Genomic DNA, 57,671 nt, shown 5'->3' on the forward strand with positions numbered 1-57,671 from the left:
AGTCCCGAATCCCGTTCGACTTGCATGTATTAGGCCTGCCGCTAGCGTTCATCCTGAGCCAGGATCAAACTCTCCATTGTAAAGTTTCTATACGCTACTATTAGGTAGCTGTTTCCTATTGCTCTTGATGTTTAAAATTTATTGATCAACAAAATATATTCTTGCTAATCTATTCTAGTCTTACAATACTTCAATGAACTTATGGAATACTCAACGTATCCCCTTGATATCTACAGCTTTTCTGCGATCTTTAATACCCTACTCTCTCGTTGGGTTTGCAAAGGTAAGGAAGATTATTTATTTGACAAGGATTTTAAGAAAAAAAATATTTTTTTTTATTTCTAATCCCCCACTAAATCCCTCTCTATCCTTTTCTTTCAAGCTTTTTCCCCCGTTTGGGATTGCAAAGGTGCAACTTATTTTCTCCAATACAATGAATTGTTTCAAAAAAAATATAGAAAAATCGTAAGTGTACTGAAAGTCAGTAGGAAAATTTTATATGATTTTTTAAATCATTTTCTCTTATCAAGAAAACACATTTCTAAGCATCTAAAAAGGCTTACCTTTGTGTATTAACATTAAATGAAAAGTATGGATTTCTCTCAATTAGGACTCTCAAATGACATCCTTGTATCAATAAAAAATGCAAACTATGAAAAGCCCTACCCTATCCAAGTAAAGGCTATACCAATAATCCTAAAGAAACGGGATATTCTAGGTATAGCACAAACGGGATCTGGGAAAACTGCGACTTATGTATTACCCCTTCTTGACTTTATTTCAAAAACCCCAGTCAGTAAAAATAGAAATATTGCACACCTTATAATAGTTCCTACACGTGAATTAGCTATACAAGTAGAAGAGGTAATTAGATCTTTTGGCAATTTTCTACCCAGGAAGATCAAAAGTGCAGCAGTATTTGGTGGAGTTTCCATCAATCCCCAAATGATGAAACTGAACGGGACAGATATTTTGGTAGCTACGCCTGGTAGATTATTGGACCTACTTTCGAAAAATGCAATAAGCCTGCATGAACTTCAAACACTTGTGCTCGATGAGGCAGATAAAGTATTGAACCTAGGCTTCAAAGAAGAAGTCGATGAAATACTAACAAGACTACCTACCAAAAGGCTGAACATCCTATTTTCTGCCACAATGGAGCCAAGCGTGGAGGTTCTAATTCAAAAACTACTTAAAAACTATGAAAAAATTGAAATTGATAGGATTGAGCTCACACCAGAAATTATTCATCAAACAGCATATTTGGTAGACTCAGATAAAAAGGGTCCTCTTTTGAGACATTTGATTTTAGAAAATAACTGGGAGCAAGTGTTGGTATTTACTGCATCTAAACGTAGTGCTGATAATTTAGCCACAAAGCTTGTCAAACATGGCATCAAAGCGGCTGCTTTTCATGGAGATAAAAGCCAAGGAGGAAGAACAGAAGCACTCAAGCAGTTTAAAGGTGGCAAAATAAACGTATTGGTTGCGACAGATTTGGCCGGGAGAGGAATTGACATCAAGCTGCTACCCTATGTGGTCAACTTTGAACTACCTCGATCACCAAAAGACTACATACACAGAATAGGAAGAACCGGAAGAGCTGAGGCTGAAGGACATGCCATATCATTGATTACCGAGGATGACAAAGCACATTGGAAAGTTATTCAAAAGAAGATGAAAAGATGGGTTGAATTGATAGATGCTAAGAACTTAGGTTTTTAAAAACTAATTACACAGCAGGGGGACATATTTGATTCAAAAATTTTGCTAAAGAAAAAGCCCTCAAAGAGCGCAGTAAGCTTCAATGAGGGCATTTCTAAAGCATTGACTTTTTAAAGTTCGAGACTTATGGATTTAATTTTGCCAAAATTTCTTTGGCCTCATGCCACTTAAGCCTCGGTCCAAACTGACTAACAATTTTTGAACTAGCCATAGAAGCTAATTTTCCACTAGCTGCAAAACTTTGGCCATTGGTGATTCCATACATAAATGCTCCAGCAAACATATCCCCTGCCCCGTTACTATCTATAGCTGTGGTCTTGTATGGTTCTATGTCTATAAAAGTATCTCCATCAAATATAATTGCGCCGTTCTTTCCTTGTGTTATCACAAAATGCTTGGCAACTTTCTTCAGCTCCTCACGTGCTTCCTTTATGTTATCTTTTCCTGTGTAAAGCAAAGCTTCCTCTTCATTTGCAAACAACATATCTACACTGTGACCAATAACCTCATCAAAGGCAGGTTTGAAATACTTAACCATCGCAGGGTCTGAAAATGTCATCGCAACTTTGACACCATTATCTTCTGCAAGTTTCTTAGCATGCTTCATCGCTGCTTTCCCATTTTCAGATGTCACCAAATAACCTTCAATGTATAGGTATTTTGAGTCTTTGATGGCTGACTCATTGACATCGCTTACTGAATAAGATTGTGTGATACCTAAGAATGTGTTCATTGTCCTCTCTGCATCATCTGTCACCATCACCAGGCATTTTCCAGTAATCCCTTCTTCGAGCTTTTCTGGATTCAAGTTATGATCCACGCCTGATTCATTCATATCTTCGACAAAGAATTTTCCCAATTCATCATTGGCTACTTTACAAGAGTAGTAAGACTTTCCTCCAAACTGACTTACTGCAATTACTGTATTAGCAGCAGAACCACCACATTGCTTCTTCGCTTCATTGGTGTTGATCACATCCATAAGTACATTTTGACGTTCTTCATCTACTAAGGTCATCAGCCCTTTTTCAACGTCATGATCAATGAAAAACTGATCTTTCACTTTAAACTCAATATCGACTAAGGCATTTCCAATACCAGTTACATCATATTTCTTCATTTTACATTTTTTTTCTAATTACTAAACTATTCTACTAGCAGCACATTAAATATTTCAATTTTATTCAAAAATAGGATGTCGCTCAAATGGCTTATCCCTATCAAACAAATACCGATAAGTATGGTGGGTTTTATATACCTCTGCATTCAATTGCTCACAAACTCTCATCATTTTAGGATTGAAATCACCAATCCAATTCATCTCTATGGTTTTGTAAGGAAATGAGTCATGTCTAGCAAATTTCTCATTGTAGGCCATGATCATGGCACTCTCTACACCTTTACCCTGAAACTCTGGGATTACTCCAAACACTAATCCTAGCATTTTGTTCGGAGGGTTGAAAATTTTATGGTATAAGAACTTGATCTTGCCTATAAAATCTAGCCTTCCATTTACATATTTAAACAACTGATTGATTTCTGGAATATTAATAAAAAAGGAAATTGGCTCTCCTTTGTAAAACCCAAAGTAAATCAACCTTCCGTCCATTATAGGTTTCATTTTAGCAAACATCAGTTGCGTCTCTCTTATCGTTAGGCTCTTGCCCATATGTCTCGCCCAGGCTTTGTTGTAGACATTCATAAAATATTCAGGGGCTCTCTCTGAAAGCTCCTTGCCTTGCATGTGGCGGAAATCATAATCAGAGTCACCAATTACCTTATTAGCCCGTTCGATCATTTTTTTATCAAAACCTACTCCTTGTACGGGGCGCATGTAAGTGAATTGCTTAAAATATACTTGAAACCCATATGCTTCAAAGAATGCTTTATAATAATCAAAGTTCCATGGCATGTTGTAGTTTGGGGGAGAATAACCCTCTACTAAAAGCCCCCACCACTTGTCTCTCTCTCCAAAATTTACTGGCCCATCCATTGCTTCCATTCCTTCAGTCAAAAGCCAGTCTTTTGCCGTATCAAAAAGTGAAAAGGCTGCTTTTTGATCATAGACACATTCAAAAAATCCAAGACCACCTGTGGGTTGTTTTTCCTTCCACTTAGGATGGATAAATGCCGCTATTCTGCCAATAGTTTGATTATTTTCATCCAAAAGCAACCAGCGCTTGGCCTTTCCACCTTGCTTAAAAAGCTTGTTTGTAGCAGGATCAAAAATCCCTTCAATATCCTTATCGAGAGGTCTAATCCAATTAGTCTCATTGCGATACAGCCTCACAGCCATTTCTAAAAACTCTACTTTTTGACTTGAATTAATTACCTCAATTATTTTCATCCTCAAATTTAGATTAAGAGAGGTCAAAAATAAGCATATATTCGGAAACTACGAATTTTACTCAACGCTATCCAAATAAACATGTTTTTTAGAAAGCATAACTAGCTTAATCAAAGCTAGTTTGATTATTTCTCATAAAACCATAATAGATAGAACCACTACTATCGTATCCACATCATTACTTTGTCTTTATGGCTACTCTAATTAAAACAATGCTGTCAAAGTGATTAGGTAATAAAGAATGCGACCTCAATAAAATATTTTTAAGTAAAATTCTAATTCCTAGCTAAATATCATCTCTTCGGAGCCAAATTTGGAAAATCAGTAATGATACCATCAACACCCACATCAAGTAAAAATTGCATTTCTGATGTAGAATTGACAGTCCAGGGAATCACTTTCATGCCTTTGCTATGAAGTATGCTTACCATCTCTTTGGTCAGACCTTTGTAATGAGGTGAGTAGATTTGAGGCTGAAAGCCAAGTTCATCTAACTGTTCTTCAAACTTGAAAGGACCAGGTACAAGTACTGCCAAAACAACTTCTGGATAAGTTTCATGATAATATCTCAAAATTCTAAAATCAAAAGATTGGACATTGATTCTATCCCAAGAGATGTGTTTGTCAATGACCTCAAAAACCAAGTCCGAAAACTCTTTGACCCCTGGATGATAAATACCATCACCTTCAGATGAGCTTTTGATTTCAATGTTGTACTTTGGCTTGGTAAGACCATGATCATTGACATATTTTTCAACTACCTCAAAAAGATCAGACAGCTTAGGCTTTGTGGTATGAAATTTAACTTGGTTTGGGAAATCTTTGTGAAACTTCGAACCTACATCATACTTGCTTGCTTGATCGTAAGATAATTTGTAAATATTATGACTTTTGTCCCCTGATGGAATTTCCTCCCCACTGGGTGTTAAGCAAATCACAGGATTCATGTAAGGTTCATGGGAGACAATCACCTCACCGTCTTTGGTAATGGCCAAATCCAACTCTAGCGTATTTACACCTAAATCAAGAGCTTTGATCATCGCTGGAATTGTATTTTCTGGCATGATTCCTCTCGCTCCTCTGTGACCTTGTAGATCGTAGCTTGCTTGACCAAAAGTGATCAATGGACATATCATAAGAACAATGATTATATTTCTCTTCATTTCTCTTTTTTTCGCAATTTAAATATAAACCAAAACAAAAAATCCATCACAATATGACGCTATTGTAATGGATTTTTTGATATTTTAACAATTAGGTAATGATGAATCTCAGATCCTAAGGCGCAATCAAGAAATCACTTCACCGTACAAGTCGAACTCTGTAGCATCTGAAATATTGACATTTACAAAATCTCCGATTCTACAATAGTGCTTAGATGCATCGATCAAAACTTCATTATCTACTTCCACAGAATCATATTCAGTCCTTCCAACAAAATGTCCTCCTTCCTTTTTATCAATAAGTACTTTGAAAGTCTTTCCGATTTTTTCTTGATTAAGATCAAAAGAGATCTGCTCTTGAATTGACATTAAGTGATTTGCTCTTGCCTCTTTTTCTTCTTGAGGAATAATATCTTCCATAGAGCCTGCGTGGGTATTCTCTTCATGCGAATAAGTAAATACACCCAATCTTTCAAATTTCATCCTCTCGACGAAATCTACCATTTCTTGAAACTCTGTCTCTCCCTCACCAGGGTGACCGGCGATTAGGGTGGTTCTGATAGCTATATCAGGCATGATGTCCCGGATAGAATGTATCAGTTCTTCTTGTTTTTCTCTAGTGGTACCTCTTCTCATGGTCTTCAATACTGAAGTAGACCCATGTTGCAAAGGAATATCCAAATAATTACAAATATTTGGTCTTTCTTTCATCACCTCTATGACATCCATTGGAAAACCTGTAGGGTATGCATAATGAAGCCTTATCCAATCGATTCCTTGAACATCAGATAGAGCACTCATCAAATCAGCCAATCTCCTTTTCTTATAAAGATCCAATCCATAATATGTTGAATCTTGAGCGATTAGGAGCAGTTCTTTTGTACCATTTGCGGCTTTGTGCTCTGCTTCTTTGACAAGATCCTCTATAGATCGTGAAATATGCCCACCTCGCATCAATGGGATAGCACAAAAAGCGCATGGTCTATCGCAGCCTTCAGAAATTTTCATATATGCATAATGAGAAGCATGGGTAAGGAGACGCTCTCCTACAAGCTCATGCTTATAATCTGCTTTGAATTTCTTTAAGATAGCTGGTAGATCTCTTGTTCCAAAAAATGCATCTACTTGTGGAATTTCTTTTTCTAAATCATCTTTATATCTCTGAGACAGACACCCCGTCACATAAACCTTGTCTACAACGCCCTGTTCTTTTGCATCTACATATTGCAAAATGGTATCTATTGACTCTTGCTTTGCATTATCTATAAAACCACAGGTATTGATGATGATGATATTATTATCTTTACTATTGGACTCATGGGTAGCATCTATGCCATTGCCTTTGAGCTGGGTCAACAACACTTCTGAATCTACCAAGTTTTTGGAACAACCCATAGTAATGATATTGACTTTGTCCTTTTTTAGAGTTCTCGCTTTCACTTCTTACTTTCTTTGGGACAAAGGTAAGGAAAAACATCAAAACTAACTGAGAGACTTAATTTCACTTGTTTATAATTTACGGTAACATGAGCTTTCCACTAAACTATACTACTAGTATTGGATAACTTATTCTAAACCAGGAATAATGATAAAAAAATTAGTTAATGATCATTTTCGGTTTGATTTTAAGGTTATCAAAAGATTAATCAGTATGAAAATTCCGACATTTTATTTAAAACTTCCTTAATACCCTATTTTATATAGATAAATTAAAAGTACCTAATTTTGAATCCGTACAGCAAACGAACATTTTTTCAACTCCTTGCATTATTTTTGAGCGTCGATGTGAATCGACGCTTTTCTTTTTTTCAACAGCTCTCACAATTCTAATTGAGAAAATAATTTTACTCTTTATATAGTATTCAATTCTATGCGGCAGTATCTTCGAATACTAAAAAAATCATAAGAATGTTTGACGGTCCAGATTATCCTGCTTCATTACATGAAGACGTATTTGAAGAATGGCTAGAAAAAGGTAGGGAAAGTAAAATACCTTTTGCTTATTTATTGATCATTTGGGATGAAATTGAAAGTAAATATAGTCCATATTACTCAGAACTAAAAAGTGAGATTTATAAATATGCAAGGTATGGTCAAGCCCCTGATCATCAACTTTTGGTTGCCGCATATGACTTATACTCAGAAAGTAGAGTCTTATAATATCTATTCAAATTATTTCAAATGGTTGGGGATAGAAATTATCTCTGTTTTTCAATCCTTTATCATTTGCGTGTTATTTAAAAAAACAGAAAAATATTCAACAAGCATTTTTTTGATTTTACAGAATTTGCTATTTTCTTTGTGTCAATTCAGTTTACTGATTTATAAAGAAGAGGTGAGAGAACAGGCTCAATGACCCTCTGGCAACCATCATCCCCAAATGAAAGGTGCCAAACCCTGCCCATTAGGGAACTATAAATTAGAATTTATGTCAAAAAAACCACACCAATTTAGGATATCACCAAAAGCCCTGATGATTTATCAGAGGATATATGGCTCCAAGTATTGGGTCATGATTGATCCATTACTTATCTTTTTCCCAACTCAACAGAGTTATTGGAAAGAAAATTATGTCCTTTCAAAATTTTAAAATTTTAATCGTTGAATCCACATGTCGCATTTCGAAACAGAAGCAATACGAATAAACGCCTCAAAATCTAATCAAAGAGAGCATTCAGCACCTCTTTATCTAACCTCTAGCTTTACATTCGACTCAGCAGAAGAGGCACGGGCAATGTTTGCAGAAGAAATCCAAGGAAATATTTACTCGAGATATGCCAATCCAAACTCATCAGAATTGATAGAGAAAGTATGTGCAGCCGAGGGAACAGAGAGTGGAATAGCGACTGCCTCTGGAATGGCTGCGATGTTTGGAAGCATGGCTTCCTTGCTACAACAAGGAGATCATGTGCTTGCCTCTAGATCCCTTTTCGGCTCTACACACCAGTTGTTAACGAGAGTTTTTCCAAAATGGGGAATTTCATCCACCTATGGCGACATCTCGGATATCCATAATTGGGAAAAACTAGTACAGCCAAATACTAAAATGTTGTTTATTGAAACTCCATCTAACCCAGGTTTGGAAATAATCGACTTGGAATGGGTAGGAAAATTTGCAGTAGCACATAACTTGATACTGGTAGTAGACAATTGTTTTGCAACACCGTATTTGCAGCAACCAGCAAAATGGGGGGCTCATATTGTAACACATTCGGCCACAAAATACATTGATGGCCAAGGAAGAGTCCTAGGAGGTTTGATTTTGGGAAGAAAAGACTTGATAAATGAAGTTCAGTTTTTTACAAGACATACTGGCCCTTCTATATCACCATTCAATGCGTGGATTTTGGCAAAAAGTATGGAAACACTAGCAGTAAGAATGGATAGGCATTGTGAAAACGCACTACATGTAGCCGAATATTTTCAAGAAAGTAAAGATCTCGATTTTGTAAAATATCCATTCCTAGAAAGTCACCCCCAGTTCAGCTTAGCAAAAAAGCAGATGAAACATGGTGGCGGGATCATTACTTTGACTTTAAAAGGAGGACTTTCTAGAGCACAAAAATTCATTGACGAACTTCAAATGATCTCTGTCACTGCGAATCTGGGAGATAGCAGAAGTATAATAACTCATCCAGCTTCTACCACCCATAGCAAACTAAGTGAAGAAGAACGTGCAAAAGTTGGTATCTCAGATGGCTTGATTCGACTTTCGGTAGGACTTGAGCATCGAGAAGATATCATTAAAGATGTAGAAAGAGCACTTGAAAAATCTCGTTAACAACAACTGGCACCTGTATTTCTTTCAATAAATACACCACTTAGATGGGATGGAAATTTTGAGATTCCACATGATAAAAAAGAGGTTGTCCCAAATTATGAGACAACCTCTTTTTGCTTATTAAAACTATTTTTTTGAGACAGGTAAAAGCTACTATTCAATCACTATTGGAAGTACAAGTTTCTCCCATTTCACGACTAAACCAGGAGACTCAATAGCGATAGTAAGTTGCTCTTGGCTTTGATCTACAAAAGATGGGGTGGATGTAACTCTCAATACATCATTTTCCTCTTTATACTGAAAATGTCCATGTTCTAAATCCCACTCTGAATTGAAAATAACTGTCCACTTTCCAGAAGTTCTAGGAATAGTGAATAGCGAGTATTTACCTGCTGGAAGCGTCGAACCTTCTACTTTGATATCAGTATCGAACTCTACAAAAGTGGCCTCATTGGCACCTGTTCTCCATACTTCATTATAAGGCACTAAATCACCCCAGATCACCCTACCTTTGACAGAAGGAGCTCCATACTGTAATTTCAAAGTGACATTATCACCTACTTTACCCTCTACTTTTCTCAATGGACTAGCCCTTTCCTGTGCAGGGGCGGCCTCTTCCATTTCGGTGGCAGCATTTTCTTCAACCTCTCCTGTCTTAGTCTCTCCGCCACAACCATAAAAGGTCAATGATCCAGCCATTAAAATAGCCAACATCCAAGCGTTTGATTTTTTCATAGTGTTATATTGTTTAAGATACGAATTTAAATATTTTTTGTGTATATCCACACAGAAAATGGTTGTCAAACCATGTAATTGTTTTTAAGATAAAGAAATTAATCAATACTAGATTCTTATTCTAGGGCAGGTTACTATTGGTAATTGTTACAGTAACAATCTTTTGTTTTTTTTTAAAAGACTGCACCTAGTATGTTTAGGATGATGTTCAAATCTTTTCCTTTGCATACAAGAGTAGCTCATTTCTCCAAATCCTAGGAAGAATCAGATCATTCTATTTTAAAAAATATGGATATACGGAACTTTGCCAATGACATTACAAAATTCCGATTTATCTAACTTCAGATATAAATTGATATTGGATACTCATGGATATTGACCATTAGCAACCTGTTGAGCCAATGAATTTAAGTTACTGGCAAAAAAGCGTATAATCAGATAAAAAAATTCGCAAAACTTATATATAAATAACTCATGAATCAATTTCACTGAATCAATTTCACCAGAAATATCAAAATTTTTCCTCTATTCCCAGACCAAACAAGGCAAAATCATACTTAACAGGGTCAATTGGATCAAACTCCCGTAGCTTATCGGTTAGCTCTACTGCTGTAAGCCAATCAGTCTGCTTCCTAGAAATCAGCCCAAGTTTCCGTCCTACTCGATCTACATGAAGATCACATGGACAGATCAACTGGCTTGGCTTAATGGTATTCCAAATTCCAAAATCAACACCTCTTTTATCTTTTCTCACCATCCATCGCAAAAACATATTGATTCTTTTACATGCAGCTTTCCTTTTTGGGGTAGCTATATGCTTCCTAGTTCTGGTAGGTGCATCTGGTAGCTGAAAGAAAAAATCATGAAAATTAGTCAATAGTCTTTCCATGATGTCCACATCTTCATTGTAACCTAAAAGAAAAGCAGATTCTAAGCTTTCGTGATTTCTATAATACCAACTGAAGAATGCAATAAAATACAAAGTATCTAAATCATTAAAAGTCCTGTGCTTGAAATTCAAAAAAGGCTTTAGATCATCTTCCGAATGATTCAAAACAAAGTCATAAGGTGCATTGTCCATCATTGAAAATAATTCTAGGCACTTGTTGATGATTGTCTTTCGTTGCCCCCAAGCGAGTATGGATGCAATGAATCCTGAGATTTCGACATCCTGCTTTTTCGAAAACCTATGAGGTATCGAAATAGGATCCAAGGTAATGAAATCGGGCCGATTGTATACTTCCACTTTCGAATCCAAAAAATCTTTTAAATCCATCTTATCTAGCTATTGTAACTTCTCCTCCTTGGATTCCATCAAACCACTTGAACGACAAGGCCTTCCCCTCTACTCCAGACAAATGCCAATCAAAACACTTGATATTGGTCAATGAAATTAGCTTGTCTTCATCGGGAGAGTACAAACAAATATCAAAATCAGGCAACAGTTTGGAATCAGTGGCATTCCACTTTTCAAGAAGAATACCTTCATCTAAAAACCTGACCTTCCCCCCAAAGTAATGATCCTGCAATACAGATGGCACCCCATCCTTCCTTCTCAATTGATAACAAGAAGGTCCAAACATAATTTGCTTATACAGTTTGGCCTCTATTAATTGGTCAGTATTTGGTAAGTCTTCCCAATCAGATTGATGTATTACACTATTGGTTTCTTTGGAACCAAAGCTAGAGATGAGCCTTGATAAAGCTGAGAATGAATAAGTGATCCCGATAAAGAGCAAACCAAAAGTCGCTAAAATCGGGTAACTTATTATAAAAAGTGCATTCCATATATATCGAAATGAGTGATGAAGTATGAGTTGTAATTTGTTCATAGGAATGACTAATATCAATACAAAAGTACTTGCTTAAGATTAGAATACCAAAGTATACCAAAATGCAAAGGGGCAACGAACTAGTATTTCGTTGCCCCTTCTTAATGAAAACACATATTAATTAGTAAGATATTTCTACTGGAAATCTTGAGTTGACTGCTCTCAACTGATCAAATGCCGCCTTGGATACTTTCACCACCAATCTACTGTTATCACCAGTACTTGGAAGTTTACCGACCACTCTGGCAAAAATCGTAATATCATTTTCTTCATTTCTTACCCTCATGATAGTGCCTACCGGAGCATCTCTATGAAGGACTAGATACTTCTTGTGATTACCTGTTCCATCAATTACCTCAGCCAAACCTGTCTCTTTGATGTTTTTATATGAAGTATCTTCAGGTTTTGAAGTCGTAAGTGTGGCCTCTGATTTCTCATTATTGACTATCACAGGTACTGTTGAACTTACCACTGGGACTTTGGAAGGCCCAGAAGCACCTCTACCGACCTTCAACTTTTGCCCTACTGAAAGATTATTTGAAGATAATCCGTTCCAATTTATAAGATCCTCTACCCTTGAGTCGTACATTTTTGCGACAGCAAAGAGGGTTTCTCCTTGAGTAACTGTATGGGTGATCCAATCTCCAGGGAAGTTTAATTCTCCATTTGGTGTTGTCGATGGCTCTCTTGTTGTACCATCTTTTTGTTTTACATCCTCCACTTTAGCTTTTGTATCAGCTTTCTTTTCTTCTACTTTTGATGTTGCGTCAGCTTTTCTTTCTTCCGTCTTAGATTTAGTAGATGCTGCTACTTCTGCTACCTGCTTTACTTCAGCTACTGGCCGTTCTACACCTTTTATAATCAGAGATTGACCAAGACTAAGGTCATTTCCTTTGAGATTATTCCACGACATGATGTCACCAACCGTCACGTTATATTTTTTAGAAATTGCAAAAAGCGTCTCTCCCTGCGCTACATTGTGAAGAATCGAACCCTGGGGAAGGGCTTCAGGCTCTACATATGGGATTCTAATCCTTTGCCCCATTTTCAATCCTGCTTTAAGCTCTTCATTGGCTTGTACAATGTCATTGACAGAAGCTGCATATCTTCTTGATATTCCAAACAAAGTCTCCTGCTGTTCGACTTGATGAATGATAAAAGTCTTTGCTCCTACTCTTTCGATCCCTATCGAATCTCGTAAAGCAACTTCCGTAGCATAAGTATTAATGCTATAAATGAACAATAAAGTAATAAATGTTATTCTTTTCATAATTAACTCGGACAGTTTCCAAAGCACAAATTTCTTATTAATTTTTTCAATTGCAAGTATTGATTCGCTGAGTCCCACAAATCATTCCAAACAATATAAAATGAGGAGATATTAGAATGATATTTTAGACAAATTAACAACCAAAAATCAGACATAATTAAATTATAGGTATATTCAAATTCCAATAATCAACGATCGCATGAGGACTTTCTTATTTATACTACTGAGTTTCATCACTGCAAGTGTATCAACTTATGGCTTGCAAGATGAGCATACACTTGAAAGGAAAAAAGTCTATACTTTCGAAATCAAAAATGATATAGATCCCCGAATGAATCGGAAAGTCAGACTTGCCTTGGAAGAGGCAAAAGCTAAAGACGTGGAAATGATCATCATAGAAATGGACACTTATGGAGGAGCTGTGAATGACGCAGATGATATCCGGACAATGATATTGGAAACAAAAACCCCGATTCATGTATGGATCAATAAGGACGCAGCGTCAGCTGGAGCATTGATTTCAATTGCTTGTGATAGCATATATATGGCTCCTGGAGCGAGTATTGGTGCGGCGACAGTAGTCATGGGAGGTGGTGGAGAGGCTGCACCGGACAAATACCAGTCCTATATGAGATCCATGATGAGAAGTACAGCTGAAGCGAAGGGGAGGAATCCGAAAATTGCCGAAGCAATGGTGGATCAAAATCTGGAAATAGAGGGAATCACAGAAAAAGGATCAGTAATCACCTTTTCTACCTCTGAGGCTCAAGCTAATGGATTTAGTGAAGGGCAGGCAAACTCTATCGATGAAGTGATTAAAAAACAAGGTTTGGATCAATATGAGTTAATTTCCTACAAAGAAAGTAATGTAGAACTAATCATTTCATTTTTCTTAAATCCCGCAGTAAGTGGGTTTCTGATCTTGATCATATTTGCTGGTATCTATTTTGAAATTCAAACTCCCGGAGTGGGTTTTCCACTGGCTGCATCTATTTTAGCTATTACATTGTATTTCATTCCTTATTACCTTACTGGATTAGCTTCAAATTTTGAATTAGCGATCTTTATTTTAGGAATAATTCTCTTGGCAGTAGAGCTCTTTGTAATCCCTGGTTTTGGAATATTTGGTGTTTTGGGAATAGTAGGTATTTTAGCAGGACTCACGCTGGGGATGTTACCTAATGATGCCTTTGATTTCACATTTGTTCCTTCGGATGATTTGTTTATAGCCCTGCTCACGGTCATTTTATCTTCAACAATCGCAATAGGCTTGATATTTTACTTTGCCCCAAAAGTAAATCAGTGGAAAGCTTTCAGTGCGGTCACTTTGGCAAACACTCAAAAAAGAACTGAAGGATACACATCTTCAAACTATAATGATGATCTACTTGGTAAAACCGGGATTACTCAAACTAGACTAATGCCAAGTGGGAAAATCATTATAGCTGATGAAGTGTATGACGCCTATTCGAGGGGTGAATTTATCGACAAAGGAGAACCCATCATCGTAATCAGTACAGAAGGCACTTCCTTGAAAGTAAAAAGGTATATACAAGCTTAAAACTATCAAGCAAAAACTGAATCTCAGGTATCACCAAGTGGTTGATTTCAGCTTAGGGAATGCTCTGATCACATCCGACAAGCTAATCTGCCCTACTAACTTACCCTCTTTCATAACAGGAAACCTCCTTATTCTGCGATCAAGAAATTCTTTAGCTGCATCAAAAAGAGACATGTCTGGTCTTAGAGTAATGACATCTTTGGACATGTGCTCCGCAACAGTTCCAGGAAATGAAGGTGTATTAGAATATTTGCCTTTGATTATTTCCTTTAGACAATCAACTTCGGATATAATCCCTACTAGATCCCCCTTTTCATTTACTACTGGGGCACCAGAAATTTTACGTTTTGTCAAGAGATCCAAAACTTGATCTATAGTATCCTCCGGACGGAAAGTCACCAAATTTGTTGACATGTGTTCAGATACGAGAATGGCTGCTGATTGCTTTTTAGGTTCAGCCAACCTTACTCCTTGAAAGCTTTTTACCATGGTTTTTTTTGGGTTGAAGTGTTTTTCAAATTAGACAAAAAAAATCATATATCAAAAGCCTAAATAGCGAAATTAAAAATCCCCAATCTTTTCAAAGCATTAACTTTATACCAAAACTTCAAATTAATAAATATAAATCCGTAAAGATACCAGCAACCAAGTCATATTTGGCATTTTCAAGATCTAGATATAAATTGATACCCATCTCAAAGCAATCTATTATTTGAATAAAATACTTCTTCTTTTATAAAAACCGATTCTGATTATACGCTTTTTTGCTAGCAACTTCAATTCATTGGCTCAACCGGTTGTTAATGGTCAATATCCATAAGTATCCAATGTCAATTTGGATCGGAAGTTAGATAAATCGGAATTTTGTAATGTTATTGGCATAGTTCCGTATATCCATAAAACCGATATACATAATGATAAAAACACAACAAATACTTGGACCCCTTATCTGTTTATTTTTCTTAGAAATGCAGCTACTAATTCTGGATCGACAGTAAGTCTTTGATAAAAATGATCAGGACTTATAGACATTTTGATCTCTTCCTGATTATGCTCGTATACTACCTCACTTGCGGTGTAAACCTTGCAACTTGCATGAACTTCTTTTAACTCGTCCAAAGCTAAAAGCTGATCCATATGATCTAAACTTAGACCACCTCCAGGCATAATGATGATTTGATCGCCAAATTCACCTATCCAATTTTCCAAATTACCCATTCCCTTACCTGGGTTAGCTTTACCACCTGAAGTAAGTAATCTATCAAAGCCTAATGCTACAATATCTTTCAAAGCTTCCTCATGATTTTGACAAACATCAAATGCACGATGAAAAGTACAAGGTTTGGATCCCGCTGCTTGTATTAATCTATGACACGCCTCCTTATCTATACGTCCATGAGCATCTAGCATCCCAAAAACGAACCCATCTGCCCCCAAGTCATCCAGTATTCTAATATCATGCTCCATGATATCCAACTCCGAAGTATCATAGAAAAAATCTCCTCCCCTAGGTCTTATCATGACAAAAATTGGTATATCAATAGTTGATTTCAGGAAACTCAACATACCTGCACTCGGTGTCACACCTCCTTCTCCAAAATCTGCACATAACTCAATTCTGTCGATCCCACATTTTGCTGCTTGAAGTGCCGCTTGGACAGTGAATACTGGTGCTTCAATCAAAATTCTTCTCATGTCAATTTATATTTTGAATCTATCAAGTTCTGCCCTTGATAATGATGGACTGCATAATTAAATCCCTGTCTCACAGCGTAAGCTCCAAACTCACCTTCTTTATTGAAAGCTATAAAGCCAGCTTGGATATCATCTATATTTTTATTTTTCGAAATCAGTCTTCTAACGGCCTCTTCACATGCCTCTTGAGGGCTCCTACCTTGTCTCATTAATTCTACAATGAGAAAACTCCCACATATACGAATGATAGACTCTCCCAAGCCAGTGGCTGTAGCAGCACCTACTTCTTCATCTACAAATAATCCTGCACCTATAATCGGACTATCCCCTAGCCTTCCATGCATTTTGTATGCTAATCCTGAGGTAGTACACGAACCTGCCATCTTACCATCTGGACCTAGAGCTATCATACCAATCGTGTCATGATTTTCAATATTGATGATAGGTTTATACTTTGAGGTCTTTTTCCAATCCTGAAACATCTCATTAGCTCTAGGACTTAATTTCTCTTCTTCCAATTCATATCCCTCTTCAATGGCAAATTGACGAGCTCCTTCCCCTACAAGCATTACATGAGGCGTATTCTCCATTACTTTTCTAGCTAAAGAAATAGGATGTTTTATCTGACGTACAAACCCTACCGATCCACAAGATCCATCTCCTAACATAATAGAAGCATCTAAGGTTGGGATCCCTTCCCTATCAGGTAAGCCTTGGAGACCCACAGACAAATTACTCTGATCAAGTTCTGTCACCATCACCCCCTGTTCTACCGCATTCAGCACATCGCCTGTAGACAACAATACTTCCCAAGCCCTATCATTGGCAGGCATTCCATGTGCCCAAGTAGAAAGGATAAGAGGCTTATGCTTTTCTTCTATCTTTGAGTCTCCTTTGGCATTACAAGCCATGTGACTTAATGTCGGCCCTATAATGGCCGTACCTAAAAGAGATTTTTTTATAAATGATCTTCTATTGGTCATATAGAATCACGTTAGAATTATTGAATTTTGCTCAAAGTAGAAAAAATTATGTAAGTCAAAAAAACCGTTTGTATAATGATTGAAAATAAAAAAGTCAGTCAATAATTTATGACTGACTTTTTTTATCACTTGAATACTTCAAGGAATTCTTGATCTTCCCTAAATCGCTTGAAGATCAAATCGTTTAAGGCACGTTCTCGTAGAAACTCACTTCTTTGCACGGCTTTTTTCAAATTCTCAAATAAACTTGATCTATCATCAGAGACTGAGGCCACCATAGCTAAACCATAAAATCCATAACCAAAATCCCTATCAACTTGAACTGACTCTTCAAAAGACTCTAATGCGTTCTTGTAATCTTCTGCCAAAAAGTAGGCCAAGCCCTTATTGAAAAGGTTGTGAGAATTCTCTGGTGCCCTATTTAAGCGAATTGTAGCTAACTTATAGTCACCATTGATAATGTCTATCGCACCTCTTAGTCCCTCATTGAATCTCAAAAACTCATTGGTCTCGTCTCTTTCTAGAGAAGATGCTTCAGAAATAGCTACATACGCTTCAAAATAATCTCCTCTAAGTAGGTAGGCTTGACCCAGATTATGAAAAGCGTATGAAGTAGCATTCATCCTATTAGCTTGCCTGAAATTTGTCATCGCACGCGTGATCAATTGATTCTTTTCCTTAAGATTCAGCTCCCTTTGAGCCATATTGAGGTATACTACTCCAAGGTTATTTTGGGCCAGCTCGGAGTTATACAGCTCCGCAAGTTTAGTGTAGATTCTTTCCTTCTCACTTAGTCTAGAAGCCAATTCCCCAGCGTAGATCAATTGTTCTTTTGTCATCGTATTGATAGACCTGCCATCTTGCAATAACCTGTGCACATTGGCTGCTACCTCAGGATCTGAAAAGCCTGTATTCTCATAGGTCAGCTCAATTTTTGCTAATCGAAGTTTTGGAAATAGATCTCTAGAAATTTTGGCATAACTAGACAACCTTTGCAAATCTCGTAATTGTGTGTCAAAAGATTTATTGCTAAGAATGACATTATAAATTTCTTCTTTTTGTGATGCGCTAATCCCATCATAGTCCCCCAAAAGAACTCTGAGATCAAACCAGTCCTGATATCTAAAGCTTGAGGTGACTTGAATATTGGGATTATTGATAACCGTCCTCACTCGCTGCCTCACAGCCTCTCCTCTTCTCTGTGCTAAATCTGGCTTGTTCAACTCCTGTCCTTCAAGTGAATGCAGTCCAACGACATTAACTTTTTTCAAGACTTTACCTGGTTCCACAAAACTTAAGATAGGTTTCCCATCCTCACCTACTAAGGTATTGCCATCAAGCATGCTACTTCCTAGCCCAAACTTCACAGAATGCACTTTGATCACCTCACGCTGTAATTCAGAAAAATCAGATTTCATGTATACTCCTATAGGTGGGATAGGTTCATCGGGAGTGACTTGCCCCACTCTTGCTAGCAGTGGTGTGGTATAAAGCCCATCAGCTACTTTTTTCGAAGTGACATTCCTAGCTTTGTTTTTTTGCATAATTAGTCCTCGGACGATCAACTCTCCAGACTCCATTCCAGGCAAATAAGGAAAAACAAAATCAGCTTCAACTTTTGCTTGATTGATGATTTTGGTATAGGTACCATCAAAAGCAACAATTTCTGCGAGACGCAAAGCACCTTCACCGTAGCTATACTCAGGATATAGCAAAATTCTCACATCACTCTTCAGGTATTGAAGTGGTATGGCTCCCTCAAGTTTGAATCTTACCGAATCCCTATGCATAGTCAATGCCTGAGGTTTTGCTACAATACCATCCAATAGATTGTCGTATTTTCTTAACTTGGGACTACAATTGCTCAGGAGAACAACAACAAGCAATGCTTGAGAAATATTTCTTATTAATTTAAACATATTGGCATTAAAATAGATTACTCCAATTATTGTTATAACTTTATTGTATTGTTTTCAAATCACTCAAATTCAAAAGCAAAATGAATAAGCTAAAGCTCTTTTTTGAGGATCGCGCCTTTGGTGTATGTTCAAGACTTGGAGAGAAGTTCAACTTCCCTATCGACAGTATCCGTCTATTTTTCATCTACAGCTCATTCATTACTTTGGGCTCTCCGGTGATTATGTACATTGTCATGGCTATGACCATGAAAATTCGCAAATATTTTAGAAAAATGAATAATCCTGTACTTTTTGACTAAAGTTGGGAGAATTTCTTTTTTCCTTTGATATAATAAAGCCATAGTATGGAGGCTACATTATTCGTCGATCTACTCGGCAACTTTAATGCCACATCTTTGTTTGAATTTTTATTTCTTAGCTTGAGAAATCCTATATGTGCTTTGAGCACAGAAATAGCATCATGAGGCTTACCTTGAAAGAGGAAAACTGCCGCAGCAATAATATCCAAAACCAATCTTATCAAGTACTTCCATAAGAGTTCAGATTGTCTAAGATTGTTATCCAACATCAAGAGGGAGTTCCTAAAATTCAGATAGGTTTTTTTCGGATTTGATCTTGATAAAGTTCCTCCTCCTAAATGCTTGACTTCCACTTTTCCACAATAATGAATCTCTTTCCCCATACTTCTCCATCTCCAACAAAGATCTATTTCTTCCATATGGGCGAAAAACCTATCATCAAAGCCATTTGCCCTATGATAATCACTTGAGCGAACTGCCATGCAAGCACCTGAAGACCAATCTACTCTGATTGAATCGTCATATTGACCATTGTCTCGCTCTATGGTATTGAATATTCTTCCCCTACAGTAAGGATACCCTAAGCTATCCAAAAACCCTCCCCCAGCTCCTGCATAATCAAAATAGCCTGGATGCAAAGCTGAAGTAATTTTGGGTTGAACAGCACATGTTTTGGTATTAAGCTTAAGGTACTCTATCAAATCTATGTCCCATTGCTTGGTAACTTCAACATCTGAGTTCAGCAGGATATAAAACTCATATTGGCCTTCCAAAAGTCTTAAAGCTTCGTTGTAACCTCCTGCAAAACCTGCATTAGAATTCATTCTCAGAATTTGAACACTTGGGAAATTTAGTTCCAAAACTTTCAGAGACCTATCCGTGCTGGCATTATCAGCTACAATTATGGGGTAAGTCGAGTGTAATAAAACAGAAGGAAGAAACCTTTGCAGCATTTCTTCCCCATTATAATTCAATATGACTATGGCAGCTTCACGCATCAAAACATGCTACCAAGATCCATTCCTGGTATATTAGGCAACATACCGTCTGTTGCTGCTTTCATTTCATCCTTGATCTTAAATTCAATAGCTTCCAAAGCTTTATTTGTAGCTGCTACTGTCAAATCTGCAAGCATTTCTTTATCATTTGGATTGATCAAAGATTCATCCATTTCAATACCAAGTACCTTTCTATGACCATTCACTGTCACTCGAACCATCCCAGCTCCAGCCTCACCTTCTGCTGTCAAATGTACTAGCCTGGCCTGAGTTTCTTTGATCTTGGCTTGAGCTTCCTTTACCTTATTCATGATATTCATGAAATCAAACATACCTTATCGATTTATATGAAATACTTATTCTTGACAAATATAAGATTTTTATAATTCTATCAACACAAATCACTAACCAAAGAAAATTCATTAAAAGTAAAATAATAAAAATATAATTTTTAGTTTGAAAATTATTCAATAATTTGATCCATAAAACAAAACATTTACAACATATTATCAGTATATTATCTGTATTGAAACATTTAACCCTTAGAAGTACCCATGAAAACCATTGAAAAAATCGAGAAAGAAGAAATTAAAAATCTATCCTTTAAAAAGGCTGAGGTTTTATCAAGCGCAGATGAAATAAAAAAAAGGTGGAGTGATCTATATAGAGCTCAGGCATTGGGTAACTTACTACAAAGTAAAGTTCAAATCATTTTCGAGACTACTGACGAAAAGACTTACAGAGTAGACACCACCATTTGGGCTGTTGGTCAGGATTTCGTTTCACTTAAAGGAGGGATTCATATTCCTGTTTCATCTATTCATGAAGTTAGCTGATTCTCCCACTCTTTTTATTTAATTCCTAACCCTGATCAAATACAATATAGAAGGTTGAATAAAATCATGATGAAATAGTCTAATCCCAAAAATCGGTCAACTGGAATGGGTTTAAAATTGAATGTTGATAGATAATAGATAGAGATTAATCTAAAAGAAAAATAAAAATTTAGCGAAATGCATATTCTGTCAAATATATAGCATTACTAAAAAATCCAGAAAGCCTGCTGAACATAAAGTTCGGCAGGCTTCTTTGCTTGAATTATAACTTGACAAGCTCTATTGCTTCCTTTACAGTTAAGGAAGATTGCTCACCCGTTTTAAGATTTTTCAAACTCACCAAATCATTTTTGATTTCTTCAGATCCTAACACTATCACGAAAGGAATCTGTTTCTTATCAGCATAAGTAAATTGCTTTTTGATCTTGGCTAGGTCTGGAAAAAGTTCAGATTCAACGCCAGCCTCCCTCAATGCTGCCAATGTTTTCAGCCCATAGCTCACACCCTCCTCATCAAAATAGGTAACCAAAACTTTTGTCCCTACCAGCTGATCTTTAGGAAAAAGGTCTAGTTCTTCGAGAACATCATATATCCTATCTACGCCAAAAGAAAATCCCACACCTGAAACTCCATCTAATCCGAAAACTCCTGTCAAGTTATCATACCTACCTCCACCACTTACAGATCCGATAGTTACATTGTTTACTTTGACTTCAAAAATAGCACCAGTATAATAAGATAACCCTCTAGCTAAAACCACATCAAAATCGACATAAGTTTCATCAGATCCATAGCTCGCCAACAAATCAAAGACACTTTGCAACTCTTCTATACCTTTGACTCCAATCTCAGAGGAACTCAAAAACACCTTAAGAAAATTTAATTTTTCTTTATTGTTTCCTTTTAAATCTATGATAGGCCCAAGTTTTTCAATAGCCTCATTTTCAAAACCCCTACCAAGCAATTCTTCTTGAACTTTTACCCAGCCGATTTTGTCCAACTTATCTATAGCAACACATAATTCTGACTCCTTTCCAGGCACTCCAATGACCTCCGCAAGGCCAGCTAGCACTTTTCTATTATTCAGCTTGATGCTATAATCTCTCAATCCTAATTTGGAAAAAACTCTTTTGATCATCAACAAAATTTCCAACTCACATATCAAGCTATCTGTCCCCACTACATCTGCATCACATTGATAAAACTCCCTATACCTTCCTCGCTGTGGTCGATCGGCTCTCCAAACAGGCTGAATCTGAAATCTTTTGAATGGATAAGTCACCTCATTCCTATTCATCACTACGTACCTTGCAAATGGTACTGTAAGATCATAGCGAAGACCTTTCTCTGAAACCTTAGACAGCGTGGCAACAGATCCCGCTTCTAAGTCTTTTGAAGTCACATCTTTTAGATAATCACCACTATTTAATATCTTAAAAAGCAATTGATCGCCTTCATCACCATATTTACCAGTAAGCGTACTGAGATTTTCCATCGCTGGTGTCTCCAGTTGCTGGAAGCCAAACAATTTGAAAGTATCTTTGATTATATCAAAGATGTAGTTTCTTCGAGCCATTTGTAATGGACCAAAATCACGAGTACCTTTTGGAAGACTTGGTTTTTGAATTGCCATGAATAGGATGTTTTTTTGACAAAGTTAACAGAAGCTTACAAACAATTAAAAAATTTACTACTTAAACACGGTCAATTCAGAATTTTATATTAATTTTGCGCTTCATTTGAGATCATATAAACAGATAATACGATGGCTGTTACTACATTAAAAAGAAAACTAAGAAGAAAAAGACAAGCTCAGAATACAAGAGTTATCAAAATCAAGCAATTGAGTGCCAAGCCGGTAATCAAAAATGTTGATGTAGAAGAATTGAAGAAAAACTTCTAAGGATGAGACTTGAAAATTTTCTAAAGAAATAAGAAAGGTAGCGATCAAATCGTTACCTTTTTTATTTTTCCACGAATTGGCATCCAATCAAATCCCGTAAAACTTGCCATTTTTTACTGATTGATCACTTGACTTCATACCAAAAGTACTAACTCAAAAAAATTATTGATTAATCCTCGATCAATATGCAATTATTTAAATATCCTAAGACGCCTCAATAATTTACTGATATCTAAATCTGGCTTCTCTTTCCAAGTTCAATGACATTGAGATTTTTTAATTGCCCAGTTTCTATCTCAAATATTAACATTGTCCTTATCATATGAAATCCGTGTCGACCAATGGCACCAGGATTCATGTAAAGACAACCTACACTTGGATCGAACTCCACTTTACATATGTGAGAGTGACCACAAACGAAAAGCTGACAGTGATGATCTCTAATCTTTTTCTTTATTCCATTAGCGTATCTTGGTGGCTTACCACCTATATGGAGCATACCTATCTTCAATCCCTCCACTTCAAACCAAAGTTCTTCTGGAAAGGCCGATCTCGCTACATGATCATCAATATTTCCAGTCACAACTCTGAGCACCTTGCCCTTTGGTAATGCATTCAATGTAGACAAATCTCCAATATCACCCGCATGCCATATTTCGTCCACATGACTCAGATGCTCGATGATTGCATCATCAATATAACCATGTGAATCCGATATCAATCCTATTCTTTTCAAATACGAAGTTTTTAGATTATCAAAAATACTAATTTCCATTAGTTGATCGAATGAAATCGAGAAGTAATCCTAAGACTTCATGTTAGAAATCCATCAATTCAGACAAAGCACGCAATAATCATCAAAATATAGGCTAAACATCCTGGTTCAGTTTTGGAATTGCCCGATTACTTTCTATTTTTACGCACGAAAATTTTGAACAAGAAATGAGAGTTATACAATTCAGAGAAGCATTGAGAGAAGCCATGTCCGAAGAAATGAGACGCGATAAAAACGTGTTCCTCATGGGCGAAGAAGTGGCAGAATACAACGGAGCTTACAAAGTTTCGCAAGGAATGTTAGATGAATTCGGTGCAGACCGAGTATATGATACCCCTATAGCTGAACTAGGTTTCGCGGGATTAGGTGTCGGAGCTGGAATGAATGGGCTTAGACCTATCATAGAATTTATGACATTCAACTTCTCACTTGTAGCGATTGATCAGATTATCAACTCTGCGGCAAAGATGTTGGCCATGTCAGGTGGAGCATATAATGTACCAATTGTATTTAGAGGTCCAACTGGTAATGCTGGTCAACTGGGTGCAACACACTCTTCAAATTTCGAAAATTGGTTTGCGAACACCCCTGGCTTGAAAGTGGTGGTCCCTTCGAATCCATATGACGCCAAAGGTTTGCTAAAAGCCTCCATCAGAGATAATGATCCAGTAATATTCATGGAATCAGAATTGATGTATTCTGATAAAGGTGAAGTACCTGAAGGAGAATATTTATTGCCAATCGGTGTAGCTGATATCAAGAGAAAAGGGAAAGATGTTACTATTGTTTCTTTTGGTAAAATGATGAAAGTAGCACTTGAGTCAGCAGAAGAACTTGCCAAGGATGGCATAGAAGCTGAGGTGATAGACTTAAGGACTGTACGACCAATAGATTATGCTACGGTAGTGGAGTCAGTAAAGAAAACCAATAGATGTGTCGTTATAGAAGAGGCAAATCCTATAGCGGCTATTTCATCTGAAATCGCTTACCATCTTCAGAGAAATGCTTTTGACTATCTTGATGCTCCAGTCATCAGAGTCAATTCTATGGATATCCCTTTGAGTTACGCGCCTACCTATATCGATGCTACTATTCCAAATGTGGCTAGAACTCTGGAAGCAGTGAAGCAAGTGATGTATAAGAAGTAATACAACAATTTACAAAACATAAAAAATGCCGATCCGATCATATTGATTGGGTCGGCATTTTTCATTCAAATATTAAAAACCACCTATTAGCAATCTCTACAAATACCTTTTGGATAGAGAAAAAGAAAAGTCTTAAATCAATTTTTAAAATAAACTACCCTATTCAAATTAAAAGTTACTCAAACCCCCTCAACAATTGACACCTCTGTGAGCTGATCTGGTAATTCATAAAAATGAAATATGGATATACGGAACTTTGCCAATGACATTACAAAATTCCGATTTATCTAACTTCCGATATAAATTGATATTGGATACTTATGGATATTGACCATTAACAACCTGTTGAGCCAATGAATTGAAGTTACTGGTAAAAAAACGTATAATCAGTAAATCAAAAAAGGCTATCAGAATTATCCTGACAGCCTCTTTTGAATCAAGCTTTTAAATCTTAATTATTATTCATCATCGCTCCAGCAGCACCTTCTCCACCTTCTTTCATATCATCATTGGTCACGCCTCTTTTTCTTCTTCTTCCTCCATCTACACTAAGCTTTCCTATTCTATAAGAGAAATTGACTTTAAAATTCATGTTTCTCATTCCCACTACACTTTGTTGTATGATCGTAGGTGTCACCAATTCATTATTGATTCTGAATTCTGGTGTAAAAAAGTTGTCTGCGCCAAATCCTATTGTACCTCTCTTTTCGTTGAATTGTTTATTGATACTCATTCCATACATTCCAAAACCTCCAGCAGACCCTTGAAGCTGAACTTGTCTACCTCTGACAAATGTAAAACCTTGGATTTGCCAATCTTTAGGCAATGTATAATTTCCGAACAACCTACCACTTACCACAAAACCTTCATTTGATGCTGCATTTCTAGGGTCATTGAGACCATTGGTAAGCATAGAGTAATAAGTATCTATACTTCCATTCAATGAAAACTTACCCGACACACTGATGTTGGTGAAAATGCTTAAGCCTACAGCCCTTTCTCTACCAATATTTTCGAAGGTGGTAAAAATCACGTCTTCCTCAATTACATTTCTTATAGGCTGAATAGATCCTGTGGTATTTCTAAAGTACGAAGAAAAATTCAATGAACTCCCTCCAATAAATGTACTATAACCTAACTCATAATTATCCGTCAATTCAGGATCTAACAAAGGATTACCTTGAGACTGTTGCCGAGGATTTGCTTGGTTTAAGTTTGGATTCAAGAATTGTAAAGATGGCCTCTGAATCCTTCTGTTGTAAGCTGCCTTGATCATATTGCCATTGGATAGTTTTTTACCGAAATTAAAACTTGGTACAAACACCCCATAGGAAGGAATCTCCGCAGGCAAATCGGAATCTCTAAAATCGGCTTCGATTACAGTATATTCATACCTTAGTCCCCCCTTCAATGTATAATCATTACCTAGACCCAAAGTATAAGAAGCATATGCGGCCGTCACATTTTGATCATATGTAAATTGATTGGAAAATGTTGCATCTTCAATTTTTTCAAATGGCCCATCAGTTCCAGTTGCTGTAAAATAAGCAAAATCTGAAGTCACCCTTCTCAATATATTTTTTGCTCCGTATTCTAGAATCTGATTTTTGCTATTCCCTACAGGAGTTACATAATCAAGCTGAATTGTGTATTCTTCGTTCACGCCCAAATTTTCATTTTTTACCCTACTGATGATATCAGTGAAAGTTCCATTGTAAAGGCTATTGATGAAATCGTTCGTATTGTTATTCCTACTATACAATCCAGAAATACTAAACTCCTTCTGAGGTATATCAAAAGTTCTGGTATAGTTGAAATTCACATCTACTGTATTAGAGAGATTATCTGTATTGACATCGCTCAATAATGCGGAGATTAATTGATCATCCTGAAAAGTCTCTGTGAATAAGCCATCTTGTCTATTACGCATATTTCTCAGTCCAATACTTGCAGATGCTGTCAAAAAGTCTTTTTTGGAAATCTCATAATCCCAGCCTAGGTTATATCTACCGAAGAGCATATTGTTTCTTGTGTCTGCTTGCTGCTGGACCAAAGAAGTTGTCCCGTCTGAAGCTATTAAAGTCTGTGTGTTTTCAAAAGAACCCAAAATATTGTATCCAGCTCTACCAAAACCCCCAAGCGTCCAACCCATTTTTCCTCTTTTGAGACTAGCATTAAGACCAAGATTTGAACCTCTGAGGCCAGCACTTGTGTTTACGTTCAAAGACGCTCCTTGTAGGTTGTTCTTTTTAGTAATGATGTTCAAAACCCCACCTGTACCTTCTGCGTCATATTTTGCTGAAGGAGAAGTAATCACTTCTACAGATTTGATTTCTTCTGCGGGGATCTGTTTCAATGCATCCGAAATATTACTTGCAACAATAGCAGACTGCTTGCCATCTATGAGTACTAAGATATTTGAACTTCCTCGCATGGAAACATTACCGTCAAGATCCACAGATAGCATAGGAACTCTCCTTAGGACGTCACTAGCATCTCCACCTGCTGTGGTACGATCATTTTCGGCATTATAAATGGTCCTATCAACTTTTTCTTCAATCAATTGGCGCTGACCTTGGACAGTTACCTCTTCTAGACCCATAGCTTCCTGCTCCAATTTGACCTCACCTAATTTTACGTTTGAATTGGACGCACTGATAGTGAAGACTGAAGATGTATATGCTTCAAACCCCATAAAGCTCACCTGAAGTACGTAAGAGCCATCTTTGAAGCCAGTGATTACAAATTCTCCATCCATGTCAGCTACAGCACCTGCCACATTTTGTTTCGTCTCCGCATTCATCAAAGCTGCGGCTGCATAAGGCACTGTTTCAGATGTAGAAGCATCCACTACTTTACCCGAAACTTTGTAAACAGGCTTATCTTGAGCGTCTACTTGATGAAAAATCATTATCCAAAGCACTAAGGCTAACAATAGTTGGTATTTTGTTTTCATTGTTATGATATATTTACTTACGTTGATTCTACTATTTTTTTTTTTAAAAATGTTTTCTCGCGAGCTCTCACTTTTTTTTGTGATTCAGAAAAGACACATTTCTACAACAAAGAAACTTCCTTCTGTATTCAAATAAAAATAGAATAGACTGAATGGAATTATTCATCGACAAAGTCCATGAATTTGAGGATAAAGGATCTAGAAAAAAATCAAAACACAATTAATCCACCAAAATCCCGTATTCATCGGTAAAATCTCCTATTTGGTAGATAATAATTGTTTAAATACAAAATTTTATTTTTGTTTACTACACCAAACCATCCTTTTATGAAAATACAATCAGATTACAAACAAAATCTTTCATTACTTACTCATGTATTGGGGTGGGCTTTATTTGGTCTAGTGATTTTCATTCTTTCCCCTCTATCAGCTGGTGTAGAAAGACCCATCGAGTTTTGGATCAAGCAAAGTTTGAATTTCTCACTTTTGATTTTTATGTTTTACATCAACTATTTTTACTTCATTCCGAAGATACTATTCAAAAACAAAATCCCTCTGTTTCTTTTTATCAATCTAATCGCAGGAATGGGCTGCATTCTTTTACTTATCGCATATGACGATTGGGTAAATATGCAAGAGTTGATGCATAAAGCTTACCGGCCTGACACACCATACCGCCCCAAGCCACGCAATTACTATTGGGACATTTCACAACTTTTGGTGTTCTTCATGGTGATAGGAATCAGCACCAGTGTAGCAGCTGTCCAAAAGTGGCAAGCTGATGAAGCTTTGAGATTAGAACAAAAGAGACAGCAAATTGACTCGGAATTGAACTACCTCAAAGCTCAGATTAACCCCCACTTTTTTTTCAACACACTCAACAACATCTATTCTCTCACCAATATAGACATCGAAAAATCTAAATCAGCTTTACTAAAGCTAAGTAGAATGATGAGATATGTACTTTATGAAACAGAAAAAAGCAATACGCTGCTATCAAAAGAAATTGACTTCGTACTAGATTTTGTAGAACTTATGAAAATAAGACTTTCATCAAAAGTCAAACTAAATATCTCAATACCGGAAAAATATCAAGATTCCCCGATAGCTCCTATGCTACTTTTACCTTTTATTGAAAACTGTTTTAAGCATGGGATAAGTTCTCAGCACGAAAGCCACATTTTCATAGGTATAGAAATAACAGATCAGACACTGATATTGACCACCAAAAACTCCATTTTCAACACCAATGAGAGAACTCCAGAGGGGAAAGATAGCGGTATTGGACTCCAAAACACCAAAAGAAGATTAGATTTGCTTTATGACAATAAGTATGAATTGAAAATCGACAGTCAAAATCAACATAGTACTTACAATGTCTTACTCAAAATAGATCTCCGATGAAATTAAAATGTGTTGCTGTAGATGATGAACCATTAGCTCTAGAGTTGGTAGCCAAATTCATAAAACAAACTGCTTTTCTAGAGTTATCGGCTTCCTTTGAAAATGCCATTGAAGCACTTAGTTATCTTAATCAAGAAGTCATTCATCTGGTATTTCTAGATATACAAATGCCAGATCTATCAGGAATGGAGTTGGCTAGAATCATTGATGGTAAGCCAGGCAAATCAAAACCTAGAATAATTTTCACTACAGCGTATAATCAGTTTGCAATTGAGGGGTACAAAGTAGAAGCGTTGGACTATTTGTTGAAACCATTCAGCTATGAGGATTTTTTCAAATCTGCCTCTAAGGCATACCAGTATTTTGAAGATAAAGAAAAATCACTTTTATCAAACTCCACTCAGAATGCAAGTGAATATATCTTCTTGAAAGTGGAATATCAACTTATCAAGATCCTATTGAAAGATATTCAAGTGGTCGAAGCTTATAAAGATTACGTAAAAGTGCATCTTCAAGGCAAAACAAACCCAATACTTTCATTGACAAGCCTAAAAAGCATGGAAGAGATGCTACCTAATGATAGGTTCATGCGGATACATAGGTCATTCATTATTGGACTTGACCATATCGATGCGGTGGTTCGCAATACAGTTCATATTGGAGATTCAGTAATCACAGTAAGTGAAAATTTCAAAGACAGCTTCATGGAGTTTTTGAATAAATGGATCGCATAAATTGTTGCTATTTTTAAGATTTTTTTAGAATTAGCTTATATTGCTTTTTGAAACATTTCTATAAATACTCAGTTTAAGTACTGTGGTTTGATTTTTGCACCAAATATCACACACCTTTTTAGAAAAAGTAAATTATGACTGAACAACAAAAATCTTTTATGAAGCAGGCGATTGAATTATCCCAAATGGGGATGGATTCAGGGGTAGGAGGTCCATTTGGGTGTGTTATTGTGAAAAATGGTCAAATAATAGGAAAAGGATCAAATGCAGTGTCCTCAACTAATGATCCCACAGCTCATGCAGAAGTAGTCGCCATCAGGGATGCTTGCAAAAATCTTAACAGCTTCCAGCTGGAAGGTTGTGAACTGTATACTTCATGCGAACCTTGCCCCATGTGCTTAGGCGCTATCTACTGGGCGAGACCTAGCAAGGTATATTATGCTAACACAAAAAAAGATGCAGCAGCAGCTGGGTTTGATGATCAGTTCATTTATGAAGAATTAGAATTACCTCTCGAAGAAAGAAGCATTCCTTTCCATCAATTCATGAGAGATGATGCAAAAGGTGTCTTTGAAAATTGGATAAAAAAAGAAAACAAAACTGTATATTAAATTAAACAACTCAAATTATGAAAAAGCTAATGATTGCACTATTCAGTGCAGGGGTTTTATTTGCCTGTAAGCAAGAGAAATCAATTGAGGAGAGATTTGTCTACGAAGATGACAAAATCACAGACCTAGAGACTGGCGATCAGTACCTTCTTGAAGAAAGTGATAGCGAGTTTGTCCTAGTACATGATGATGGAAGCAAAGAAAAAATAGCCATAGAGGAAGCACCATTCTTCGGTACAACACTATCTGACGAATATGTATCTGATTGGAAAAGAAGCATTGAAGAAAGAAAAGAGCTCCTGCTACAAGAAAAAAAGGAGCAACTCAAAAAAGCCAGAAAAGAAAGGTATGCAGATCTTTCAGATGATGAATTGATGAAGAAATTTCAAAAATCTCATAAAGATAACGTAGACATGGCCATTCAAATGGACATGGTGTCTGAACTGGTAGATAGAAATATCATCAGCGATGAAGATGCGAGTGAACTACTTGAAATAGAACCTGAATTGGTCAATTTGGATATCGAGTTAGAGTCTCCTGAAATCCAATAATCTATTAAAAAATCCTGAATACAAATAAATGTCTTGAAGCGTATGTTTGATCAATGATTTGATAAACAAAACGCCTCAAGGCATTTTTTTTTGAATGGCATCCAGTTTAAAATAATTTTCTCTTTAAGGACAAAAATTCAAACCAAACCATACATTTAGATGGAATAAAAGAAAAAAGGTAGGTAATTTTACTTTTCCACAAAACCAAACCTATGATAGAATCTTTAGAATCTTTTGCCAAAGAAATCGGGCCAGTATGGTCAGCGTTGATTGCAACTACTTTTACTTGGCTGGTTACCGCACTTGGAGCTTCATTGGTTTTCTTTTTTAAGGAAGTAAAAAGATCAGTATTTGACACATTACTGGGTTTTACAGGAGGTGTAATGATAGCAGCTAGCTTTTGGTCACTCTTGGCACCAAGTATCAAGCATGCCGAACAATTATTCCCTTACCCCTCTTGGGTTCCGGCAGCAGTTGGATTTTTGGCAGGTGGACTTTTTATTTTCGGGTTAGATAAGCTAATGCCTCATCTTCACATCAACTTTGACAACAGTGAATCTGAGGGGATGAAGACGAAATGGCACAAATCCACCTTATTACTTTTGGCGATTACTCTACATAATATTCCGGAAGGACTAGCAGTAGGTATCTTATTTGGAGCTGCATCGATGGGTTTCGAAGGAGCAAGCATAACTGCGGCTATAGCCTTAGCTATAGGAATTGCAATACAAAATTTCCCTGAAGGAATGGCCGTATCCATGCCCTTGAGAAGAAATGGTGTCAGTAGAAGGAGAAGCTTTTGGTTTGGTCAACTTTCAGCCATTGTAGAGCCCGTAGCAGGAGTAGTCGGCGCTATTGCTGTGATCTACATGCAAGATATTCTCCCGTATGCGCTATCGTTTGCTGCTGGTGCGATGATATTTGTAGTTGTCGAAGAAGTGATTCCCGAAACACAAAGAGATAAATATACCGATCTGGCCGTTTTAGGTTTTATGGCAGGTTTTACGATCATGATGATATTAGATGTTGCATTAGGATAATGAAGAAATCCCGTTCCCTTTCAATTCTTCTATACATTAAGCTGATGATTATCAAAAATTATAGCTTGAAATCACCCGAATGCGGATTTTTAAAAAATTAGATGTGTATTGATAAAAATTTTGAATAAAGATAAACCATTGATTTTTTTTTAGAATCATCGCCAAATATTTCAACTTATCTAAAGTCAGACTTTCAAACAAAAAACTTAAATCATACCTATTTACCATAGGTAAATTTCGATTGATTATTATTATATCTGATTATAGGCTTTTTTAGCAGTAACTTCAATTTATTGGCTCAACAGGTTGATAATGGTAAATATCCATAAGTATCCAGTATCAATTTGGATCGGAAGTTAGATAAATCGGAATTTTGTAATGTTATTGGCAAAGTTCCGTATATCCATATTATTATAATTCAACCTAAATTCCCCAATAGTCCTAGGTTCTATTTAAATAATCATCGTTAAAGATTATATAGCTATATTTACCCCCAAATCTCACCCTCAATAATCAATTTAATGGATGAACTGATCGTATTTGGCATTTTGGTTTTTGCCTTGGTATTTTTCATTTGGGACAGATTTCGTTACGACATTGTGGCCATTTCCTGCTTACTTGCCCTAGTGCTTTTTGGAATTACTCCAGCAGAGGACGCTTTTGTGGGCTTCGCACATCCAGCAGTGGTCACAGTAGCTGTGATCTTGGTAGTCAGCGCAGGGCTACAGAGTTCTGGACTAGTTGACATGATCGGAAACTGGGTAATGCGAATCGGAAAAAACACAACACTTCAGGTAGCAGCTTTGAGTACGATTGTAGCCTTTGCCTCTGCTTTCATGAACAATATCGGAGCACTTGCTGTAATGATGCCTGTAGCATTGCATTTGGCAAAGAAAAGCGGGAACTCACCCTCTTCCCTACTCATGCCTATAGCATTTGCTTCCTTACTTGGTGGAATGATCACCTTAATAGGCACCCCTCCGAACATCATTATATCTAGCTATAGAAGCAAGGAGCTTGGAGAAGCATTTCGCATGTTTGATTTTGCACCAGTTGGAATTGGAGTCACCTTGATTGGATTAATTTTCATTATCCTATTGGGCTGGAGGTGGATTCCAAAAAGAATCAGTGGGAGTACTAAAGGAGACAATTATTTTGATATTGATGAATATATCACCGAGGTTATCATTGAAGAAGATAGCAAACTCCAAGGTAATCCACTCATGCATATACATGAAATAAGCGATGCAGAGATCCAAGTGCTCAATGTGATCAGGAGCAGTTACCTCATTCATGCTCCAGACATGAATATGGTACTTCGAGAAGGGGATATTATTACCATCTCAAGTGATGGTGAGGATCTGAAGGAATTTCTTGAAAAAAGTAACTGTAAGCTAGTCCCAAACAAAGAAGCTGAGGAAAAAGCCATAGGAAGTAGTGAAATATCTATCGTAGAAGCGGTCATAATGGCCGAAGCTCCCATCACTAATCAAACAGCTAGCAGTCTAAGCATGAGAAACAGATTCGGAGTAAACCTACTGGCCATTTCTAGACAAGATAAAAAGATCAAAAAGCGACTAGATAAAATTAAATTCAAAGTTGGCGATGTACTCTTAATTCAGGGAAATACAGAGAAAATTAATGATAGTCTTCAAGCAATGGGCTGTCTTCCATTAGCTGATAGGGGATTTGATTTGGGCAAACCCAAGAAAGTTATCATTGCACTTGCCATATTCATTATTTCCATTGGACTAGTCATCACAGATTTTGTCCCAGTTCAGATCAGTTTTACTTTAGCAGCCTTGGCAATGATCTTGTCAAAAACACTAAGCGTAAAGGACATCTATCAAAAAATTGACTGGCCTGTCATCGTACTACTTGGCGCGATGCTACCATTGGGTACTGCTCTTGAAGAAACTGGCGGAGCCAATACCATTGCAAGCCAATTAATCAGAATAGGAACGAATTTCCCTCCAGCTGGAACACTGACTCTTTTCTTTGTCACTACGATGCTCCTATCGAATGTAATTAATAATGCCGCCTGTGCTGTATTGATGGCACCTATTGCTTTAAGAATTTCAGAAGGCTTGGATGTATCACCTGAACCATTCCTTATGGCTATTGCAATAGCAGCATCAGCAGCATTCTTAACTCCCATAGGGCATCAGTCCAATACATTGGTCATGGGGCCAGGCGGGTATGCTTTCAAAGACTATTTACGTATGGGAATCCCGATTTCAATACTCATTACCTTAGGGGCTATTCCAATGATTTTATTCTTTTGGCCTTTATAAAAACTCAAAATTTGAGCAAATTCCCCCGTTTTCTTAGCTTAACCGATCATATAGGAGGTTAAGACATTATCATTTTGTAAAAACTGTAAATACCAGTTGATTTTTAAACCAAAAAATTCAACAATTACATAAATACCATAAAATCAAGTTAAATTTTCAACCATAAAAAAAGGAATCTTTGAAAAAGATTCCTTTGTTGGGTTTATTTGCAACTGACTTCAGCCATATTTACTTTGGTAAATTTTAAACTTTGTGAGTTTTTTCGCTACCAAAATTTTCTAAACATAACAAAAACATAACAAACTACCATAAAACTTTGAGAAAATTTTTCCAAAGTTTTTTATACTCCAATTTTCATTTGGTGATCAACCCTCCCAAAACCAATGATTTTGACATTATCAATTATTAGAAACAAAACTGCTACTGGTATACAAAAATCTAATTTGTGCATTTAACGAATCAAGCTTTCATCAATAACATATGATCATTGACCTAATGAAATCAAAAATAATTTATGGATTTTCATTTGACTACAGAATTATATTTTTCCAAAACAACTTTTTGAATTTATTTGGAAATCATAACTTTATCAAAAAGCTAATATCCTATGAATACTATTCAAGAAGTTATCACTAAAATGGATCAAATAATCGAAGAATGTGAGTCTGAAAGCTCCCGAATAGGGTATTTCGCCATACTTTATAGGCAAGTAACTGTGCGCATAGCATTGGGCATAGCCGACGGTGAGTTTGAAGACAACCCTAGAATGGAGATACTGGATATTATATTTGCTAAAAGGTTCATTGATGCTTATGAAGGATATAAGTCAAGAAGCTCGATTACTATAAGCTGGCAGACAGCTTTTGATGCTGCCAAAGACAAGCATCATATTGTACTACAACACCTTCTTCTAGGAATAAATGCACACATAAATTTAGATCTCGGGATTGCTGCAGTAGAAACAGTAGGAGCCGCCAACTTATCAACAATCAAAAATGATTTTGACAATATAAACGGGGTACTTGGCGAATTGGTAGATGGCGTGAAAAACAACATTGGGGCGTTGTCTCCATTATTCAGACTACTCATCAAGTTGGCAAAAGGTAAGGATGAAATATTAGTAAACTTCAGCATTAGCGTAGCGAGAGATGGAGCATGGAGATTTGCAAATGACTATTATCTTGCCTTGGACAAAGCTGAATGTATTTCAACTCGAGACCAAATTATTGCGGGGTTGGCTGAAGAAATGATTCGCCCTGGAACTAGGCTAAGTAATATACTGAGAATCATCAGCTTCACCGAATGGAGATCTGTCACAAGCAACATGAAACAGCTTGACCATGTGGTGAAAACAGCGGGGAAATGAATTTATCTCCAAGTTTACCAATCTAGCTAAAGCTTCTCTTTTTCTCTCACTTCTGATTTCTACCCCCCCACCTATAACCTAGTAAAACATCTTTAACATTAACCATTGCTTCTTAGAATCTCCATAGGTGGCTTATTGATTACTTGTCGACCATTGAGCCAACCTAGAAGAATGGTCAACAAAGTCAAGCATAAATAGACCACAAATGCCTCCTCAAAAGCTCCCCTGAATGGGATTTGAAACACAAACTTGCTTAGCAAATAAGTAGCCAAAAATGAAAGCACAATTCCGCTCAAAGACGCCAGAGATCCAAGGAAAAAATATTCCAAAGTATTGATTTTCCGAACTGTAGAACTGTCTGCCCCCAGTGTCCTCAATAGTATACTTTCTCGCATCCTTTGGTATTTGCTTATGATCAATGAGCTGATCAAAACCAATATACCAGTAGCGATACTAAAAAATGCCATGAATTGAATCACAAAACTAATTTTGCCAAGAATCTCCTCCAAAGTCTCTACAATCGCCCCGAGATTGACCACAGATACGTTAGGAAATGACCTCACTATATTGGATTGAACCTGTGCGGCTTGCCTATCATTTTTGGTCTTGGTAATGACTACATGAAACTTAGGAGCACGCTCAAGAACTCCTTCGGGAAATAATACTAGGAAATTTGTAGATACTTGGTTGAATTTCACATCTCTGAAACTTCCTATATATGTTTTGATCGGTCTACCCTGCACATTAAAAATAATCTCATCCCCAAGGCTTAAACCAGTCCTCAAAGCATAACTTTGATCAAAGGAAACGAAAACACTGTCTCCTTGGCTATTCACCTTTCTTAGTGACCCTTTTACCAATCTCTCAGAAGAAGTCAATGTATCACGATAAGTCACTCTAAACTCTCTATTGTACAAACTCCTTGATCTTTGCTCTTCTTCTGGCAAAGTATCGTTTGCTTTTTTGGTAAGCCCATTGATAGCCTCTAAACCTATAGTAACTATGGGGACTTGCTGGAGCACAGGAATCCCTTCAGCTTTTACCTTTTGAACTACGGATTCAATTTGGTGATCCTGAATATCGAAAAGCAGCATATTCGGTTGGTCTTCCTTGTCAGCAAATTTTGCTTCTTCTAACAACAAGCCTTGAACAAAAAACAAAGTGCTGATCATGGCAGTACCTAGTCCTATTGTAGCAATCAAAGATGTCGTCTGATTGTTTGGCCTATAAAGGTTCGCTAACGATTGTCTGACAGGATAGCTCAAGCTGATAGGCAAGAACCTTCTGATAACCCACATGACCATCAAAGCAACAGACCACAATACTCCGAAAGAAAATATGACAAACCCTGTAAATCCCAATGCGGCCTTCCAGTCTCCTAATAAACTATAACTGAAACCAAAAACAAATAAAAGAATCCCCAAGATTACCATCCACCTTAAAGGGTCACGGCTTACTTTCACTTCCCCTTCCTCTGGCCTCAAAGTAGCCATGGGAGACACTTTACGCATTTTTAATAAGGGCAATAAAGCAAAAAGAAAAGCAACCAACATCCCAGTGATAATCCCTAGTCCAATACTTTTCCACGACAAAGAAACACTCACCTCCACTGGGAGAAAATCCACAAAAACTACTGGTAAGACATACTGAAGTACAGACCCCAACGCTGCTCCAAGAACTGCTCCAAAGAATCCCATGATCAAAATCTGCATCATATAGATCTGAAGTGCTTGCCAAGAAGAAACCCCCAAACACCTTAGCACTGCAACAGAAGACAGTTTTTCTTTCACAAAAACATTGACAGCACTTGCTACTCCTACACATCCCAGAAGCAAAGCTATAAATGCCACCAGGCTTAGAAAACTAGCCAAATTATCAAATGAGCGGCCTGTTCGCTTTCTTCTTTCCTCTACAGTATCTACACTTACCTTTTCCTCTTCCCATTGCGTCTCAAATCGCTCGACCAACTCATCTACATTGATGCTTTCTTCAAATTGATAATACCTAACATAACGCAACCTACTACCAAACTGAATTAAACCCGTAGCTTCTCCATATTCAAGCGGAATATATACTGCAGGTGCAACTGTCGCAGTGATACCTGTCTGTCCTGGCACCTTTTGAAGCTCGCCGACAATTTCAAATGTCAAGTCACCGACTTTTATACTATCCCCTACTGCTGCATTGAACTGTGCCATTAACACTTTTTCCACCAGCGCTTTCTTACCTCCAGATCGAAAAACTTCAGTAGCATTATCAGGAATCGTCTCTAAAGCGCCATAAAAAGGATACTCCCCCTCCAGCATCCTCACTTGGGTGAGTCTAGAATCGCCTGATTTAGGAAACAACACCATACTTGCAAAATTGACCTCGTCAGCTTGCCTGACTGCCAAAGAGTCTGGTGCTTGAATATCTAAAGGCTTATTATTTTCTAAAACCAAATCTGCACCCACTAATTCCTTGGACTGATTCTCTATATCTGATTTGAGATTGTCTCCAAAGGAGCTGATCGCCACCAAAGCAGCTATTCCCACTACCATAGAGGAGACGAATAAGGTCAATCTTGAAAAGTTTCTGCGAAAATCTCGCAGGGCCATGCTCCATCCCCATGCAAAATTACTCATGACTCGCCTCCTGAATTCTACCACCTTTGATATTGATAATGCGGTCAGTTCTTTTCGCTAATTCGATATCATGCGTGACCAAAACCAAGGTTGTCCCCTGTGCTTTATTCAATTCAAAAATTAAGTTTTCTATCAATTCTCCAGTATCTGTATCCAAATTCCCAGTCGGCTCATCCGCAAATAAAATCTTTGGCTCATTGGCAAAAGCCCTAGCAATAGAAACCCGCTGCTGCTCACCTCCTGAAAGTTGTGTAGGGTAATGCGTCACTCTATCTTTCAGCCCTACCTTCTCTAATAGTTCCATAGCTTTCTCTTTAGCATCTTTTCGCTTTTTGAGCTCCAAAGGCACCATTACATTTTCCAAAGCTGTAAGGGTAGGTAAAAGCTGAAAATTTTGAAAAACAAAACCAATAAGCTTGCTCCTCACTGCGGCCCTTTCATCCTCATTAAGCTTTTCGAACATGTGACCACCCAAAATAACAGAGCCAGAAGAAGCCGCATCCAGACCTGCACACAATCCTAAAAGGGTTGTCTTTCCAGAACCAGAGGGACCAACTATCGCAATCCTTTCACCTTCATGTATTTCAAAATTAACTTGGTCGAGTACAGTCAGACTTTTGCTCCCACTTTGGTAAATTTTGGAAACGTTATTTACGGTTAGTATGCTCATGAAATATCGATTACTTTAGAGGTATGAAAAGCTTAAACGTGACATCTCAAATTTAAGATGTCGCATGAGTTGATAAAGTTAATAGGATTATCTATTTTTTGACTATATCAATACTGTATTGCCATTGAAATATTGAAACTTCCTTTCCAAGACAATACAAAAAGCAAAATTCCCAATCTCTACAGATTTTTTACTTTTATAAATATGTAATCTGATTATACGCTTTTTTGCCAGTAACTTCAATTCATTGGCTGAACCGGTTCTTAATGGTCAATATCCATAAGTATCCAATATCAATTTATATCGGAAGTTAGATAAACCGGAATTTTGTAATGTTATTGGCAAAGTTCCGTATATCCAAAATATGTAAAATTAGTTCTGACGCTAATCAGTAATTTCACAAAAATTAATTTTATATAAACTATTCTCTAAGCAATCCTTGTTTGACATGTGAGAAAATAAAGAAAATGTGGGTACAGTCACTGAATAGGTATTAATTTAAGCTATTACTTATCAAAGTTTACGTACATCCGTTTTTATAAAAGAAGATATAATCCATCCAAAAAATAGATTACTTTGGGATTAGTATCAACTATTAACTTGTCCGCCTATGAGGATACAGTATCTATTAATTTCAGAATCCTAAAAACCCCAAACATGACTTGGTTACTGACATCTAAAGGGATAAACATTTCAAAGTTTATAAATTTCGTAAAAATCAATTTAAAGTATCGATATAGAATCAAAATGAACATATTAAAAACTAATCATCTCTCAATCCTCTTCCTTTGTGTTTCCATGATGTTGTCATGTAGCAGCAAATCATCCGAAGAAAAGTCAAATGAACGCTTCACAAATGAATTAACTTCCACCTCAGCTGAACAAAAAATAATTTTGTTTTTTGGAAACAGCCTTTCTGCGGGATATGGAATTGATGAAGAAGAGTCATTTCCAGGTCTAGTGGCTTCGGAAATTGATTCTTTGAAGTTGCCCTATAAAGTCATTAATGGTGGGCTTTCTGGAGAAACTACCGCTAGTGGTCTCAGTAGATTAGACTGGTTTCTAGAAGATGAGCCTTATATTTTCGTACTTGAGCTTGGTGGCAATGATGGTTTGAGAGGCATAAGTTTGTCAGAATCAAAAAAAAACCTGAAGAGCATCATTCAATTGGTGCGATCCAAATATCCAGAAACACACATCATCCTAGCAGGCATGCAGATTCCACCAAACATGGGAAGAGAATATACAGAGGAATTTAGACAAATGTATCCTCAAATAGCTCAGGATGAAAAAGTAACCTTAATCCCATTCTTACTAGAAGGTGTGGCTGGTAATCCTGACCTCAATCTTCCAGATGGTATACATCCGACAGCAGAAGGTCATAAAATTATCTTTCAAAACATATGGCCTTATATCGAAGAAAGAATTTAAAATTGTATCCCTAAACTCCACTGAAAAACATTCAAAATAGCTTTCACTGCTCACATGACTCATGACTCTTTGTGAATTGAATTCTTCGTTCATTGAATTAAAAAACTAAAACCTTTTAGCTTGGATATTTCCAGATTTTGAGGCATTTTTACCACTCATCAATATTTCACTTCAAAAATGAAGGTTCAGGCTGTATAAAGCCTTCAAATTCGAAGAAAATTTATTAATCTTACAAACAATAACCCCTTAAAGTTGAGTACATGAGTTTTGAAATCAAATCTACCGCAGAGCCATATGATGTGATCATCGTAGGATCTGGAGCTGGAGGCGGAATGGCTTCCAAAATTTTATCAGAGGCGGGACTTTCAGTAGCAGTAGTAGAAGCTGGAGCAGACTTTGATCCTGCAAAAGACGAAGATAGAACCCAGCTTAGGTTCCCTTGGGAATCTCCCAGAAGAGGAAACAGCACAAGAATAAGACCATTTGGAGATTTTGATGCTGCCATTGGTGGATGGGACATTGAAGGTGAACCTTATACCAATACCAAAGGTACAAAGTTCGATTGGTTCAGGTCTAGAATGGTAGGAGGAAGAACCAATCACTGGGGAAGGATATCACTTCGCTTTGGGCCAGACGATTTCAAAAGAAAGGATATTGATGGTCTTGGAGATAACTGGCCTATAGGCTACGATGATCTGAAGCCTTACTATGATAAAGTAGACAAACTAATCGGTGTATTTGGATCCAAAGAAGGTTGGAGAAATGAGCCAGATGGTTTTTTTCTACCCCCTCCGAAGCCGCGTCTTCATGAAATGTACATGATGAAAGGTGCCAAAAAAGCCAATATCCCTGTAATTCCCTCAAGACTATCTGTACTCACTAGACCAATCAATAACGAAAGAGGGGTGTGTTTTTTCTGCAATCAATGCAATAGAGCATGTCAGGCCTACGCTGATTTTTCTTCTGGAACCTGTCTGGTACATCCTGCTATGAAAAAGGGTAAAGTAGACCTTTACACCAATTCTATGGTAAGAAAAGTCACTACAGACGATCAAGGAAAAGCTACTGGGGTGTCCTTCATAAGCAAAGTAGATCTTAAAGAATACAAACTCAAATCTAGGGTGGTTGTACTAGGTGCCTCAGCATGTGAATCAGCCCGTATCATGCTAAATTCGAAGTCCAAATCACATCCAAACGGAATCGGAAATAGCACAGGTATGGTCGGTCGATACCTCCATGATTCTACGGGCGCTGATAGGATGGGAATCCTTCCAGAGTTGATGGAAAGAGAGCGTTACAATGAGGATGGTGTGGGCGGAATGCACGTCTATACGCCATGGTGGCTAGACAACAAGAAGTTAGATTTTGCTCGTGGATATCACATTGAGTATTGGGGTGGAATGGGAATGCCTTCTTATGGAGTGGGTTTTGCGATGGACACCATGAGAAAGCATCTCAAAGATGAGTTTGGCAATCCAAGTCCCAATGGAGGTTATGGAGAAGGATTGAAAAAAGATATCCGGAGGATACAAGGATCGACTTTGGGCATGTCAGGTAGAGGAGAAAGTGTGCCACAGTACACGAACTATTGTGAAATAGACCCAACTGTAGTGGATAAATATGGAATTCCCGTATTGAGATTCAACTATCAGTGGACCCAAGATGAGATACTGCAAGCCAAGCATATGCATGAGACCTTCGAAGAAATCATTACCAATGCTGGTGGTACACTTCTAGGAAGCAAGCCAGGTCCCGAATCTTTATATGGCTTGGCCACTCCAGGCAGAATAATCCATGAGGTGGGTACTACTAGAATGGGAAATACCCCAGAAACTTCCGTACTAAATAGCAACTGCCAAGCACATGATTGCAACAACTTATTTGTAGTAGATGCAGGACCATTTGTTTCGCAAGCAGACAAAAATCCAACTTGGACAATTTTGGCATTGAGCTGGAGGACTTCTGATTATATTGTATCCGAACTGAAGAAGAAAAACATCTAAATCCGAGACCATGAACAGAAGAGAAAACCTCAAACTCCTTTTCACTGGAGCCTTGGCTTCAGGATTTTTACTTACCAACTGTACCCCAGAAGAGAAACAAGCTGCGCTTTCTCCAGTAAATCCTGGAGGAACGGCGGGAGGTCGTACTGATGATGAGATCAATATCGACCAAAGACTACTTTCCGATGTGTTTCTTACAGAAGAAGAAAAGAAAAAACTAGCAGTATTAGCTGACATCATTATACCAGCTGATGCAGAATCTCCAAGTGCCACTGATGTGGGCGTGGTGGATTTCATAGAATTCATGATGAAAGATTATCCGGCTTATCAAATCCCCATGAGGGGCGGTCTCCTGTGGCTAGATCATTACAGTAGAGATCATTTTGATAAGGCATTTCTCGATCTTAATGAGACTGACAAGATGAAAATCATTGACGAAATCGCATGGCCTGACAAAGCAAAACCAGAGCATATCGGCGGAGTGATGTTTTTCAATATGGTAAGAAACTTGACAGCCACTGGATATTTCACGACTGAGCCAGGCTTCAAGTATCTGGGCTACGTAGGCAATAGGCCTAATGTCTGGGATGGTGTACCAGATCATATCATGAAAGCCCATGGTTTTGAATTGCCAGAAAAATATATTGACATCTACCTCAAGCCAGATGAGCGAGGTCAGCTTGCAGAATGGGATGCCGAGGGCAATATCCTCAGAAAAGCTTAAAATAATTTGATAAAAAAGCCACTGTAATTCAGTGGCTTTTTTAATTTTGAGCTATTATTCAGATTTATGAAAAAGCTAATCACATTGAAAAAAATCTTTTTGCCGTTGCTATTTGTTTTTGTGCTAGTAAGCTGCACCAAAAATGTAAATATGTCTCGACTAATGCCCGCAGAAATAGACGTTCCTAACCATGTTCAGAGGCTTTTGATAGTAGATAGAACTGCTCCATTGAATGAAGGACTTGCAGCCTTAGAGGGACTCATCAGTGGAGAAGTGCCGTTTGAAGTGCGCAATGCCGTAGAAGCAACTATCAGCTCAGTACAACAAGAACTCAACACTTCCCCTAGATTTGAAGTAATTCGAGCTAGAGAAAGGCTAAAAGGCGGCTTGTTTGCGCAGGTATTTCCCACTCCCCTCACTTGGCCACAAATAGAGGCCCTATGCAATGAGTATGAAGCAGATGCAGTCCTCGCATTAGAAAAGTTCAGCTCTGATTTTATTATCACTGATAAGAAACAGCTTATCAAAAAAACCGAAGGAGAAGGGAGGAACTCAAGAACTGTAGAAGTACAAGGAATATATGCTGAAGGTGTAGCTTCTGTAAAAGTTGGATTTAGGCTTTATGATCCTCAAAGTAAAAATATCACCGATCAAAGAGACTTCGAAAAGACAAATTTGTGGTCAGCCGAAGCAGAAACAAGAGCTCAGGCTCTCGCCTTGATGATTGATAAAGCAAAGGCTACTCAGTATGTGGGACAAGTAGCTGGCACGAGCTATGCCCATAGAATCGCCCCCATGTACCTTAATATAAATAGAACCATATTCCAAAAACCTAAAAGCAATATAGCTTTGGTATTGGGTGCTAGACATGGTGAAGTCAATCAATGGGAGGAAGCCATAGATGTATGGAAAGATGGCTTAAATGACGCCATAAATGAGAAAGAAGGAGGTAGAATATGTTACAATATTGCAGTGGGATATGAAGTCCTTGGCGAGCTTGAATCAGCGAAATTTTGGGCTGGAAGAGCCTACACCAACTATGGATTGAAACAAGGCCGTGCTTATGCTGATCAACTGAATACCAGAATCATGCAAGAAGAACGACTAAGGCAGCAATTGAAAAGAGATTTCTAATTCGTAATTACCGACGATTATCTTTTTTGCATCAAGTAGCGACGATTCGACTTGATGCAATTTTTATTTTTTAATTTTTTCGTTATATTGAGAATCTATTAAGAGCTTATTGCTCACTTATTGATATTCAAATCTACCGCTTAAATCGCCCTGTAAAAAGCCTTAAGCTTAGAAAATATCTTGACAAACACCGCATCAAATAATGGAAAACTCAACTTTGCTCTCAATCCGATTATTTACACTTTTCTCTTTAAGTCTTTTAGTTTTTACAAGCTGTAGCCAGTCAAATCAACAAAAAGAAAAACAAGAAGTAAATGCATATACATTTGAAATCATAGATTCTGTAATGGTGGACTACATAGGAGAAGTCAATTGGTCTGCTATCAGTAAGGATGGTAAACATTTTCTTGTATCTGATTGGCAAAAGAAAGATATTTTGTTGATTTCTTCTGAAGGAAAAATTTTGAATTCATTCAACAAAACAGGAGATCAACCAGATGCAATAGGTCCATCCGCATTATCAAGACCACAATTCACCAAGTCAAATGAATGGGCTATTATGGGCCGCAAAGGTATCTCAGCTTTTGATTTTGAAGGAAATCAGACCAGAAAAGCATCTCCAGACTTCACTTCAAATGTATCTTTCATCCAAGCTGACGCTGACAACTTACTTTTCATAAGTGAGGACAAAGCCATTGTTCACTTGATGGGTAGAGACGAGAAAATGAACTATTATATCAACCCAGAAGCTACTCAGCTAGAATTGATCGATTTAAAAGAGGGAGATTTTAAGGGAATTATTACTTTCCCTGAAGAATCCAGGTTCAACAATCAAGATGAAATTCATGATGTAATGGCTATTATGCCTGCCATGAGGATTCACAAAAACAAATTATATCTAGCTTTCAAGAATGATCCAAAAATATATATCTACAGCTTAGAAAATTTGGACAATCCGTCAAAAACCATTTCAGTAAATGCAGAAAAATTTGAATTAAAGAAGGGGTTAGACCCGTCAAAAGCTGACCTTGGAAATATCATGATCAATCCTCGTGATTTTTCATATGGTCGTATTGAACAGATTTTTGTTCAGGATGAGAAAATCATCATTGAATATTCTTCCGGACTTTCGGACAGTGAGTTTAGTGATTTGGAAGCTGAAAATTCGGATCCCAATGTATTGTTCTCTAGTGTATTTCAGAAAAACAAAAAGAAATATGCAGTAGTAGATTCAGAAGGAAATCTAACCCCTCTTAATTTCCCTGACAAAACTTGGAGAATTTCTTTTGTTGACAACGAAGGTGCATTTTGGCTAGCCTACAATCAAGAAGAAGAGTTGGATTATGAATTGATTTACAAAGCCAAACTTGTATCAAAATGATGAAAAGCCATAAAACAAAAAGTTGATCCATTATCGAATCCTAGACTCAACAATGGATCAACCATCTTTATCTTAACTTGCTCCTGTTTCTATTTTTTTATATTTCAGATCAAAGCGATCTAAGTTCATTACTTTTACCCAAGCGGCAATAAAGTCTTTGACAAACTTTTCTTGGTTATCTTGCTGTGCATAAACCTCAGCCAAGGCTCGTAGTTCTGAATGTGAACCAAAGATCAAGTCAGCTCTCGTAGCCGTAAACTTGGTTTCTCCAGTAACTCTATCTTTCCCTTCAAATACCTCTTTTGCTTCATCTACTGCCTTCCATTCAGTACTCATATCCAATAGGGTCACAAAAAAATCATTGGTAAGCTTCTCTTTGTCTTGCGTAAATACTCCATGATTTGATCCATCAAAGTTGGCTCCTAAGGTCCTCATACCTCCTACTAAGACAGTCATTTCAGGTGCAGTTAAGGTTAACAATTGAGCTTTATCAACTAGCAACTCCTCTGTAGAAACAGTATACTTTGTTTTCAAATAGTTTCTAAACCCATCCGCCATTGGCTCAAGTAGCTCAAATGAAGCTATATCAGTCATCTCAGCTGATGCATCTGTACGTCCTGGGCTGAAAGGAACATTGAATTCAAAGCCTGCGTTCGATACTGCACTTTCTACAGCTGCTGTCCCACCAAGAACAATCAAGTCGGCCAAGGAAACCTTTCTATCTTTGGACTTGGAGTTAAATTGCTCTTGAATTTTCTCTAAAGTTTGTAATACTTTCGTTAATTGTGTTGGGTTATTCACTTCCCAATTTCTCATGGGCTCAAGCCTTATTCTAGCACCATTAGCCCCACCTCTCCTATCAGATTCTCTGTAAGTAGAAGCGGATGCCCAAGCAGTGGTTATCAATTCTGTAGATGTCAATCCACTGTTCAATAGTTGCTTTTTGAGATTTTGAATATCACTCTCATTGATTACTGGATGATTCAATGCTGGTACAGGATCTTGCCAAATCAAATCTTCATCAGGGGCTTCCGGGCCAAGATAAGTTGTGTTTGGCCCCATATCTCTATGTGTAAGTTTAAACCAAGCTTTAGCAAAAGCCTTATTGAAAGCATCTTGATCTTCTAAAAACTTGCGAGAAATTTTCTCATAAACGGGATCATATCTCAACGACAAATCAGTGGTCAACATGTATGGAGGCTGCTTCTTTTCAGCATCAAAGGCATCAGGGATGATGTTTCCAGCATCCTTGGCTACCCACTGATGAGCTCCAGCGGGACTTTTGGTGAGTTCCCAATCATACTTGAAAAGAAATGTCAAATAGTCGTGACTCCACTGTGCTGGAGTAGAAGTCCATGTCACTTCAAGACCTGAGGTAATTGCATCAGCACCTTTGCCTGATTTGTAAGAACTTTTCCAACCGAAACCTTGCTCTTCTATATCCGCAGCTTCTGGCTCCGGCCCTACATGATCAGCTGGACCAGCACCGTGTGTTTTACCTAAGGTATGTCCTCCAGCTATCAAAGCAACAGTCTCCTCGTCGTTCATCCCCATTCTTCCGAAAGTCTCTCTGATATCATGGGCTGCAAGTACTGGGTCTGGATTACCATTTGGCCCTTCTGGATTCACATAGATCAATCCCATCTGAACTGCTGCAAGTGGGTTCTCTAGTTTCCTGCCTTCGCTATACCTTTTGTCATCAAGCCATTCTTTTTCCTTTCCCCAATATACATCTAGCTCTGGCTCCCAAGTATCTTCACGACCACCCGCAAAGCCATAAGTCTCAAAACCCATAGATTCTAAAGCTACATTACCCGTTAAGACCATCAAGTCTGCCCATGATATTTTATTACCGTATTTTTGTTTGATTGGCCAAAGTAACCTACGGGCTTTGTCCAAGTTGCCATTATCAGGCCAACTGTTCAGGGGGGCAAATCGCTGCTGTCCTGACCTAGACCCTCCTCTACCGTCACCTGTTCTGTATGTTCCAGCACTATGCCAAGCCATTCTGATAAATAGTCCACCATAGTGTCCAAAATCCGCTGGCCACCAATCTTGAGAATCTGTCATCAAGTCTTTCAAATCCTGCTTCAAAGCAGCATAATCTAGACTATTGAATGCAGCTGCATAATCAAAATCTTCTCCCATAGGGTTGGATAGGGAAGAATGCTGTCGGAGAATCCCCAAGTTCAATTGATTCGGCCACCAATCTATATTGCTAGTAGCCTTCTTTGCAGAGGGACTCTTTTTTGTTGCTCCTGACCAACCATCAGGGGTTGGCATCTCTTGTGAAATTGCACTAATCACTACACTAAACAGTAGTATCCATGTATAACAAATCTTCTTCATATGAAATATTAATTGTTTTTAACTGTCATTTCGGAATCACAAAAGTATTATCTATCGAATCATGAAGGAAATCGATAATTTCTATATGTAATTGAGAAATGTTATCAAACAATTTCGAAATAAGGTGATCAACTGATAGACAAAAACATGCATTCTGGCCAGATTAGATCAAATCAAATTTTCAAGTTTAAAAAAAATGAAATATTGAACCATATGATGTGATTTTTGGTAATTTAGATCAAAAATCAACCTATGAAAAAGGCTCAGACTACCTCCACCATTGTTATGGTAAGACCTGCAAATTTTGGCTTCAATGTAGAAACTGCCGAGAACAACTTTTATCAACAAAAAGACGCTAGAGGGGATAATGAAATCAATCAACTCGCCCAAGCTGAATTTGATACTTTTGTCAATTTACTTAGATCCAACGATATCGAAGTGATCGTGATAGAAGATACTGCCACTCCCTCAAAATCTGACGCTATATTTCCAAATAATTGGTTTAGCACGCATCAAGACGGCACAGTAATTTTGTATCCTATGTTCTCCCGAAATAGACGCTTAGAACGTAGAAAAGATATTTTAGAAATATTGATGAGTGAAGGTTTCAAAATCAATGAGGTGGTAGATTTAAGCTTTTTTGAGCAAGACAATCAATTCCTTGAAGGTACTGGAAGTCTTATATTTGACCGTGTAAACGACATAGCTTATGCCTGTAAGTCTATAAGAACCCAAGACATTCCTTTACAATACCTTGCTAGGCTCTTGTCTTATGAAATATGTGATTTTGAAGCTACACAACTTATTGAGGACATCCCTTCTCCAATCTACCATACCAATGTCATGATGCATGTGGGTTCACAAGTAGCTGTAGTTTGTTTGGACAGTGTGCAGCATTCTTCCGAAAAATTAAAACTGAAGGAAACATTAGAGCAAAGTGGCAAAAAAATCATCCCAATCACCGCTAAGCAAAAATTCAGCTTTGCTGGAAATATGCTGGAAGTAAAAAATACTTCCGGTCAATCATTTACAATCATGTCGCAAACAGCTTATGATTCACTTTCAAAGGCTCAAAAAAATAGCATTTTGAAATACACCAAAATAATAACACCTGACATTCCCACGATCGAAAAAATCGGTGGTGGAAGTGTCAGGTGCATGATGGCTGAAATCTTCTTACCAAGAGATTAATGCACAAGCAATCATTTGAGTTGAAAACTATTAAAACAGCCCTGTATAGTTGAATGGGCTGATTTTCTTCAATTCGATTTTGATAGCATCACTCACTTGAAGCTGATCGATAAAATCCGCTATAGACTGCTCCGTGATCTTGGTATTGGTTCTTGTCAAGTCTTTTAAAGCTTCATAAGGCTTCGGATACCCCTCCCTTCTCAAAACAGTCTGAATAGCCTCTGCTACTACTGCCCAGTTTTCATTCAAGTCTGCGTCTATGGCTGCTTGATTCAATTCAAGCTTGTTCAGACCTTTGACCAAAGATTCTAGTGCAATAAGCATGTGCCCCAAAGGAACACCAATCACCCGCAATACAGTACTATCAGTCAAATCCCTCTGCAACCTACTGATTGGTAGCTTGGCGGATAGGTGGTCAAAAAGCGCATTAGCAATCCCTAAGTTGCCTTCAGCATTCTCAAAATCGATTGGGTTTACCTTATGCGGCATAGCTGATGAACCTATTTCCCCTGCTTTTATTTTTTGCTTGAAATAATTCATTGCTACATATTGCCATACGTCCTTCGAAAGATCCAAAAGGATCGTATTGATTCTTTTTAATCCATCAAATAAGGCCGCTAAATTATCATAATGCTCAATTTGGGTAGTTGGATAACTTCTCACTAAGCCCAAATAGTCAACCACAAAACCATTAGCAAAAGTCATCCAATCAATTTCTGGATAAGCTACATGGTGCGCGTTCATATTCCCTGTAGCGCCGCCAAATTTGGCAGCATAAGGAACTGTCTCTAAGAGCTCTAGTTGCTTTTCTACTCTAGTCACAAAAACCTGGAACTCTTTCCCTAGCTTGGTTGGAGAAGCTGGTTGACCGTGAGTCTTGGCAAGCATAGAGACATCTCTCCACTCCTCTACCCTACTTTTCAAATTACTCATCACTTGGTCCAGCAATGGAAGTACAGCTTGCGCTAGTCCATCTTTGAGCATCAGTGGTGTAGCTGTATTATTGATATCTTGAGAAGTCAATCCGAAATGGATAAACTCCTTGAATTCACTCAAATTCAAACTATCAAACTTCTCTTTCAAGAAATACTCGACAGCTTTCACATCATGATTAGTGACTTTTTCTGTTTCTTTGATCTGTGTAGCATCTTCCAAGGAGAAGTTCTTAACCACATTTCTAAGGTCTATGAACAAGCTTTTATCAAATTCCTTCAATTGAGGCAAAGGCAATTCACACAAAGCTATAAAATACTCCACCTCTACATGCACCCTATATTTGATCAGGGCAAATTCAGAAAAATACGGTCTCAATGGTGCAGTTTTGCTTCCATACCTACCGTCTATAGAGCTGACGGCTGTCAGTTGGCTAAGATTCATGATTTTAATTTTTGTTTTGAGTGTGCAAATTTAGCCTATAATACCCAAAAACAGCTACTCTACGGAGAATAAAATCGATTTGATAAGATATACCTAATTGGTAAAATGATTTTAGTAACTTTGCGAGGAATAAAGATTCATAACCATTATTCAGTTCAAATCAATAATTTTCCATAGAAGTTGAAACCAGTTTCGAATTTTTATGTTGTTTGACCTGAAGGCTAATAGTCAAATTGAGAAGGTAGAGATACATACAAAAAGTAGCTACCCTAATTTGGAGAAGTAGTATAAAGTATTCTAAGCATGTTCAATTTATTTAAGAAAAAGAAATCTGAACCTACAAGAGGTGATCAGTATTTATCGTTAAAAATCAGAGAGATTGTAAAAGAAACTCCTGATACAGTCAGCATTTATTTTGAGCAACCTGAACCCTATCTGGACTATAAGCCAGGCCAGTTTATCACCGTCATTTTAGATATCAATGGAAAAGAAGAAAGGCGATCTTACAGCCTATGTACTTCTCCATTTGTAGACCCATTTCCTGGAATCTCCGTCAAGAGAGTCTCTGGCGGCATAGTATCCAACTACCTCAATGATCAGCTGAGGCCGGGAAAAACCATGGAGATCATGAAGCCCATGGGAAATTTCACCACAGATTTTCATTCGAAGAATAGCATCCAGTACTTTATGATCGCTGGCGGAAGTGGAATCACACCTATCATGGGTTTGATCAAATCAATCTTGATCAATGAACCAAGCTCGAAAGTGACTTTACTTTTCTGTTCAAGAAATGAAGAGCAAATTATTTTTAAGAAAAACATAGATCTCCTTGTCAGTCAGCATCCCGAAAAACTCGAGGTGATTCACAACCTCAGCCAACCAAGCACTGACTGGACTGGAATGAAAGGCCGACTAGATTCTACCAAGGTCAAAGAAGTACTAAGCGGGAGTGAAGATGCTTCAAAAACAGAAAAAAGATACTTTGTATGCGGACCAGAAGGGCTAATGAGTACTACTCTGAACACACTTAAAGAGCTAAACATCCCTGAATCCATCATCCATGAAGAAAGCTTCTACAGTGATTTGGATGCGAAAGAAGCTGCCATGAAAGCAAGTGGAGAGATCGGACCGTCACTGACGAGAGAGATCACTGTGAACGTCGAGGGTCAGGACTACACCTATGAAGTCGCACCAGACAAGACAATCTTAGAAGCCGGTTTAGACAACAACATCGACATGCCATACAGCTGTCAAAGCGGCCTTTGCACAGCATGTAGAGGAAGGTTAGTCTCAGGCAAAGTCGACATGATCGAGGATGCTGGACTAAGTGCAGGTGAAATTGCAGAAGGCTATATCCTGTGTTGTTCATCTAAAGCCGCTAGTAGTGACATTAAAATCATCATAGAATAAGAATGAAATTCCCTTGGAAAAAGATCCTATAAGACCAATATATCATAGCTTAGAAAAATCATCACTGATTATTATAGCTTGTGCCATTCCAGTATTTGCAATTGTTTACCTTATTTCACAAAACAACACCCTAGATCTTGACAGACCAGATCTACCAATTATCATTGACTATGTATTGTTGGGGTGTATTTATGCAGTATTGGCTGTTTCTTACTTGAATTTCCAGAATGCTATAAAAGCAACACTTAAAGCACCAATGGAATTGATAAACAAAGTAAATATTTACAAAACAGCTACTTTGAACAGGTTAAAACTTTTGCTTTTATGTAGTATCCTTAGTCCACTTGGTCTATACCTTTTCGAAAACAACGGCTACATCATTGCTTATGCCATCACCCTAGCACTACTATCACTAGGCAAACCAAGCCCTGATCGAATGGTCCGTCTCATGAGATTAAAAGGCGAGGAAAGAGAGCGGGTGATTAGGATCAAGACAAGGGAGGAAAGCTGATTGAATTGTAGGTTCAATGCCGTTGAGATAAGCTGAGAAGACCTTCCAGGTTTTTCATGAAATAGCGCATGTGCAAATAATTTCCCTTTCCCAATTCGCAAAATAAACCTGGCAGTTGTAAGCAAGCCTAAAGAACACCCGTACTCCGAAAAAACAGACATCAAAAAACGAACTTTGATATCTTGACAAGAACATACGGACTGACTTTGGCGACACACAATCCGACCCGAATGTTTTAATCCCGATAGCTATCGGGACTCACCGCACATTTTAAAAAATAATTTTAGCCAGCCGCACATTGGGATCCAGATTTTTTATCGGGACAAAACCGCACAAGCCGACACACAATCCAAGTTTTGCAAAAGAGCCAATTTCCCAACGCTCGACAAGGATGTTGAAAAGAATTTGAACTAAAAGGATACTAATCAAAAATCTTTTTCTACTTTTGACACATTATGTCAATAGAGTTTATGTCAACAGAAACAATAGGCGAAAAGCTAAGACACATTAGAGAAGAAAAGGAACTTCCATTGCGGAAAGTTGCTGCATTGCTCGACATTGATGTTGCTATTTTAAGCAAAATGGAACGTGGAGAGCGAAAAATAACAAAAGAAGTAGTGCTGAAACTTGCCGATATATACGATTACAACGCAGACGAACTTTTGGTTTCATTCCTAAGCGACAAGATTTTATATGAAATACAAGACGAAGATTTAGGGATGGAAGCATTGAAGGTTGCAGAGGAAAAGGTCAAATATTTAAAACTAAAACGTGGGTAAAAAACTCCCACATTGCTAAAACATGTCCCATTTTTCAAGATTTTGGGACACGTTTTTACAACGAGAGACATTTTGGGACATGAAAATTGATAGATAAATGGCAATAACAGAATTAGAAAAAATGTGGGAAGATTTTAACCTTGTTAAAATTGAAAATGGAACTTTGAAACAGCCTTTTTATAATTGGAAAGCAGGAACAGAAGTTATCAATATACTTGATTGGTTTAATTCTAACATATCGGATCTTTTTTATTGCAACCGATTTTCGAAAGTTCTACTTGAAATAATCTGGTTAGCGTTTGGAGATATACCAATAAATAATGACGATGAAATTGAAACTTATTTTTATTGTTGGGAAAAAGGAACTTATCGTTTTGATATTTGGCATTGGTTTGATGAAAAATTGCCAAATGGATTGGCAGTGGATTTTAATTTGGTATAATAAATACTATGGCATTACCAATAAACATAGATGAATTACTACACGGCAATACAGTTGAATGGGATCGGATTGAGCTGAAAAAAGGATGGAATCCTGAGGATATCATTCATACTTTATGTGCATACGCCAATGATATCAACAATTGGGATGGAGGTTATGTCATTATTGGAGTTGAAGAAGAAAATGGAAAAGCTAAGTTGCCACCTATTGGTTTACACGTTCAAGAATTGGATGCCATTCAGAAAAAACTGATTGAACTATCTCATAAGTTAATCCCTGTTTATATTCCTGTTTTTCAACCATATTTAATAAATGGGAAGCACATATTGGTTGTTTTTGCCCCCGCTGGAGATAATAGACCCTACAAAGCTCCTATTAGTTTAAGTGAAAAAAGAACAGAAAGAGCGATGTTCATCAAACGTGGTTCAAAAACGGTAAAAGTTAAAGATGGTTCTGATGACGAAAGACGACTTATTGAACTCACGGCACGTATCCCTTTTGATGACCGAATCAACCAAACCGCTAGTTTAGATGATTTGAATTTGCGTTTGATTCAAAACTATTTAAAAGAAGTAATGAGTTCTTTGTATGAAGAGAGTACAAAAATACCATTCTCTGAATTGTGCAGACATTTAATGATAGCTAAAGGTTCAGACGAATTATTGCGTCCTACAAATGCCGGATTGCTTTTGTTTAATGAAAACCCAGACAAATTCTTTTCAGGAGCAAAAATTGATTTGATAATCCACAAAAATAAAGTTGGGAAAGACTATATTGAAAAGTTATTTACCGGATCAATCATTCAACAAATCAGAGATGTTTTGCAGTTCTTCAAGTCCAATATTGTAGAAGAATTGGTTACTAAATCGGCAAATCAAGCAGAATCGATACGTTTTTTCAATTATCCCTTTCAGGCTATAGAAGAAGCTGTAGTCAATGCAGTTTATCACAAAAGCTATGAACGAGAAAATCCAGTGGAGATTCAAATACATAAAGATAAAATTGAAATATTGAGTTTCCCGGGTCCTATGCCACCAATTAATCAAGCTATGCTGAAAAAACAACGAGTCGTAGCACGGGATTATAGAAATCGCAAAATAGGTGGATTTTTAAAGGAACTGAAATTGACAGAAGGAAGAGGAACAGGATTGCCCATTATTCATAGTAGTATGGAAGAAAACGGTTCACCACCACCTGTTTTTGAGACGGATGAAAACAATGCTTACTTTTTGTGTATTCTACCTATACATCCGCTTACGAATTCCATCATAGGCTCTCAATATGACCTAAGAAGAGACGAAGATAAATCGTTAAAATTCAAGAATTTAATTAACATCAATCCTCATCTTAGTCTCTTAGTCTCTGAGATTGGAGACAAAGATAAAGAAGGCATTAGGGAAAGAATAAATGAACCGATTAAAGAAGTTTTGAATTATTGTCGGGAGCCAAAATCAAAAGATGAAATATTTGAGAAAATCGGGCTTTATAAAAACACCAAAAATTACAATCATCATATAAAACCACTCATTGAAGTGGGCTGGTTAAACCTGACATTACCAAATAAACCAACAAGCAAAAATCAACAATATTATACTACTGAATTGGGCAAAAAACTGCTTACTATTCTTACGGAAGAAAGGGAAGCAATAATTAAACGAATTCCAATTGCATCTTCAACTATTGCCACTGTTGGTTACGACAAAGAAGCACACATATTAGAAATTGAGTTTCATCACGGTGCGATTTATCAGTATGTCGATGTGCCTGAAAAAGTATATGAAGACTTGCTGAACTCGCCTGCAAAGGGAAGTTTTTTTATGAATGAAATAAAAGGAACATTTGAATATCAAAAGTTATAAAATGGACACAGACGATTTATCATTACCAACCTACAGAGGGATAATCATTGAAGCAGAGCGGTTTAACCACGACTTAACACTTAGATTTGGCGTTTTGGCATCTAATTGTAAAAATGATGATGACTATCTCAATCAAGCCGAAACTATGATAAAACATTGGCTTACTGATGAAAATTTTGAAATTGCCGCAGATGTTATTTTCTTCGGAGAACCAGTCGATTTGGAAAAATTCAAGATAACATTGGAAAAACTACTTGAAAACATAACTGAAATCCGTAAAACCCCAATGAACGAAAGAGAATACGAAGATTGGGGTTAAAGATTATTTCAGCTATGCAAAATAATCTAGAACACATCAACATCTTCAAAGCTCTTTTCAAAGCCCGTGAAGATGTGTTTGCCATTCGTTGGGAGAAAAACTCCAAATCAGGCTATATGCCAGCCTATTTTTATGACCCTTATCGTTTTCGGGCACATAAAATGAATGGTGGAACATTTCAGAATTTCACTGAAAAGTCGTATCTAAAACTTACAGATGAACAGATTCAAAAGCATTTGGACGGCTTTCATCATATTGGAATTTATCCCTTACTGCAAGACAATTCTACTTGGTTTTTAGCAGCTGATTTTGACAAAGCCAATTGGCAAAATGAAGCGATTACTTTTCTGAACGCTTGTAAAGAAAATGCAATTCCTGCCTACTTGGAGCGTTCCCGTTCAGGAAACGGTGGACACGTTTGGATATTTTTTGATAAACCCTATCCAGCAATAAGAAGTCGCAAAATATTCATTTCAATTTTAGAACAATCGGGTGCATTTTCAATGTTTGACAAAAGTTCAAGTTTTGACAGATTGTTTCCCAATCAAGATTTTCTTTCAGGTAAAGGTTTTGGAAATCTGATTGCTTTGCCGCTTTTTAAACCAGCTTTTGAATTAGGAAAAAGCTGTTTTATCAATCCCGAATCATTTGAACCTATCGCTGATCAATGGGACTTCCTGAAAAATATCAAAAGAGTTTCCACAAATCATTTAGACGAACTATATGATGCTTTAAAACCGTCAGTGCAGGCATTAAAGTCAGGTGTTGAATCTAATACTTCGGTAGTAAAAAACGGCACACTCAGCATTTCTTTAAACAATAATGTAAGACTAAGCCGAATCGGATTAACACCTACTTTGATTAATTTTCTGAAAGAAGAATTGAATTTTGCCAATTCCGAATTTTTTATCAAAAAGAAATCAGGCAGAAATACTTATGAAACAGCCCGTTATTTTAAACTGATTGAAGAAACTGAAAGTGAAATTTTCATTCCTCGCGGGTTTATCGGAAGGCTATTACGCTTTTGCAAGGAATCACAAATCGAATTTGAATTTGTTGATGAAAGAAAGCTAAAACCGTCTATTCCTTTTTCGTTTAATGCTGCTTTGCGAAATCATCAACTAGATGTAATCGAAACAGTTTCTAAAAAAGATTTCGGAGTAATAGTTGCACCACCCGGTTCAGGAAAAACTATTATTGGGCTAAAAATAATTGCGAACAAAGGACAACCTACCCTTATTATTGTTCACCGAAAACAACTATTAGAGCAATGGACAGAACGGATTGAAGCATTTTTAGGTATTCCGAAAAGAGATATTGGCGTTATTGGTCAAGGGAAGTCAAAAATCGGCAAACATATTACTCTGGCAACGATTCAAAGTTTGCCCAAACAAATAGAATTTGTTCAAAATCAATTCGGAACTATCCTTGTGGACGAATGCCATCACGTTCCTGCCGAAACATTCAGAAGCACAATTGAAAAATTACAAGTTTACTATCTGTATGGATTGACTGCAACCCCTTTCCGTAAATACAGTGAT

At 37.3% G+C, this 57,671-nt stretch carries 49 protein-coding genes, 1 rRNA gene and 1 riboswitch (1 of these 51 running past the window's edge); of the genes, 28 read left to right on the plus strand and 22 right to left on the minus strand.

Going from position 1 to position 57,671, the window contains the following annotated elements; all coding sequences use genetic code 11:
• Positions 1 to 80, minus strand: a 16S ribosomal RNA gene (locus MM214_RS16980); the annotation flags it as partial.
• A 511-nt stretch (positions 81 to 591) separates the two neighbouring features.
• Between MM214_RS16980 and MM214_RS16985 the strand changes: the two genes are divergently transcribed.
• Positions 592 to 1,725, plus strand: coding sequence for a DEAD/DEAH box helicase (locus MM214_RS16985; protein WP_241297354.1), 1,134 nt, complete (start codon positions 592 to 594; stop codon positions 1,723 to 1,725).
• Positions 1,726 to 1,849: 124 nt separating this feature from the next.
• Here the strand turns inward: MM214_RS16985 and MM214_RS16990 are convergent, their stop codons facing one another.
• The 4 genes from MM214_RS16990 to rimO form a co-directional block, all read right to left on the minus strand.
• Positions 1,850 to 2,845, minus strand: coding sequence for an adenosine kinase (locus MM214_RS16990; RefSeq protein WP_241297356.1), 996 nt, complete (start codon positions 2,843 to 2,845; stop codon positions 1,850 to 1,852).
• A gap of 60 nt (positions 2,846 to 2,905) precedes the next feature.
• Positions 2,906 to 4,072: a hypothetical protein gene (locus MM214_RS16995; RefSeq protein ID WP_241297358.1), complete on the minus strand. Its 1,167-nt coding sequence runs from the start codon at positions 4,070 to 4,072 to the stop codon at positions 2,906 to 2,908.
• 293 nt (positions 4,073 to 4,365) lie between these two features.
• The gene (locus MM214_RS17000; RefSeq protein ID WP_241297360.1) at positions 4,366 to 5,235 is read right to left on the minus strand and encodes a glycerophosphodiester phosphodiesterase family protein; all 870 of its coding nucleotides are present in this window, start codon (positions 5,233 to 5,235) and stop codon (positions 4,366 to 4,368) included.
• Between the two features lie 126 nt (positions 5,236 to 5,361).
• A complete protein-coding gene (gene rimO, locus MM214_RS17005) occupies positions 5,362 to 6,675 on the minus strand; it encodes a 30S ribosomal protein S12 methylthiotransferase RimO (protein ID WP_241297362.1) in 1,314 nt (437 codons plus the stop codon).
• A 468-nt stretch (positions 6,676 to 7,143) separates the two neighbouring features.
• Between rimO and MM214_RS17010 the strand changes: the two genes are divergently transcribed.
• A complete protein-coding gene (locus MM214_RS17010; RefSeq protein ID WP_241297364.1) occupies positions 7,144 to 7,395 on the plus strand; it encodes a hypothetical protein in 252 nt (83 codons plus the stop codon).
• Positions 7,396 to 7,554: 159 nt separating this feature from the next.
• Positions 7,555 to 7,656: riboswitch (SAM riboswitch) on the plus strand.
• Positions 7,657 to 7,846: 190 nt separating this feature from the next.
• Positions 7,847 to 9,016 (plus strand): trans-sulfuration enzyme family protein, encoded by a 1,170-nt coding sequence (locus MM214_RS17015; protein ID WP_241297366.1) that lies wholly within the window; start codon positions 7,847 to 7,849, stop codon positions 9,014 to 9,016.
• 153 nt (positions 9,017 to 9,169) lie between these two features.
• Here MM214_RS17015 and MM214_RS17020 read toward each other — a convergent pair whose 3' ends face one another.
• The 4 genes from MM214_RS17020 to MM214_RS17035 all read right to left on the minus strand — a co-directional run bounded on the left by MM214_RS17020 (position 9,170) and on the right by MM214_RS17035 (position 12,856).
• Entirely contained in the window at positions 9,170 to 9,751 is a 582-nt protein-coding gene (locus MM214_RS17020) for a DUF2911 domain-containing protein (protein ID WP_241297368.1), read from the minus strand.
• A gap of 511 nt (positions 9,752 to 10,262) precedes the next feature.
• Positions 10,263 to 11,027: a TIGR02757 family protein gene (locus tag MM214_RS17025; RefSeq protein ID WP_241297370.1), complete on the minus strand. Its 765-nt coding sequence runs from the start codon at positions 11,025 to 11,027 to the stop codon at positions 10,263 to 10,265.
• Position 11,028: 1 nt separating this feature from the next.
• Positions 11,029 to 11,583, minus strand: coding sequence for a hypothetical protein (locus MM214_RS17030; protein ID WP_241297372.1), 555 nt, complete (start codon positions 11,581 to 11,583; stop codon positions 11,029 to 11,031).
• A 121-nt stretch (positions 11,584 to 11,704) separates the two neighbouring features.
• A complete protein-coding gene (locus MM214_RS17035) occupies positions 11,705 to 12,856 on the minus strand; it encodes a LysM peptidoglycan-binding domain-containing protein (protein WP_376856812.1) in 1,152 nt (383 codons plus the stop codon).
• A 196-nt stretch (positions 12,857 to 13,052) separates the two neighbouring features.
• On the opposite strand from MM214_RS17035, the gene MM214_RS17040 reads away from it, so the two are divergent.
• The gene (locus MM214_RS17040) at positions 13,053 to 14,414 is read left to right on the plus strand and encodes an NfeD family protein (protein WP_241297376.1); all 1,362 of its coding nucleotides are present in this window, start codon (positions 13,053 to 13,055) and stop codon (positions 14,412 to 14,414) included.
• A gap of 30 nt (positions 14,415 to 14,444) precedes the next feature.
• Here the strand turns inward: MM214_RS17040 and MM214_RS17045 are convergent, their stop codons facing one another.
• The 4 genes from MM214_RS17045 to MM214_RS17060 all read right to left on the minus strand — a co-directional run bounded on the left by MM214_RS17045 (position 14,445) and on the right by MM214_RS17060 (position 19,011).
• Complete coding sequence (locus MM214_RS17045; RefSeq protein WP_241297378.1) at positions 14,445 to 14,903, minus strand: CBS domain-containing protein; 459 nt, start codon at positions 14,901 to 14,903, stop codon at positions 14,445 to 14,447.
• 456 nt (positions 14,904 to 15,359) lie between these two features.
• Positions 15,360 to 16,109, minus strand: coding sequence for a copper homeostasis protein CutC (locus tag MM214_RS17050; RefSeq protein ID WP_241297380.1), 750 nt, complete (start codon positions 16,107 to 16,109; stop codon positions 15,360 to 15,362).
• Positions 16,106 to 17,092: a N(4)-(beta-N-acetylglucosaminyl)-L-asparaginase gene (locus MM214_RS17055; RefSeq protein WP_241297381.1), complete on the minus strand. Its 987-nt coding sequence runs from the start codon at positions 17,090 to 17,092 to the stop codon at positions 16,106 to 16,108. The genes MM214_RS17050 and MM214_RS17055 overlap by 4 nt, the downstream gene beginning before the upstream one ends.
• Before the next feature lie 125 nt (positions 17,093 to 17,217).
• On the minus strand, positions 17,218 to 19,011 hold the full coding sequence (locus MM214_RS17060; protein WP_241297382.1) for a tetratricopeptide repeat protein: 1,794 nt from the start codon (positions 19,009 to 19,011) through the stop codon (positions 17,218 to 17,220).
• Between the two features lie 80 nt (positions 19,012 to 19,091).
• Here MM214_RS17060 and MM214_RS17065 point away from each other — a divergent pair, with 80 nt between their 5' ends.
• A complete protein-coding gene (locus MM214_RS17065) occupies positions 19,092 to 19,310 on the plus strand; it encodes a PspC domain-containing protein (protein ID WP_241297383.1) in 219 nt (72 codons plus the stop codon).
• Here MM214_RS17065 and MM214_RS17070 read toward each other — a convergent pair.
• Both MM214_RS17070 and MM214_RS17075 read right to left on the minus strand, forming a co-directional pair.
• Complete coding sequence (locus tag MM214_RS17070; RefSeq protein ID WP_241297384.1) at positions 19,307 to 20,308, minus strand: glycosyltransferase family 2 protein; 1,002 nt, start codon at positions 20,306 to 20,308, stop codon at positions 19,307 to 19,309. The genes MM214_RS17065 and MM214_RS17070 overlap by 4 nt on opposite strands.
• Positions 20,308 to 20,640 carry a YbaB/EbfC family nucleoid-associated protein gene (locus tag MM214_RS17075; protein WP_241297385.1) on the minus strand — a complete coding sequence of 111 codons (333 nt, stop codon included), beginning with the start codon at positions 20,638 to 20,640 and terminating at the stop codon, positions 20,308 to 20,310. Before MM214_RS17075 ends, MM214_RS17070 begins: the two co-directional genes overlap by 1 nt.
• Positions 20,641 to 20,862: 222 nt before the next feature.
• Between MM214_RS17075 and MM214_RS17080 the strand changes: the two genes are divergently transcribed.
• Positions 20,863 to 21,144: a hypothetical protein gene (locus MM214_RS17080; protein ID WP_241297386.1), complete on the plus strand. Its 282-nt coding sequence runs from the start codon at positions 20,863 to 20,865 to the stop codon at positions 21,142 to 21,144.
• A gap of 262 nt (positions 21,145 to 21,406) precedes the next feature.
• On the opposite strand, the gene hisS is transcribed toward MM214_RS17080, so the two are convergent.
• A complete protein-coding gene (gene hisS / locus MM214_RS17085; protein ID WP_241297387.1) occupies positions 21,407 to 22,777 on the minus strand; it encodes a histidine--tRNA ligase in 1,371 nt (456 codons plus the stop codon).
• Between the two features lie 132 nt (positions 22,778 to 22,909).
• Here hisS and MM214_RS17090 point away from each other — a divergent pair, with 132 nt between their 5' ends.
• Positions 22,910 to 23,047: a hypothetical protein gene (locus MM214_RS17090; RefSeq protein WP_241297388.1), complete on the plus strand. Its 138-nt coding sequence runs from the start codon at positions 22,910 to 22,912 to the stop codon at positions 23,045 to 23,047.
• A 232-nt stretch (positions 23,048 to 23,279) separates the two neighbouring features.
• On the opposite strand, the gene MM214_RS17095 is transcribed toward MM214_RS17090, so the two are convergent.
• Positions 23,280 to 23,783, minus strand: a complete 504-nt coding sequence (locus tag MM214_RS17095) for a metallophosphoesterase family protein (protein WP_241297389.1) — start codon at positions 23,781 to 23,783, stop codon at positions 23,280 to 23,282.
• Between the two features lie 206 nt (positions 23,784 to 23,989).
• Here MM214_RS17095 and MM214_RS17100 point away from each other — a divergent pair, with 206 nt between their 5' ends.
• Positions 23,990 to 24,970, plus strand: a complete 981-nt coding sequence (locus MM214_RS17100) for a pyruvate dehydrogenase complex E1 component subunit beta (RefSeq protein WP_241297390.1) — start codon at positions 23,990 to 23,992, stop codon at positions 24,968 to 24,970.
• Between the two features lie 451 nt (positions 24,971 to 25,421).
• Here MM214_RS17100 and MM214_RS17105 read toward each other — a convergent pair whose 3' ends face one another.
• Entirely contained in the window at positions 25,422 to 27,926 is a 2,505-nt protein-coding gene (locus tag MM214_RS17105; RefSeq protein ID WP_241297391.1) for a TonB-dependent receptor domain-containing protein, read from the minus strand.
• Between the two features lie 327 nt (positions 27,927 to 28,253).
• On the opposite strand from MM214_RS17105, the gene MM214_RS17110 reads away from it, so the two are divergent.
• The 7 genes from MM214_RS17110 (at position 28,254) to MM214_RS17140 (ending at position 35,926) form a co-directional block, all read left to right on the plus strand.
• A complete protein-coding gene (locus tag MM214_RS17110; protein WP_241297392.1) occupies positions 28,254 to 29,330 on the plus strand; it encodes a sensor histidine kinase in 1,077 nt (358 codons plus the stop codon).
• Positions 29,327 to 30,064 (plus strand): LytR/AlgR family response regulator transcription factor, encoded by a 738-nt coding sequence (locus MM214_RS17115; RefSeq protein ID WP_241297393.1) that lies wholly within the window; start codon positions 29,327 to 29,329, stop codon positions 30,062 to 30,064. Before MM214_RS17110 ends, MM214_RS17115 begins: the two co-directional genes overlap by 4 nt.
• 134 nt (positions 30,065 to 30,198) lie before the next feature.
• Positions 30,199 to 30,675, plus strand: a complete 477-nt coding sequence (locus MM214_RS17120) for a nucleoside deaminase (RefSeq protein ID WP_241297394.1) — start codon at positions 30,199 to 30,201, stop codon at positions 30,673 to 30,675.
• 17 nt (positions 30,676 to 30,692) lie between these two features.
• A complete protein-coding gene (locus tag MM214_RS17125; protein WP_241297395.1) occupies positions 30,693 to 31,226 on the plus strand; it encodes a hypothetical protein in 534 nt (177 codons plus the stop codon).
• A gap of 212 nt (positions 31,227 to 31,438) precedes the next feature.
• A complete protein-coding gene (locus tag MM214_RS17130) occupies positions 31,439 to 32,266 on the plus strand; it encodes a ZIP family metal transporter (protein ID WP_241297396.1) in 828 nt (275 codons plus the stop codon).
• Positions 32,267 to 32,787: 521 nt separating this feature from the next.
• Complete coding sequence (locus MM214_RS17135) at positions 32,788 to 34,560, plus strand: SLC13 family permease (protein ID WP_241297397.1); 1,773 nt, start codon at positions 32,788 to 32,790, stop codon at positions 34,558 to 34,560.
• Positions 34,561 to 35,167: 607 nt separating this feature from the next.
• Positions 35,168 to 35,926: a DUF5995 family protein gene (locus MM214_RS17140; protein WP_241297398.1), complete on the plus strand. Its 759-nt coding sequence runs from the start codon at positions 35,168 to 35,170 to the stop codon at positions 35,924 to 35,926.
• Positions 35,927 to 36,024: 98 nt separating this feature from the next.
• On the opposite strand, the gene MM214_RS17145 is transcribed toward MM214_RS17140, so the two are convergent.
• Positions 36,025 to 38,550: an ABC transporter permease gene (locus MM214_RS17145; protein WP_241297399.1), complete on the minus strand. Its 2,526-nt coding sequence runs from the start codon at positions 38,548 to 38,550 to the stop codon at positions 36,025 to 36,027.
• Complete coding sequence (locus tag MM214_RS17150) at positions 38,543 to 39,220, minus strand: ABC transporter ATP-binding protein (RefSeq protein WP_241297400.1); 678 nt, start codon at positions 39,218 to 39,220, stop codon at positions 38,543 to 38,545. Before MM214_RS17150 ends, MM214_RS17145 begins: the two co-directional genes overlap by 8 nt.
• 747 nt (positions 39,221 to 39,967) lie before the next feature.
• Here MM214_RS17150 and MM214_RS17155 point away from each other — a divergent pair.
• From MM214_RS17155 to MM214_RS17175, 5 genes are all read left to right on the plus strand, one after another.
• Positions 39,968 to 40,651 (plus strand): arylesterase, encoded by a 684-nt coding sequence (locus MM214_RS17155; protein ID WP_241297401.1) that lies wholly within the window; start codon positions 39,968 to 39,970, stop codon positions 40,649 to 40,651.
• A gap of 260 nt (positions 40,652 to 40,911) precedes the next feature.
• The gene (locus MM214_RS17160) at positions 40,912 to 42,654 is read left to right on the plus strand and encodes a GMC oxidoreductase (protein WP_241297402.1); all 1,743 of its coding nucleotides are present in this window, start codon (positions 40,912 to 40,914) and stop codon (positions 42,652 to 42,654) included.
• 10 nt (positions 42,655 to 42,664) lie between these two features.
• The gene (locus MM214_RS17165; RefSeq protein WP_241297403.1) at positions 42,665 to 43,378 is read left to right on the plus strand and encodes a gluconate 2-dehydrogenase subunit 3 family protein; all 714 of its coding nucleotides are present in this window, start codon (positions 42,665 to 42,667) and stop codon (positions 43,376 to 43,378) included.
• Between the two features lie 150 nt (positions 43,379 to 43,528).
• Entirely contained in the window at positions 43,529 to 44,512 is a 984-nt protein-coding gene (locus MM214_RS17170) for a DUF6340 family protein (RefSeq protein ID WP_241297404.1), read from the plus strand.
• 202 nt (positions 44,513 to 44,714) lie between these two features.
• Positions 44,715 to 45,893 carry a hypothetical protein gene (locus tag MM214_RS17175; RefSeq protein ID WP_241297405.1) on the plus strand — a complete coding sequence of 393 codons (1,179 nt, stop codon included), beginning with the start codon at positions 44,715 to 44,717 and terminating at the stop codon, positions 45,891 to 45,893.
• 72 nt (positions 45,894 to 45,965) lie between these two features.
• Here the strand turns inward: MM214_RS17175 and katG are convergent, their stop codons facing one another.
• A complete protein-coding gene (katG, locus tag MM214_RS17180; RefSeq protein WP_290294636.1) occupies positions 45,966 to 48,242 on the minus strand; it encodes a catalase/peroxidase HPI in 2,277 nt (758 codons plus the stop codon).
• A 252-nt stretch (positions 48,243 to 48,494) separates the two neighbouring features.
• Here katG and ctlX point away from each other — a divergent pair, with 252 nt between their 5' ends.
• On the plus strand, positions 48,495 to 49,433 hold the full coding sequence (gene ctlX / locus MM214_RS17185; RefSeq protein WP_241297406.1) for a citrulline utilization hydrolase CtlX: 939 nt from the start codon (positions 48,495 to 48,497) through the stop codon (positions 49,431 to 49,433).
• Positions 49,434 to 49,463: 30 nt separating this feature from the next.
• On the opposite strand, the gene purB is transcribed toward ctlX, so the two are convergent.
• A complete protein-coding gene (gene purB / locus MM214_RS17190) occupies positions 49,464 to 50,810 on the minus strand; it encodes an adenylosuccinate lyase (RefSeq protein ID WP_241297407.1) in 1,347 nt (448 codons plus the stop codon).
• 303 nt (positions 50,811 to 51,113) lie between these two features.
• On the opposite strand from purB, the gene MM214_RS17195 reads away from it, so the two are divergent.
• The 7 genes from MM214_RS17195 to MM214_RS17225 form a co-directional block, all read left to right on the plus strand.
• Complete coding sequence (locus MM214_RS17195) at positions 51,114 to 52,220, plus strand: ferredoxin--NADP reductase (protein ID WP_241297408.1); 1,107 nt, start codon at positions 51,114 to 51,116, stop codon at positions 52,218 to 52,220.
• Positions 52,221 to 52,233: 13 nt separating this feature from the next.
• Complete coding sequence (locus MM214_RS17200; RefSeq protein WP_241297409.1) at positions 52,234 to 52,731, plus strand: hypothetical protein; 498 nt, start codon at positions 52,234 to 52,236, stop codon at positions 52,729 to 52,731.
• A gap of 470 nt (positions 52,732 to 53,201) precedes the next feature.
• Positions 53,202 to 53,510 carry a helix-turn-helix domain-containing protein gene (locus MM214_RS17205; RefSeq protein ID WP_241297410.1) on the plus strand — a complete coding sequence of 103 codons (309 nt, stop codon included), beginning with the start codon at positions 53,202 to 53,204 and terminating at the stop codon, positions 53,508 to 53,510.
• 97 nt (positions 53,511 to 53,607) lie between these two features.
• Positions 53,608 to 53,952, plus strand: coding sequence for a hypothetical protein (locus MM214_RS17210; RefSeq protein WP_241297411.1), 345 nt, complete (start codon positions 53,608 to 53,610; stop codon positions 53,950 to 53,952).
• 8 nt (positions 53,953 to 53,960) lie between these two features.
• A complete protein-coding gene (locus MM214_RS17215) occupies positions 53,961 to 55,811 on the plus strand; it encodes a KTSC domain-containing protein (protein ID WP_241297412.1) in 1,851 nt (616 codons plus the stop codon).
• Between the two features lies 1 nt (position 55,812).
• Positions 55,813 to 56,130, plus strand: coding sequence for a hypothetical protein (locus MM214_RS17220; RefSeq protein WP_241297413.1), 318 nt, complete (start codon positions 55,813 to 55,815; stop codon positions 56,128 to 56,130).
• A 14-nt stretch (positions 56,131 to 56,144) separates the two neighbouring features.
• Positions 56,145 to 57,671 carry the 5' portion of a DEAD/DEAH box helicase gene (locus MM214_RS17225; RefSeq protein ID WP_241297414.1) on the plus strand. 1,455 nt of this gene lie beyond the right edge of the window, so the window shows 1,527 of its 2,982 coding nt (coding positions 1-1,527); its start codon is at positions 56,145 to 56,147; the stop codon falls past the right edge of the window.

Source organism: Belliella kenyensis (assembly GCF_022549675.1).
Classification (GTDB): domain Bacteria; phylum Bacteroidota; class Bacteroidia; order Cytophagales; family Cyclobacteriaceae; genus Belliella; species Belliella kenyensis.

Coding starts and splice junctions, on each gene's coding strand:
- katG (WP_290294636.1), bottom strand. CDS start 48,242: ATGAAGAAGATTTGTTATACATGGATACTACTGTTTAGTGTAGTGATT.
- MM214_RS17100 (WP_241297390.1), top strand. CDS start 23,990: ATGAGAGTTATACAATTCAGAGAAGCATTGAGAGAAGCCATGTCCGAA.
- MM214_RS17025 (WP_241297370.1), bottom strand. CDS start 11,027: ATGGATTTAAAAGATTTTTTGGATTCGAAAGTGGAAGTATACAATCGG.
- MM214_RS17090 (WP_241297388.1), top strand. CDS start 22,910: ATGGCTGTTACTACATTAAAAAGAAAACTAAGAAGAAAAAGACAAGCT.
- MM214_RS17170 (WP_241297404.1), top strand. CDS start 43,529: ATGTCTCGACTAATGCCCGCAGAAATAGACGTTCCTAACCATGTTCAG.
- MM214_RS17000 (WP_241297360.1), bottom strand. CDS start 5,235: ATGAAGAGAAATATAATCATTGTTCTTATGATATGTCCATTGATCACT.
- MM214_RS16990 (WP_241297356.1), bottom strand. CDS start 2,845: ATGAAGAAATATGATGTAACTGGTATTGGAAATGCCTTAGTCGATATT.
- ctlX (WP_241297406.1), top strand. CDS start 48,495: ATGAAAAAGGCTCAGACTACCTCCACCATTGTTATGGTAAGACCTGCA.
- MM214_RS17155 (WP_241297401.1), top strand. CDS start 39,968: ATGAACATATTAAAAACTAATCATCTCTCAATCCTCTTCCTTTGTGTT.
- MM214_RS17080 (WP_241297386.1), top strand. CDS start 20,863: ATGAAAACCATTGAAAAAATCGAGAAAGAAGAAATTAAAAATCTATCC.
- MM214_RS17065 (WP_241297383.1), top strand. CDS start 19,092: ATGAATAAGCTAAAGCTCTTTTTTGAGGATCGCGCCTTTGGTGTATGT.
- MM214_RS17105 (WP_241297391.1), bottom strand. CDS start 27,926: ATGAAAACAAAATACCAACTATTGTTAGCCTTAGTGCTTTGGATAATG.
- MM214_RS17055 (WP_241297381.1), bottom strand. CDS start 17,092: ATGACCAATAGAAGATCATTTATAAAAAAATCTCTTTTAGGTACGGCC.
- MM214_RS17050 (WP_241297380.1), bottom strand. CDS start 16,109: ATGAGAAGAATTTTGATTGAAGCACCAGTATTCACTGTCCAAGCGGCA.
- hisS (WP_241297387.1), bottom strand. CDS start 22,777: ATGGCAATTCAAAAACCAAGTCTTCCAAAAGGTACTCGTGATTTTGGT.
- MM214_RS17010 (WP_241297364.1), top strand. CDS start 7,144: ATGTTTGACGGTCCAGATTATCCTGCTTCATTACATGAAGACGTATTT.
- MM214_RS17165 (WP_241297403.1), top strand. CDS start 42,665: ATGAACAGAAGAGAAAACCTCAAACTCCTTTTCACTGGAGCCTTGGCT.
- MM214_RS17015 (WP_241297366.1), top strand. CDS start 7,847: ATGTCGCATTTCGAAACAGAAGCAATACGAATAAACGCCTCAAAATCT.
- MM214_RS17175 (WP_241297405.1), top strand. CDS start 44,715: ATGGAAAACTCAACTTTGCTCTCAATCCGATTATTTACACTTTTCTCT.
- MM214_RS17220 (WP_241297413.1), top strand. CDS start 55,813: ATGGACACAGACGATTTATCATTACCAACCTACAGAGGGATAATCATT.
- MM214_RS17215 (WP_241297412.1), top strand. CDS start 53,961: ATGGCATTACCAATAAACATAGATGAATTACTACACGGCAATACAGTT.
- MM214_RS17030 (WP_241297372.1), bottom strand. CDS start 11,583: ATGAACAAATTACAACTCATACTTCATCACTCATTTCGATATATATGG.
- MM214_RS17160 (WP_241297402.1), top strand. CDS start 40,912: ATGAGTTTTGAAATCAAATCTACCGCAGAGCCATATGATGTGATCATC.
- MM214_RS17120 (WP_241297394.1), top strand. CDS start 30,199: ATGACTGAACAACAAAAATCTTTTATGAAGCAGGCGATTGAATTATCC.
- MM214_RS17045 (WP_241297378.1), bottom strand. CDS start 14,903: ATGGTAAAAAGCTTTCAAGGAGTAAGGTTGGCTGAACCTAAAAAGCAA.
- MM214_RS17210 (WP_241297411.1), top strand. CDS start 53,608: ATGGCAATAACAGAATTAGAAAAAATGTGGGAAGATTTTAACCTTGTT.
- MM214_RS17145 (WP_241297399.1), bottom strand. CDS start 38,550: ATGAGTAATTTTGCATGGGGATGGAGCATGGCCCTGCGAGATTTTCGC.
- MM214_RS17020 (WP_241297368.1), bottom strand. CDS start 9,751: ATGAAAAAATCAAACGCTTGGATGTTGGCTATTTTAATGGCTGGATCA.
- MM214_RS17115 (WP_241297393.1), top strand. CDS start 29,327: ATGAAATTAAAATGTGTTGCTGTAGATGATGAACCATTAGCTCTAGAG.
- MM214_RS17195 (WP_241297408.1), top strand. CDS start 51,114: ATGTTCAATTTATTTAAGAAAAAGAAATCTGAACCTACAAGAGGTGAT.
- MM214_RS17140 (WP_241297398.1), top strand. CDS start 35,168: ATGAATACTATTCAAGAAGTTATCACTAAAATGGATCAAATAATCGAA.
- MM214_RS17135 (WP_241297397.1), top strand. CDS start 32,788: ATGGATGAACTGATCGTATTTGGCATTTTGGTTTTTGCCTTGGTATTT.
- MM214_RS17110 (WP_241297392.1), top strand. CDS start 28,254: ATGAAAATACAATCAGATTACAAACAAAATCTTTCATTACTTACTCAT.
- MM214_RS17205 (WP_241297410.1), top strand. CDS start 53,202: ATGTCAACAGAAACAATAGGCGAAAAGCTAAGACACATTAGAGAAGAA.
- MM214_RS17060 (WP_241297382.1), bottom strand. CDS start 19,011: ATGTTTAAATTAATAAGAAATATTTCTCAAGCATTGCTTGTTGTTGTT.
- MM214_RS17125 (WP_241297395.1), top strand. CDS start 30,693: ATGAAAAAGCTAATGATTGCACTATTCAGTGCAGGGGTTTTATTTGCC.
- MM214_RS17075 (WP_241297385.1), bottom strand. CDS start 20,640: ATGTTTGATTTCATGAATATCATGAATAAGGTAAAGGAAGCTCAAGCC.
- MM214_RS16985 (WP_241297354.1), top strand. CDS start 592: ATGGATTTCTCTCAATTAGGACTCTCAAATGACATCCTTGTATCAATA.
- MM214_RS17130 (WP_241297396.1), top strand. CDS start 31,439: ATGATAGAATCTTTAGAATCTTTTGCCAAAGAAATCGGGCCAGTATGG.
- MM214_RS17040 (WP_241297376.1), top strand. CDS start 13,053: ATGAGGACTTTCTTATTTATACTACTGAGTTTCATCACTGCAAGTGTA.
- MM214_RS16995 (WP_241297358.1), bottom strand. CDS start 4,072: ATGAAAATAATTGAGGTAATTAATTCAAGTCAAAAAGTAGAGTTTTTA.
- MM214_RS17070 (WP_241297384.1), bottom strand. CDS start 20,308: ATGCGTGAAGCTGCCATAGTCATATTGAATTATAATGGGGAAGAAATG.
- MM214_RS17150 (WP_241297400.1), bottom strand. CDS start 39,220: ATGAGCATACTAACCGTAAATAACGTTTCCAAAATTTACCAAAGTGGG.
- purB (WP_241297407.1), bottom strand. CDS start 50,810: ATGAATCTTAGCCAACTGACAGCCGTCAGCTCTATAGACGGTAGGTAT.